The following is a 56,947-nucleotide window of genomic DNA, read 5'->3' on the forward strand; positions in this document are numbered from 1 at the left end:
CCTCTCCGCCTGAACGATATCAATTGCTTAGAGGTTTTGCTGATGAACTTGGGGGGTATGCCATTCATAAGGACAATGACCTTTATTGTACCGAGGTTCTTCCGGACATCGCCCTCTACCAAGTCCTTTGCGAAAGCCTTGAAGGTGTCGGCAGAGACATGCAGCGGCAGCTCCAGCTCATGATTGACAGGGCTGTTCCGACGACGATGGCTGAGCTGGAGGCGCGAGGAGCCATCGGCGAGCTTGGCCCTTGGGCGGAGGGGGGAGTGCGGAGCGTCAACTCGCTTACCGGATGGATTGCTGTGATACGAGAGGAGCTCAAGACCTATCAAGGCGATAGGGACGGCTTCATGTTGGAATGCCGCCTGGCATTCCCGAATTTCGTGTTCAGCAAACAATTTCCCGACTGTCTTGGCACATTCAAGGGAGATCTGAACGACTTCGTCGCCGTGATCGTGTCCGCATTGGTCTCTCTTGCCGAAGATATGCCGACATGCATGGAGCAGCCGAACGTAAAACTGTCCATGAAGGCGTTCACCGCGATATCGGGTTTCGAAACCTCGATGGAAGGGGACGTGAAGCGCAAAGATGCGCTGACCTTCCAGTTTGCGGGCAAGGACGGCACAATTCGGATCCTGTGCGAGCCGCATATTAAACTCCATTGCTCAGCCCGTGCCGGCGACACAGAGTATTATTTCCATCGCATTTATTTCTCAAGTGTAGAGCATGCTGAGTTCAAAGGCAGGACGCTCATCGGGCATATCGGCTCGCATCTCTAACGAGGGATATGGCGACCGGTAACCAGCCGATCCCCCTCGGGGTACTTACCTTAGCCGTAAGTATGCCCGCGAATATCGGCGCTTCACCGCACACGCTGCGCGCCGGTTGAGCGGCGGCTCTGGCGCTCTTGCTGCGTTTGCCGTGCCGCACTGCCATAAACGGCTCTCCGCCCCTTGCGAAGGCGACGACCTGATCCGCGCGCTCGGCCCTTGGCGGACTTTGCGGCAGAGAACTCGATGCTGCGGCGCGGCAAATCAAAGCGAATGTTTAGCCTTCACTTGCATTCTCAGCGTCGACATTTGCCGAAGCCGCATCTGGAGCGGCATCATCCGCGATACCCTCCAGGTACTTTGCATAGGTCTTCTTGAGATAGTCAAGCGCAGCGTCGTCGTCGACATTGGACTTCAGCTTATCCTGAACGAAGCGCATCCGGCCCTTTGCGTCAGACAAGACCTCTGACCACGCCTTCACCCAAATCTCGATCGGTCCGTCCTTGAACACGCGTCCAGGCGGGCTGCCTTCCTGTCTCGCACGCCGGCGGGCATGCTCATCGATATCGTTCGACACGGCCCAGAACACCCAACGGGTGTCCAGGTCTCGGAAGCGCTCGTCGTTCGCGATGGCGAAGGCGTAGCTCTCAACCTGAGTGAGTTCCTTAGGCCCGATCACGACAGAGGGTCGCTTCAACTCGACGACGAGATGTTCGCGCTCCTCAGGACGATTTCTCGGAACGGAACGCGAGAGCATGAGGTCGACGACACCGACGCTCCCGTTGATCCTTTTGACCGGCGCGTCTATGATTGTGTCGTCACCGATCATTGACCGATGCTTGCGTAGGACCTCGGTAAGCCCCTTGTCGTCCACCGTGAGACCGAACTCTTCACCGAAAATCCAAGTGTTGCCTTCGGCTATCATCCGATGCAACTGACTGCGCTCCTTGAGCAGACCGCGGGTCTCGGGGTCGTAGAGCAACTGCTCGATGCCAGATAGAAAGCTGAGGCGGTCTGCCACCATCTTGGACGCGCTGATGACATTGGCCAGATCAGCTTCCTCGAGCAGCTTGGCGAACTCGTTCATCGTCCTCTGGGGCAGGTCCAAGACCTGCGTCAGGATCGTCTGGAGCTCGTCCGGGCCGCGCTCGATGGCCTGCCGGAGCATCCGCATCTGAAAGGCGCGGCCTTTGGCGCTTTGCTGGGAGAAGTCGGAGAGGTGCTTGTTAACCGTCAGCGCTACGATGTCGAAAACCTGCCGCTCGGCGGTTTCAACCTTCGTGGTCGGCTCTGCCTCGTAGGGGTAAGAGCGCTCCTCCTTCCATCGCTCGATCTCCGACCGTGCCTTAGCAGTGCTCGCCTCCTTGAAGTGGACCTGAATTGCCTCGGAGGCTTGGTCGACCGCGTCGGCCATGGCAGCGTCCATTTCTGCAAGGTCGATTGCGCCGCGCTCTTGCAGTCGGTCCACGTAGGCGGACTTGAGGTAAGCAGAGAAGACGTAACCTGTTGTGTGGAATTTCGGTGCGATCCTTGCGAAGGGAAAGCCGTCCTTTCCGCAAAGAAAGATCGAACGCTCCGGCGCCGAATTCCACTGGATGACCTCGAGGGCTACAGGATGTGGCCCTCCGTCCGCCTCAATCGGGTCGAGAGAGATGGTGTCCGACGAGGCGATGTTCGCCTCCGGGTCCAGACGCTCGCCGTCGAAGAAGATTTCCGCATCCCGGTAGTTCTTGAGGTAGATGGCGAAGACGGACGAGAAGTCGGGGACCGCGCGCTCGGCCTCAAGCGATTTGAATTGCTTCTCCAGTTCCGAGATCGTGACTTCCACGCCCGTGCCCAGAGCAGGTTCTGCGGGCTCCGGCGCAGATATCTCCACGTCTACGAGCGCGTCCTTGACGAGGGTCATCTTAAAGCCCATCAAGTTGCCCGCTTCGTCCCTGTACCGAACGATCCAGTCAGCGACCCGCCCGAGAGCGAGGGCCTTGAGCCTTCCCTTGCCCTCCTTGCCATGCAGAACGCGTGATTTACGCTTGGATTTCGCACCGTGTCGCTTCCACGAGCCGCCTACCTTGCCGAAGAGCGCCCTCGCCTCCTCGTGAGTGAAGCCGTGGCCGTTGTCCCTGACGGAAACCGAGAGCATCCCGAGCTCGCCGCGATCCACATCTACGTCCACTCGAGTGGCGTCCGCGTCGAGGGAGTTCCAGACGAGCTCGCATACCGCCTGTACCGGCGAGGCATTCGCCAGCTTCCTTAGGTGGTCGTGCGCAACCTCTACCCTGAAGCTCCCGTCAGCCATGGCCATACTACCAATTCCCAGATCGTTTACGCTGAGACTCGCCCCAGCGGGGGCCGCTGTCAAGACGATGCGCTGCTTCGTCCTTTTTATCGCCCTCGGGCCGGAAAGTGAAATGCCGCGGACCTATTTTGGTCACGGCTCATTGTTTTTGGGGTGTTATTGCTCCAGCCGTAGATTTGGAGCCTGCAATCAATCGAGAAACCGGCGATTGGTTTTTTCACTAGGAGCTGAGGTCTGCTCTGCGAGAAGAATTGAGTCAGTTTGCCGCCTCAGCAAAATTCTACTTTCCGCCCCGCCCGTAGGTCACCCGTGGTTCGGCGGCGTGATCTTGGCGAAATGTCCGCTTCCATGCTCAGGCAAGGGTGCGTTCGCGCCTGCGGCAAACGACCGCTTCCCGCCCCTCGTGTCGGCGCCTAGAGGTTATGCTGCGCGTGGCACGAGGGGCAGCAAAGGGCTGTTCGGTCCCGTCGCTGCGCCATGCTCGACTGGCCGCTTCGGCAGCTTTTGGGTAGAAGGTCGACCGACCGCTATAAGTCGACGACGCCATGCCACCCCTGGTTCTGCTTCAGGACGAGCCGCGGACCGCAGACATTATGACGAGGCACCGCCATCAGTCTCGGACCAGCCCATCCAGCCGTTCACCAGCCTCGCCAGCCCGTGATGCCCTCGACTGGCTGGGGTGGAACAGGCTGTGTCACGAGATAGTTCTTTCGCTTCTCGTAGAAAGCGTTGCCACCCGCCACGAGTACATAGTGCATGTTGTCGTAGGCGAACCGGTGACCCGCGGTGTGGAAGAACATCGCGTTGCCGATCATCGGGTGGCGTTCGCCCTGCAGGACGGACCGAGCGGTCTCGCGCACCAGCGGCAAGGACCTCGAGTCCATCCGGCGGGACATGATGCCGGGGGCGAACTGGCCGCGCTGGCCAACGACGCCGCAGACGGACCTCGGGTACTGCCCGGACTCGACGCGGTTCATCACCACGCTGCCCACAGCGACCATACCGTCGCGGCTGGAGCGGTTGGATTCGAAATACATCGCCCGCTCCATGCACTCCTGCGGGGAGCGGCCGCAGGCCCCGAGCAGCAGGCCCGCCACGAGACCGGCGAGGAGTGTGGTCCGGGAGAGGTTCATCACGAAATCCTTATCGAGTGATCCGTCCCTGCGGCGCCACCGGCAGGGCAAGCGGAGGCGCCTTGAGCCGCCTCGCGTCCTCGCCATCTTCCGGATCCTGACTTGCCGCTTGCGAGGATCAGTGCGGGGCCGATCGCGTCTCTCGGGTTCAGGCGCATCCTTCCGCCTCTGAACATCCGGGGGCACAGGCCGCATCCGGAGTTTCGTCCGTTTAACTGATACTTGCGCGAAATTTCGCCGGCGGCAAGGACCAGAAGTCAGGGCTGCAAGAACTGCGCGGGACAGACTTTACCCCCCAAACCGGGACAAACTTGGCCCGATTTGGGAGGAACTTTCGCCGCAGCGACACACACCCAGAATTTCAGCTGCACCCGCTCGTCGAACCACAGGTGTTGCACTTCATGCAGGTGCCGTTGCGCACCAGTGTGTAGTTGCCGCACTCGCCGCAGGGGTCGCCCTCGTAGCCCTGCATCTTGGCCTTCGTCCGCGCGTCCATCGCGACCGTGCCGGTGGCGAGGGCCGTCGCGGCGCGCGTTTCGGCGAAGCCGGTCAGCGAGCCGGACTCGAAGCCCACCGCCATGCCGCCCTGCAGCACCGTCAGCTCCTGCGGCAGACGCTTGCGCAGATAGCCGGTGGAACTGATCTGCTTCAGCACCTCGAGGCTTCGCGAGGCGGCGGCCTCGGAGACCTCGGTCACGTTCGACCGCTTGCCCTCGTCGGTGCCGCCGCCGAGGTCGTCGAAGCTCGCCCCCTGCGGCTTCACATGCGCGAGGTCGGTGCGGTCCAGATACGAGATCGCCAGTTCCCGGAAGATGTAGTCGAGGATGGAGGTCGCGTTCTTGATCGAGTCGTTGCCCTGCACCATGCCGGCGGGCTCGAACTTGGTGAAGGTGAAAGCGTCGACGAACTCTTCCAGCGGCACGCCATATTGCAGGCCGACCGAGACCGCGATGGCGAAGTTGTTCATCATCGCCCGGAAGCCCGCACCTTCCTTGTGCATGTCGATGAAGATCTCGCCCAGCGAGCCGTCCTTGTATTCGCCGGTGCGGAGATAGACCTTGTGGCCGCCGACGATCGCCTTTTGCGTGTAGCCCTTGCGGCGCTCCGGCAGCTTCTCGCGGTTCGAGCGGACGATCTCCTTGACGATCACCTTCTCGACGATCTTCTCGGCGATCACCACCGCCTTCTCCTGCGGGGTGCCGGTGGCGAGGATCTCCTCGGCCTCCTCGTCATCCTCGACCAGCGCCGAAGCGAGCGGCTGGCTGAGTTTCGAGCCGTCGCGGTAGAGCGCGTTTGCCTTGATGCCCAGCGAATGCGACAGTTCGTAGGCCGCCAGCACCTCGGCGATGGTGGCCGAGTTCGGCATGTTGATCGTCTTCGAGATCGCGCCCGATATGAAGCTCTGCGCCGCCGCCATCATGTGGATGTGGCTCTCGACCGAGAGGTAGCGGCGGCCCTTCTTGCCGCAGGGGTTGGCGCAGTCGAAGACCGGCAGATGCTCGGCCTTCAGGTGCGGCGCGCCTTCCAGCGTCATCGTCCCGCAGACATGATCGTTCGCGGCGTCGATCTGGGCCTTGGTGAAGCCGAGGTGGCGCAGCAGGTCGAAGGTCGGGTCCGCGAGCTTGTCGGCGGGGATGCCGAGCGCGCGCTTGCAGAAATCCTCGCCCAGCGTCCACTGGTTGAAGACGAAGCGGATGTCGAAGGCGGAAGGCAGCGCGGCCTCGACCTTCTCCAGTTCCGCGGCGCCGAAGCCGTGGCCGACCAGCGCCGAATGGCTGATCGCGGGGCAGTTTGCCAGCGTGCCGTGGCCCACCGCATAGGCCACGATCTGCGAGATCTGCGCCGAGGTATAGCCGAGGGTCTCCAGCGCGGCCGGAACCGACTGGTTGATGATCTTGAAGTAGCCGCCGCCGGCGAGCTTCTTGAACTTCACCAGCGCGAAGTCGGGCTCGATGCCCGTCGTGTCGCAGTCCATCACGAGGCCAATGGTGCCGGTGGGCGCGATCACCGTCACCTGCGCGTTGCGATAGCCGTGGGCCTCTCCCAGCGCCAGCGCCTCGTCCCAGGCGGATTTCGCGAGGCTGACCAGGCGGGCATCCGGGCAGTTGGCGGCGTCGAGCGGCACGGGGGCCACGTTCACCGCCTCGTAGCTTTTTGCGCCATGCGCCGCGGCGCGGTGGTTGCGGATGACGCGCAGCATGTGCTGGGCGTTCCGCTGGTAGCCCGCGAAGGCGCCAAGTTCCGCCGCCATCTCGGCCGAGGTCGCATAGGCCACGCCCGTCATGATCGCCGAGAGCGCGCCGCAGAGCGCCCTGCCCTCCTTCGAGTCGTAGCCCAGCCCCATGTTCATCAGCAGCCCGCCGATGTTGGCATAGCCAAGACCCAGCGTGCGGAAATCATAGGAGAGCTGCGCGATTTCCTTCGACGGGAACTGCGCCATCATCACCGAGACTTCCAGCGTCACGGTCCAGAGCCGCGTCGCGTGGATATAGGCATCGGCGTCGAAGCGGCCGCCCTCGAAGAAGGTCAGCAGGTTCATCGACGCGAGGTTGCAGGCCGTGTCGTCCAGGAACATGTATTCCGAACAGGGGTTCGAGCCGCGGATCGGCCCGTCCTCGGGGCAGGTGTGCCAGGCGTTGACCGTGTCGTGGAACTGGATGCCCGGATCGGCGCAGGCCCAGGCGGCGTGGCCCACCTGATCCCACAGCTCGCGCGCCTTCACGGTCTTGGCCACCTTGCCGTCGGTGCGGCGCAGAAGCGCCCAGTCGGCATCCTCCTTCACCGCCTTCAGGAAGGCATCCGTCACGCGGACGGAGTTGTTAGAGTTCTGGCCGGAAACGGTGATATAGGCCTCGGAATCCCAATCCGTATCGTAGGTCGGGAACTCGATCGACGAGAAGCCCTGCCGCGCGTACTGGAGCACGCGGTTGATGTAGGTCTCGGGGATCATGGCCTTTTTCGCGGCACGGATCGCAGTCTTGAGTGCTGCGTTTCCGGCCGGGTCGGTCGCGCCCTCGATCGAGCCGTCAAAGCTGCGAATGGCGGCGAAGATGTCGTTCAGCTTCGCTTCATGCTGCTTCGAACCGGCGACGAGAGAGGCGACCTTCTGCTCTTCGATGACCTTCCAGTTGATGAACTGCTCGATGTCGGGGTGATCCATGTCGCAGATCACCATCTTGGCCGCGCGCCGGGTCGTCCCGCCCGACTTGATCGCGCCCGCTGCGCGGTCGCCGATCTTCAGGAAGCCCATGAGGCCTGAAGACTTGCCGCCGCCCGACAGTTTCTCGCCCTCGCCGCGCAGCGAGGAGAAGTTGGTGCCGGTGCCGGAGCCGTACTTGAACAGCCGCGCCTCGCGGACCCAGAGGTCCATGATGCCGCCCTCGTTCACCAGATCATCCGCGACCGACTGGATGAAGCAGGCGTGCGGCTGGGGATGCTCGTAGGCGCTGTCGGATTTCACCAGCTTGCCCGTGGCATGATCGACGTAGAAGTGCCCCTGCGACGGGCCGTCGATGCCATAGGCCCAGTGCAGCCCGGTGTTGAACCATTGCGGGCTGTTCGGCGCGGCCATCTGGCGAGCCAGCATGTGGCGCATCTCGTCGTAATAGGCGCGCGCATCGGCCTCGGTCGAGAAATAGCCGCCCTTCCAGCCCCAATAGGCCCAGGCGCCGGCCAGACGGTCGAAGACCTGCCGGGCCGAGGTTTCGCCGGTGAAACGCTCGCCCTCGGGCAGGGCCGCAAGCGCCGCCTCGTCGGGGACCGAGCGCCAGAGGAATTCCGGAACCCCCTTCTCCTTCACGCGGCGCAGGCGCGCGGGCACGCCGGCCTTGCGGAAGTACTTCTGGGCGAGCACGTCCGAGGCGACCTGGCTCCAGCCCTCCGGCACCTCGACGCTCTCGTTGCGGAAGACCACGGTGCCATCCGGGTTCCGGATTTCGGAAACCGTCGTCGCGAAGCCGATGCCGCCATAGGCGCCGCCTTCAGCCGTGGTGAACTTCCGCTCGATCTTCATCTCGCCCTCTCCGTTCTCGTCCCTCGCGGGGCTTGGCCCCGTCGTTGATCCAGCAGCCCGGCACAGCACGACGCCCTCCCGCGAAAGCAGGTGGGTCCGGCGCGTCCCGTGGGGCGGTCTGTTGATGGTTCCCGGCAAGCACCCGCTACATGTAGTGGTCAGCCGCCGCGTCCCATCAAGTTGTCGCAAAGCCGACAGCGTGGCAACGGGATTCTTGCGCTCCCTTGCTAGATAATGTGCTTGACGCGCCTCGTGCGTCCATCCGTGGTATCAGCCGAAAGGCTGTGGGTAGTCATGTGGATAATTCCGGGGAGACTGGAGGCGACGGGCGCAAAGGCGCGGCTCGGCAGGCAGTTGCGGGCGTGGCCTCAGCCTGGGGATGAACGGCCCTGCCCCGAGTCGCGGGCTTCAAGCCCCGGAAAACCCGCTGCTTTCGCGTGGCATCCGTGCAACGCAGGCCCTGCAAGCCTCGTGGAGTCGAGGCGGGGCGATTCCCCCTCGGCGCCCGGCAGGAAACCGCTGGCAGAGCCGCCGGGGATCGCTTAGATCTTCGGCTGACACCGGCCACGACACCGGAGATCTGCATGCAGGACTCGATCATCTCCCGCTGCGAGGCCAAGGGCCTGCGCATGACCGAACAGCGCCGCATCATCGCGCGGGTGATCGGCGAATCCGCCGACCATCCCGATGTCGAGGAACTCCATGCCCGCGCCGCGGCCGTCGATCCGCGCATCTCGATCGCCACGGTCTATCGCACGGTGAAGCTCTTTGAAGAGGCCGGGATCCTCGAGCGGCTCGAGTTCGGCGACGGCCGCGCGCGCTATGAGGATGCCGAGCGCGACCATCACGACCACCTGATCGATGTCACGACCGGCGCGGTGATCGAGTTCGTCGATCCCGAGATCGAGGCGCTGCAGGAAAAGATCGCCGCCCGGCTGGGCTACCGGCTGGTGGGCCACAGGTTCGAGCTGTTCGGCCGCCCCGTGAAGAGGGGCTGACGCTCGCATCCGGGGTCGCAGGACCCCCGCAAAGGAAGCGGCAGGGACCGCCTCCGCATCGGGGACAGGATCCCCAAGTCAGGGACAGACATGGAAAACTTGCGCGGCATCGTGATGATGATCGTGTCCATGGCGGGCTTCGCCATGGAGGACATGTTCGTGAAGCTGGCCTCGGCCGGCATGCCGACGGGGCAGATCCTGCTGTTCCTGGGCCTCTTCGGCGCGCCGCTCTTCTGGGCGCTGGCCCGGCGCGAGGGCAAGGCCATCCTCTCGCGCGAGGTGCTGGCGGGCCCGATCCTCTGGCGCAATCTGGGCGAGATGGTGGGCACGGCCGGTTTCGTGACCGCGCTGGCGCTGACGCCGCTCTCGAGCGCCTCGGCCATCCTGCAGGCGACGCCGCTGGTCGTGACCTTCGGGGCGGCGGTCTTTCTGGGCGAGAAGGTGGGCTGGCGGCGCTGGAGCGCGATCGCCGTGGGGTTCGCCGGCGTCGTGGTGGTGATCCGACCGGGGCTCGAGGGGTTCGAGCTGGCCTCGCTCTGGGCCGTGCTGGGCGTGATCGGGCTTGCGGGCCGCGACCTCGCCACGCGCCGGGTGGCGGCCTCGACCTCGACCATGCAGGTCGGCGCCTGGGCCTTCCTCACGGTGGCGGCCGTGGGCGGGATGATGCTGGCCGTGGGCGGTGGCGCGGTCTGGCCCGGGCCCGGGCAGATGGGCCTGCTGCTGGGCGCGCTCTGTTTCGGCTTCGTCGGCTACTGGACGCTGATCCTGGCCACCCGCGTGGGCGAGGTCTCGGCCATCGTGCCCTTCCGCTACACGCGGCTCGTCTTCGCCATGCTGATCGGGTTCCTGGTGTTCCACGAACGCCCCGACGCCTGGATGCTCGGCGGGGCGTCGCTCATCATCGGCTCGGGCCTTTACAGCTTCATGCGCGAGCAGCGGCTTCGCCGTCTTTCCTTGCGGCAAGCCGCAGAGTAAGAAGCCGCAAACCCACGGCAACCCAAGGGACAGATTATGAGCACGATCATCGACATCCACGCCCGCGAGATCCTCGACAGCCGCGGCAACCCCACCGTCGAGGTGGACGTCACGCTGGAGAGCGGCGCCTTCGGCCGCGCCGCGGTGCCCTCGGGCGCCTCGACCGGCGCGCATGAGGCGGTCGAGAAGCGCGACGGCGACACGTCGCGCTACATGGGCAAGGGCGTGCTCGAGGCGGTTGCGGCTGTCAACGGCGAGATCGCCGAGATGCTGGTGGGCTTTGACGCGACCGAGCAGGTCGGCATCGACCGCACCATGATCGAAATGGACGGCACGCCGAACAAGGGCCGGCTGGGCGCGAACGCCATCCTCGGCGTGTCGCTGGCGGTCGCCAAGGCCGCCGCCGAATTCACCAACCAGCCCCTCTTCCGCTATGTGGGCGGCTCGTCCGCGCGCGTCCTGCCGGTGCCGATGATGAACATCATCAACGGCGGCGAGCACGCCGACAACCCGATCGACATCCAGGAATTCATGATCATGCCGGTCGCCGCGAAGAACGTGCGCGAGGCGATCCGCATGGGCTCCGAAGTGTTCCACACGCTGAAGAAGGAACTGGCGACCGGCGGCTTCAACACCGGGATCGGCGACGAGGGCGGCTTTGCCCCGAACATCTCCTCGACCCACGAGGCGCTGGACTACATCCTGCGGTCGATCGAGAAGGCGGGCTACAAGCCGGGCGAGGACATCCACCTCGCGCTCGACTGCGCCTCGACCGAATATTTCAAGGGCGGCAAGTACGAGATGAAGGGCGAGGGCAAGTCGCTGACCTCGGCCGAGAACGTGGACTACCTGGCCGCGCTCTGCGCCGACTATCCGATCATCTCGATCGAGGACGGCTGCGCCGAGGACGACTGGGACGGCTGGAAACTTCTGACCGACCGTCTGGGCGCCAAGGTGCAGCTGGTGGGCGACGACCTGTTCGTGACCAACCCCAAGCGTCTGGAACAGGGCATCAAGGCGGGCGTCGGCAACTCGATGCTGGTCAAGGTGAACCAGATCGGCTCGCTGACCGAGACGCTGATGGCCGTCGATATGGCCCACCGCGCGCGCTACACCAACGTCATGTCGCACCGCTCGGGCGAGACGGAAGACTCCACCATCGCCGATCTCGCGGTGGCGACGAACTGCGGCCAGATCAAGACCGGCTCGCTGTCGCGCTCGGACCGTCTGGCGAAATACAACCAGCTGATCCGCATCGAGGAGATGCTGGGCGAAGTGGCGGAATACGCCGGCCGCTCGATCCTCAAGGCCTGAGTGTCGAAAGGGGGCCCTGCCCCCTCCATGCACCTGCGTGGGCCGCCTGATCGCCGGCGCGCGCGGGTCGCAAGCGAACCCGGCCCGGACGCGGTGCGCCCGGGCCTCTTCTCCCGATCAGGAGAAGGTGTAGTCGCACGGATCGTGCGGACGACCACGGCCGGGACCACGGCCATGCCCGGGGCCGCCGTGACCGCGGCCATGCGTCATCTCTTCCAGCGTTCCGAGAGCGCGAAGCACCGGAGCCTCGTAAGTCTGAAACTCTTTATCCAATTGTCTTCTCCTCTATGACTGCCAGTAACCTGGCGGGCCAAGCTTGGCGGCAGCTTTTCGTCTGTCAACAAAGGGTTCCGTGGAGGCGCCTCTGCGGCAGGAAATACAACCGGGCGCGCAGGCAGCCTCAACCAGGACGCTCATTTCGAGAAGGATTCCGCCTGACTTTGGGGGTCGCCATGCGGCACCCCGCAGGCCGCAGCGCGGAGCCCTGCGCCACTCGGCCCCGGCGCTTGCGCCGGAGCCATGCCCGCGCGCGCGGCCGGCTCAGCCCGGCAGGGCCAGCTCCTCCGGGCGGCTGATCCTGCCCCCGCCGATGCAGGCGGACACGCCGGTCGTGGCGGGGCCCGAGGTCGGCAGCCCGCGCGCCACCCTCACGGCGAGGTAGGCGAAGGCCTGCGCCTCGAGCATGTCGCCGTCCAGGCCCACCTGCTCGACCGGGACGGCTTCGATCCCGGTGCGGGCCTCGAGCATCGCCATCAGCACCGGGTTGCGCCGTCCGCCGCCGGTCACCAGCAGCCGCCGGACCGGCGTCGGGAAATGCGCGGCGCCACGGGCGACCGCTGCGGCCGCCGCCGCCGTCAGCGTGGCCGCCGCGTCGGCGTCGGCCAGCCCGGCCACCGCCCCCACCAGGTCCTGGAAGGCGTCGCGGTCCAGCGACTTGGGCGGCATCCGGGCGAAGAAGGCGTGGCCGAGAAACCGCTCGACCACCGGCTCGGCCACCTGTCCGCGCGCCGCGAGCCCCCCGCCCTCGTCATGGCTGCGCCCGAAGCGGGCCTGCATGAGGTCGTTGATCGGCGCGTTCGCGGGGCCGGTGTCGAAGGCCAGGCAGGCGCCCGGCGCCTCGGGGCTGGCCTGCCGCGGATCGACCCAGGTGAGATTGCCCACGCCACCGAGGTTCAGGAAGGCCACCGGTTGCTCGGCCCCCAGTCGCCGCGCGCAGGCGAAATGGTAGAAGGGCGCAAGCGGCGCCCCCTGCCCCCCCGCCTGCACATCGGCCGAGCGGAAATCCCAGACCACCGGCAACCCCAGCGCACGGGCGAGCCGCTCGCCCGAGCCCGCCTGATGCGTGCCCCGTCCGCCCGGCTCATGCGCAAGGGTCTGGCCGTGGAAGCCCACCAGTTCCGCGCCCCGAAAGCGGGCCAGCAGCTCGGCGTGGGCCGCCTCGACCACCTGTTCAGCCTCGGCCACCGCCTCTTCGCCGGGCCAGCGCCCGAGCGCCGTCCGCAGCACCTCGCGCTCGGGCCCGGAATAGGGCCGGTAGGCCGTTTCGCCGAACTCGAGGATCCGCTCGCCGTCCGTCAGCACCATCGCCGCATCCACCCCGTCGAGGGACGTCCCCGACATGGTGCCAAGCGCCCAGACCGCACCGCCCTTCAACATGGCTTTCCCTCCATGACCGCCACGGATATACCCCGCCATCATAGCTGTGACGACCGCCCAAGGCACGAGGGACCGATGACCTACCATCCCAAATCCGACTTCCTGCGCGTGATGCAGGAACGCGGCTACCTCGCCGACTGCACCGACATGCAGGCGCTGGACGAGGCCATGTCGAAGGGGGTCGTGCCTGCCTATATCGGCTATGATGCGACGGCGGCTTCGCTGCATGTCGGGCATCTGCTGAACATCATGATGCTGCGCTGGCTGCAGAAGACCGGGCACAAGCCGATCACGCTGATGGGCGGCGGCACGACCAAGGTGGGCGATCCGTCCTTCCGCTCGGAAGAGCGCCCGCTGCTCACGCCCGAGAAGATCGACGCCAACATCGCCGGGATGAAGCAGGTCTTCGCGCGCTACCTCGATTACGGCGATGCGCCGACGGGCGCGCTGATGCTGAACAACGCCGAGTGGCTGGACAGCCTGAACTACCTCGATTTCCTGCGCGACATCGGCCGGCATTTCTCGGTCAACCGGATGCTCTCGTTCGAGAGCGTGAAGAGCCGGCTCGATCGCGAGCAGTCGCTGTCGTTCCTCGAATTCAACTACATGATCCTGCAGGCCTACGACTTCCTCGAGCTGTTCCGCCGCTACGGCTGCCGGCTGCAGATGGGCGGGTCGGACCAGTGGGGCAACATCGTCAACGGCATCGACCTGACGCGGCGGGTGCTCGAGGGCGAGATCTTCGGGCTGACCTCGCCGCTCCTGACCACCTCGGACGGGCGCAAGATGGGCAAGTCGGCCGGCGGCGCCGTCTGGCTGTCGGGCGAGATGCTGGCGCCCTACGACTTCTGGCAGTTCTGGCGCAACACGACGGATGCGGACGTGGGCCGGTTCCTGAAGCTTTACACCGAGCTGCCGGTCGAGGAATGCGACCGGCTGGGCGCGCTGCAGGGCGCCGAGATCAACGGCGCGAAGATCCGGCTGGCCAATGAGGTGACGACGCTTCTGCACGGCCGCGAGGCGGCCGAGGCGGCCGAGGCCACGGCGCGGGCGGTGTTCGAGCAGGGCGGCGTGGGCGGCGCGCTCGAAGTGGTGGAGATCGCGCCCGCGACGTTGGGCGAGGGCCTTTCAGTCACGCATTTCCTGGTGGCGGCGGGCCTCGTCGGCTCGGGCAAGGAGGCCAAGCGCCTTGTGGCCGAGAACGGCCTGCGCTTCAACAACGAGCCGGTGAGCGATGCCAACGCGCCCGTGACGGCGGCCATGATCGGCGACGAACTCAAGGTCTCGATCGGCCGGAAGAAGCACAAGCTGGTGCGCCTCGCCTGAGGCCCGGACCCGGCGCCAGGGGTGCCGGGCGCCCGCACCGATCGCCGGACGGCCGCCGGGGTGGCTTGAGCCCCTGCGGCCGGATGCCCGGCCCTGCCCGCACAAGGCGCGATGGCGCATGGTCGCCAAGCCGCAGCACCCCCGCCCGGGGGCGCGATGCTCCCTTTTCTTTTTCCTTGCGGCAAAATAGGGTCGGCCGCAGGATTTCGATCCAATCAGGGAGTTCAACAATGAAGAAGCTGCTTCTGGCCGGAACGGCTACCGTGGCGCTTGCCGGTGCCGCCTCGGCACAGGATGTCAAGCTCGGCATCATCCTGGGCTTCACCGGCCCGCTCGAATCGATCACGCCCAGCATGGCCGCGGGTGCGGAACTGGCGGTCAACGAGGTGAATGCGGCGGGCACGCTGCTCGATGGCGCGCAGGTGACGGTGGTGCGCGGTGACTCGACCTGCGTCGATGCGGCGGCGGCAACGGCTGCGGCCGAACGTCTCGTGACCTCGGACAAGGTGCAGGGCATCATGGGCGCCGACTGTTCGGGCGTGACCGGGGCGGTGCTGCAGAACGTCGCCCGTCCGAACGGCGTCGTGATGATCTCGCCCTCGGCCACCTCGCCCGCGCTGTCGGAAGCCGAGGATGACGGCCTGTTCTTCCGCACCGCCCCCTCGGACGCCCGTCAGGGTGAAGTTATCGCCGAGATCCTGCAGGAGCGCGGCATGGGCTCGGTCGCGATCACCTACACCAACAACGACTACGGCAAGGGGCTGGCGGACTCGATCCAGGCGGCCTTCGAGAAGGCCGGCGGCAAGGTCACGATCTCGGCCGCGCACGAGGACGGCAAGGCCGACTATTCGGCCGAAATCGCGGCGCTGGCGGCGGCGGGCGGCGACATGCTGGTCGTGGCGGGCTATGTCGATCAGGGCGGCAAGGGCGTGATTCAGGGCGCGCTCGACACCGGCGCCTTCGAGACCTTCTTCCTGCCCGACGGCATGTACGGCGACTCGCTCGTGCAGGCCATCGGCTCGTCGCTCGACGGCTCGTTCGGCACCGTGCCGGGCACCGACAGCGAGGGTGCGACGAAGATTCTCGACATGGCGAAGGAAGCGGGCTTCGACGGCACCTCCTCCTATGTCGGCGAGAGCTATGACGCGGCCGCGCTGATCCTGCTCGCCATGCAGGCGGCGGGCTCGTCCGCGCCGGCCGATTACAAGGCCAGGATCGAGGAAGTGGCCAACGAACCTGGGGAAAAGATCTATCCCGGCGAACTGGCCAAGGCGATCGAACTGCTGAAGGCGGGCACCGACATCGACTATGTGGGCGCCACCAGCGTCGAACTGATCGGCCCCGGCGAGAGCGCGGGCAGCTTCCGCGAATACACCGTCAAGGACGGTCAGTTCGTCACGGACCGCTTCCGCTAACGCAGGCGAACGTATAAGGGACCGGGACGGCCCGGGGCGCGCGAGAGGGTGCGCCTTGGGCCGTTGCCATTAAGAAGAACGGACCCGGCGGTGCGGGAGGGCGCGGATCGGCGGGCAAAGGGGAAAGCATGATAGCAGTCGAGAACCTGCACAGGCACTTCGGCGGATTCCGCGCCGTGGATGGCGCCTCGCTGCAGATCGCCACCGGCTCGATCACCGGGCTGATCGGACCGAACGGAGCGGGCAAGACCACGCTCTTCAACGTGATCGCCGGGCGGCTGAAGCCGACCTCGGGCCGCGTCACGATGGACGGCGAGGACATCACCGGCCTGCCGCCGCACGAGCTGTTCCACAAGGGGCTCCTGCGCACCTTCCAGATCGCGCACGAGTTCGGCTCGATGAGCGTGCGGGAAAATCTCATGATGGTTCCGGCCCGGCAGTCCGGCGAGACGCTGTGGAACGCCTGGTTCCGCCGCGGCGCGGTGGAGGCCGAGGAGCGGCGGCTGCGCGACAAGGCCGACGAGGTGCTGGAGTTCCTGACGATCTCGCATCTCGCCGACGAGAAGGCCGCCAACATCTCGGGCGGGCAGAAGAAGCTGCTGGAGCTTGGGCGCACCATGATGGTGGATGCCAAGATCGTCTTTCTCGACGAGGTGGGCGCGGGCGTGAACCGGACGCTTCTCAACACGATCGGCGACGCCATCGTGCGGCTGAACGAGGAGCGCGGCTACACCTTCTGCGTGATCGAGCACGACATGGATTTCATCGCCCGCCTCTGCAACCCGGTCATCTGCATGGCCGAGGGCAAGGTGCTGGCCGAGGGAACCGTCGAGGAAGTGAAGAACGACGAGCGGGTAATCGAGGCCTATCTCGGCACCGGCCTCAAGAACAAGGTGGTGGGTCATGCGTGAGACCTGCGGCGTCGTGCGGGAGGCCGCCGTCGGAGCCTCCGGCGGGGATATTTGTGCGAGAATGAATGGGCGCGCCCGTGCGGGAGGCCGCCGTGGCTGAGCCTTTCCTCATCGGCGAGAACATGACGGGCGGCTATGGCGCCGCCGACATCCTGCACGGCTGCACGCTGGCCGTGGAGAAGGGCCAGATCGCGGTGATCGTGGGGCCGAACGGGGCCGGCAAGTCCACCGCCATGAAGGCGGTGTTCGGGATGCTGAAGCTGCGCGCGGGCCATGTGCGGCTCGAGGGCGAGGATATCACCGCGCTCTCGCCGCAGGCGCGCGTGGCCAAGGGCATGGCCTTCGTGCCGCAGACCCACAACATCTTCACCTCGATGACGGTCGAGGAGAACCTCGAGATGGGCGCCTTCCTGCGCCGCGACGACATCCGCGACACGATGGAGCAGGTCTATGGCCTGTTCCCGATCCTGAAGCAGAAGCGCCGCCAGCCGGCGGGAGAGCTTTCGGGCGGGCAGCGCCAGCAGGTGGCCGTGGGGCGCGCGCTGATGACCCAGCCCAAGGTGCTGATGCTGGACGAGCCGACGGCGGGGGTCTCGCCGATCGTGATGGACGAGCTTTTCGACCGGATCATCGAGGTGGCCCGCACCGGCATCTCGATCCTGATGGTCGAGCAGAATGCCCGGCAGGCGCTGATGATCGCCGACCGGGGCTATGTGCTCGTGCAGGGCGCCAACCGCTTCACCGACACGGGGCCCGCGCTGATGGCCGACCCCGAGGTGCGCCGTTCCTTCCTCGGGGGTTGAGAGATGGACATCCTGAACGCCCTCGTGGCCTTCCTCAATTTCGTCTTCGTGCCGGGTCTGGCCTACGGGGCGCAGCTGGCGCTCGGCGCGCTCGGCGTCACGCTGATCTACGGCATCCTGCGCTTTTCCAACTTTGCCCACGGCGACACGATGGCCTTCGGCACCATGGTCACGATCCTCGGGACGTGGGGCCTGCAGGCGGCAGGCGTCAGCGCGGGGCCGCTGCCCACGGCGCTCCTCGCCCTGCCTCTCGGCATTGCGGTGACGGCGGCGCTGGTCTTGGGCACCGACCGCGCGGTCTATCGCTTCTACCGCAAGCAGAAGGCGGCGCCGACCATCCTCGTCATCGTCTCGCTGGGGGTGATGTTCGTGATGAACGGGATCGTGCGCTTCATCATCGGCGTCGAGGAGATCGGCTTTACCGACGGCGAGCGGTTCCTGATCACCGCGGGCGATTTCCGCACCATGACGGGCCTTGCGGAGGGGCTGGCCATACGGACCACGCAGGCGATCACCGTCGTGACGGCCGTGATCGTGGTGGCCGCGCTCTTCTGGTTCCTGAACCGCACCCGCACCGGCAAGTCCATGCGCGCCTTTTCCGACAATGAGGATCTGGCGCTGCTCTCGGGCATCAACCCCGAGCGGGTCGTGGCCGTGACCTGGATACTGGCGGCGGCGCTGGCGACGACGGCGGGCGTGCTCTACGGGCTCGACAAGAGTTTCAAGGCCTTCACCTACTTCCAGCTCCTGCTGCCGATCTTCGCCTCGGCGATCGTGGGCGGGCTTGGAAGCCCGATCGGCGCGATCGCGGGCGGCTTCGTGATCGCCTTCTCGGAGGTGATGGTCACCTATGCCTGGAAGAAGGTGGCGACCTATCTGCTGCCCGATGCGCTGGCGCCCGACGGGCTCGTGCAGCTCATGTCCACCGACTACAAGTTCGCGGTGAGCTTTGCCATCCTGATCATCGTGCTGCTGTTCATGCCCACCGGGCTCTTCAAGGGGAAATCGGTATGAACCGCACCCTCCTTCTCTTTGCCTTCGTGGCGCTGCTCTTCATCGCGACGGGGATGCTGCAGAGCTGGAACTCGGCGCTTGGCATCCTGAACATGGCGCTGATCTCGGCGATCATGGCGCTGGGCGTGAACATGCAGTGGGGCTATGCCGGCCTCTTCAACGTGGGCGTCATGGGCTTCGTGGCGCTGGGCGGGCTTGCGGTGGTGCTGACGGCAGCGCAGCCCGTGCCGGGCGCGTTTGCGGCCGGCGGCTGGGCGATCCTCGGCGCGCTGGCGCTGGCGGCGGCCACCCTCGCCGCGGCGGTTGCGGTCTGGCGCCGCATGCGGGCCGGCTGGTCGCGGACGCTGGCGCTGCTGGCCGTCCTGATCGGCGGCTTCTTCGCCTTCCGCGCGCTCTTCGACCCGGCCGTGGCCGCGATCGAGGCGATCAACCCGGCGCTGACCGGCAACATCGGCGGCCTCGGGCTTCCGGTGCTGCTGGCCTGGCCGGCCGGGGGCCTCCTGGCCGCCATCGCCGCCTGGGCGATCGGCAAGACGGCGCTGGGGCTCCGCTCGGACTATCTCGCCATCGCCACGCTGGGCATTGCCGAGATCATCATCGCGGTGATGAAGAACGAGGACTGGCTGGCCCGCGGGGTCAAGAACATGATCTCGCTGCCGCGGCCGGTGCCCTACGAGGTCGATCTGCAACGCAGCGCCGCCTTCGTCTCCTGGGCGCAGGGCTGGGGCTTTGATCCGGTGACGGCCTCGGCCATCGTGGCCAAGCTCTGCTATGCGGCGCTGTTCGTGACCGTTCTGGCCATCATCATCACCCTGTCCGAACTGGCGCTGAAATCGCCCTGGGGCCGGATGATGCGCGCAATCCGCGACAACGAGGTGGCCGCCGCCGCCATGGGCAAGAACGTCACGCGGCGGCACCTGCAGATCTTCGTGCTGGGCGCGGCGGTGATCGGCATTGCCGGCGCCATGATGACGACGCTCGACAGCCAGCTGACACCGGGCACCTACAACCCGCTGCGCTTCACCTTCCTGGTCTGGGTGATGGTGATCGTCGGTGGGTCGGGGTCGAACTGGGGCGCGGTGCTGGGCGGCTTCCTGATCTGGTGGCTGTGGGTGATGGTCGAGCCGATCGGCCTTGCGGTCATGGGCGCGGTGACGGCCGGCATGGCCGACGGTTCCTGGCTGAAGGTCCATCTGCAGGACTCGGCGGCGCACATGCGGCTGCTGACGATGGGGCTGATCCTGCTGATCGTGCTGCGTTTCTCGCCGCGCGGGCTGATCCCCGGGCGCTGAGGTGGCGCCCCCCGCTCCCGTCGTGCTGTTGCTGGCGGCGGGGGCCTCGCGCCGCATGAGGGGCGCGGACAAGCTGCTGGAGCCAGTGGAGGGCGTGCCCCTCCTCCGCCTTCAGGCGGGCAAGGCGCTGAAGGCCGGGCTGCCGCTGGTCGTGACGCTGCCGCCCGACCGTCCGGCCCGTCTGGCGGCTCTCGACGGGCTCGACCTGACCCGCGTGACGGTCGCCGACGCCGCAAGCGGCCTCTCGGCCTCGGTCCGGGCGGGCCTCGGGGCGGTGCCGGAGGGACGTGCCGTGCTGATCCTGCTGGCGGACCTGCCCGAGATCGAGGCGTCCGATCTAGCCGCGCTCGCCGCCCTCCATCATCAGGCGCCCGCCATGATCCTCCGCGCGACCTCGGCCGAGGGGCGTCCCGGCCATCCGATCCTCTTCCCGGCCGATCTTCGCGCCGACCTGCTGGCGCTGGAGGGCGACGCGGGGGCGCGGACCTTCCTGCGGCGCGAGGCGGCCCGTGTGCGCCCTGTTGCGCTGGAGGGCGCGCGCGCCATCACCGATCTCGACACGCCGGAAGACTGGGCGGCCTGGCGGGCCCGGACAGGCCGCTGAGATCAGGATTGGCGGGAATCGAAAAGGGGCTCCCGAAGGAGCCCCTTTCCGCATCGGCCTGCCTTGGGGGGTGCCGTGCCGATGCCTTGCCTGTCAGCGGACCAGGGCGGCCTCCCTGTCGGGGACGCGAACCGGGCGCGCCCTGCCAAAGGCGGCCAGTCCGTCGCTGCTGCGCAGGCTGGGAAAAAGTTCAAGCAGCTCGGTGCGTTGCGCATTGCCCATCCCGTGGATGAGCCGCTCGGTCGGCTGGAAGCTCTCGATCCAGGCGCCGTTGGCAAGCACCACCTCATGCCGGTCGAACATGACGTGAATGTAGGTCGTGCCGCCGCAGTCCACCTCGCGGATGCCCCGCGGGCCGACGAGGTGCTTGGCCGCAACCAGCGCCTCGGGCTCATCGAAATGGATCTGCGTCCGGTCGCGGGTGACCAGCAGACGGTGGTTCGGGCTGACCATCATGTCGCGGTCGGGCAGGTCCTGCCCGAGGCTGCCCTTCTCGATCAGGACGGGCCTGAGGTGCGGATGGGCCAGAAGCAGCGCGTGATCGAGCGTGCGGCGGCTGATCCAGCGGATCGGCTGGATCCCGTTGTCGCGGGTGATGACCCGGTCGCCCGCGGCGAGCTGCTCGACCGCCACCTCGCCCCGCGGCGTGGCGATCAGCGTGCCCGGCGTGAAGCAGGCAACGACGATCGCGCTGGACTGGGACCTGGATTCACTCATGACACGCGACGCTCCGAAACACCTCCAGCGCCTGTTCGCCGCCCGAAGGGCCGGGTGATGCGGACCGGAAGCCATCGGCTTCTGCTCCGGGCGTGGCTCACCGGAGCCGGCATGGCGCAATCTGAAATCCATCATTCTCAAAATGAGTCCGGCCTCTTGAGCCGCGCCTGAAACTCCCGATCCGCACCCCGACCGATGGCCGACTGTCGCCGCCGCGAGGTCCGATCCCGCTAAGCCGGGACAGGAAAAACGTAGCGTCCCCCGCAGCTTGCACAAAGGGAAAAGCGAACGCCGTCTCGGCTGCGGGCGAATACCGGGCCCCGCGGCAAGGCGTTTTGCTGCGATTGCACAACCGGCGATGGCAATGTCACGCTCTGGCCCGAAGGCTGAGAACACTCGCCCCGTGCAGGATTGCACCAACCGCCGAAGGTGCTTGGCCTGTCCACCTTCCGCGGCGTCCCTGCCCGATCGGCGCTTCGGCAGCAGGAGCCGCAACCGCAGCTTGCAAGATCGCGCGGGCACCGCACTGGATGAAGACGAAAGACCCGGATCGCCCCACGGTTGTGAGGCCAGGGTCCCGCACGATTCGCGGACGCCATCAGCACGCATCACAGGTTGAGATGAAGCCGGGGATCTGGTGCGGCTGGTCGGACTCGAACCGACACTCCGTGAGGAAAGGGTGTTTGAGACCCCCGCGTCTACCATTCCGCCACAACCGCACGCGGCACCGTTTAGCCTGCGCCCTCGCCCACGTCAATGTGGCGGCCCGAAGCCGCGATCAACGGCGGCAAGCCACGCATGTCGTGCCCGATCACAGTCGCTCGGCGCCGAAGCTGTCGCAATCCACCAGCCGCCCCGAGCCGTAGCCCCTCTCGAACCAGCGCATCCGCTGCTCGGAGGTGCCGTGGGTGAAGGTGTGGGGCATCGGCACCCGCCCCGCCGCACGCTGGAGCGTGTCGTCGCCGATCCGGCGGGCCGCGTTGATGGCCTCCTCGATGTCGCCGGGCTCGAGACTGCCGAACTGCGCCTCGGCATGGCGGGCCCAGATGCCCGAGAAGCAGTCGGCCTGCAACTCGATCCGAACCGAGATCGCGTTGCTCTCGGCCTCGCTGACGCGGGCGCGCAGTGCGTTGGCCTCGTCGAGGATGCCGAGTTCGTTCTGCACATGATGGCCGATTTCATGCGCCACGACATAGGCGGCCGCAAAGTCGCCGCTGGCGCCCAGCTGCCGCTCCATCGTGGCGAAGAAGGCGGTGTCGAGATAGGCCTTGCGGTCGAGCGGGCAGTAGAACGGGCCGGTCGCCCCGTTCGCCCCGCCACAGGGCGAGCCGGTGGCCTGCGAGAACAGCACCAGCACCGGGGGCTGGTACCGGGCATCGAGCTGGTCGGCAAAGATCTGGGCCCAGACCTCCTCGGTGTCGGCGAGCGTGACCGAGACGAACTCCGCCGCCTCCTGATCCGCGGCTGACAGTTCCCGTGGGGCCTGCGATCCCGTGGTGCCCTCGAGCAGGGGCGTGACATCGACGCCCAGCGCCCAGCCGATCAGAAGCACCGCAAGAAAGCCCGCCCCGCCGATCCCGCCGATGCTGCCCACGCGCGAGCCGCGCCGGTCCTCGATGTTCCGGCTGCCCCGCCGTCCGCGCCAGTCCATTCCGCTTCTCCCTCGGCCATCTTCTGCACGAACTAGATCCCCCCGGCCGCCCCGCCAGTCTCGTTTCACCTTGACCGCCGAGGCCGCGCATGATGCAACCTGCGGGATCATGCCGGAGGTGCAGCGATGAAACGCAGGTTCCTGATGCTGGTGGCCGCCGCCGGGTCGGCCGGGCTGCTTCTCGGCGCGCTGGGGTTCCAGTTCTTCGTCGAGCTTCCGCCCTGCCCGCTGTGCATCTGGCAACGCTGGCCGCACGTTCTTGCGGTGCTGGCCGGGGCTGTCGCCGTCTTCCGCCCCGCCCCTCTCGTGGCGCTGGTGGGTGGCCTCGGCGCCGCGGCTTCGGCCGCCATCGGCTTCTACCACGTGGGCGTGGAGCAGAAATGGTGGCTCGGCCTTGCCTCCTGCTCGACCGGCTCGATTGAGGGGATCTCGACGGCGGATCTGCTCAATCCCGCGGTGGATCTCGGGCCGGTCGTGCGCTGCGACGAGATCGCCTGGCAGTTCATCGGCATCTCGATGGCCGGGTGGAACGTGATCCTCTCGGCCACACTTGCCGCCCTCTGGCTGGCCGCGGCCCTGCGGAAGGCATAGGCGCGGCGCCCCTTCCTTCGCAGCCGCAGCGCGCTATGCTGAGGGATCGGCGGAGAGAGGGACGCGCATGGAAGGCTTCTCGCGATACGCGATCTACTGGACGCCCGAGGACGGCCCGCTCGCCCGCTTCGGGCGGGGCTGGCTGGGGTGGGACCCGGTGACGGCCGAGCCCGTGGACCATCCTGCGATCGGCGAGCTGCCGCGCGATGTGGCCCTCATCACGCAGGCGCCGCGCAAATACGGCCTGCACGCCACGCTGAAGCCGCCGTTCCGGCTGGCCGACGGAGTGGACGTGACAGACCTTCACGCGGCGGTCGTGGCGCTCTGCCCCTATCTTGCGCCCGTGACGCTGCCCGGCCTGAAGCTCGACCGCGTCGGCGGCTTTCTCGCGCTGGTGCCTGCGGGCAACGAGGAACCTCTCGCGGACCTCGCGGCCGAGGTGATGCGGGCGCTGGACGGCTTTCGCGCGCCGCTGACAGAGGCCGAACTGGCCCGCAGGCGGCCCGAGCGGCTGACACCCCGCCAGCGCGGCCATCTGGCGGACTGGGGCTATCCCTACGTCTTCGACGATTACCGCTTTCACGTCACGCTGACGGGCGAACTGCCCGAGGCCGAGCTTTCCGAGGTGGTGACGGTGCTCGAGCCGCTGCTCGAGCCCATTCTGGCCGAGCCCGTGCGCATCGGCAGCCTCTGCCTCTTTGCCGAAGCCTCCGACGGCCGGTTCCGCATGCTCGAGCGGCTGCCGATCACCCGCTCGTGAAGCGTCAGCACATGAGGGTGCGCGGCCCGGCGGCCCGGCGACGCTCGCGGACCAGCTGCGCCGGCAGGCCGAGCGCCCAGTGAAGCCCGGCCAGCGCCAGCGCCGTCAGCATCGCCTCGCGCGGGGGCAGCGCGCCCAGCCAGATCAGCATCGGAAAGGTGAGCATGAGCGAGGTGGCCGCGCCCGAAAGCGAGCGCACGATCCAGGTGCCGGCCGGCCGCATGGTTTCGGGGCGGCGGGTCAGGTGCCAGTCGAACCAGTCGAAGAGCACCCGATGCAGGCCGGACCAGAGGAAGGCCACGGCGGCCACGGGCAGCAACACCGCCAGCGCCGCTCGCGCCGGAACGTCAAAGGCTAGGCCATAGAGCGGAACGGCCAGCGCCAGCGCCACCGCCTCGAAGAAGATGATCTGGAACAGGCGTCCGGCAAAGGAAGGCGAGGACATGGAAACTCCAAACGACAAAAGAAAGGTCTCGTGTCGGAGCGCGGATGGCGCTCCGCGGCCCTAATGGGACCTGTGCAACCCTTAGCAGCCGATGAAGAAAACCGATAGGCCCCTGTCGGGCCATCGGCGGATTTCAGCGTCGGAACCTGTCCGCGATCCGATTGTCAGCGGCCCGCGCGGCGGGTTTTCTGCGCAGCCTTGCGTGCCAGCTTGGCCGCCGAACGCGCGCTGCGCGCGGGCCCGGGCGCCCCGAGAACGACGTCATGGGCCGCCGCGGCCGTGCGACCGAGGAAGAGGCGCCGGAGCCGGCTGAAGAATGCGTGCGCGATCATGGTCAGTCCTCGAAGAGTTCGCTTTGTCCCGTCACCGGCTCGTCCTCGTCCGGCTGCCGTGCGCTGCCGGGCGGCGGACGGTTGTCGAGCAGGCCCGCCGCGCGCAGTTCCTTGATCCCCGGCAGATCGCGCGCCGACTCGAGCCCGAAGTGATCGAGGAAGGTCTCGGTCACGACAAAGGTCACGGGGCGGCCGGGCGTCATGCGCCTGCGGCCGAAGCGGATCCATTCCAGCTCGATCAGCTGGTCGATGGTGCCGCGGCTGACCGCCACGCCGCGGATCTCCTCGATCTCGGCGCGGGTGACGGGCTGGTGATAGGCCACGATCGCCAAGGTCTCGATCGCGGCGCGCGAGAGCTTCTTCTGCTCGACCGTCTCCTTGCGCATCAGGAAGCCCAGATCGGCGGCCGTGCGGAAGGCCCAGGCGTCGCCCACCCGCACCAGATGCACGCCGCGCCCCTCGTAGCGGCTGCGCAGATGCATCAGCGCCTCGGCCGGGTCGCAGCCATGCGGCATCCGGGCCGCCAGCTCGCCCACCGTCACCGGCTCGGCGGAGGCGAACAGGATCGCCTCGACCATCCGCTCCTGCTCGGCCATCACCGGCGCGTCGAACAGGCTCTTTTCCGGCCGTTCGTTCATCAGCCTTCCTTCCTGCGGATCAGGATGGGGGCGAAGGTCTCGCCCTGTCGGACCTCGATCTGGCCGCGCTTGGTCATCTCGAGGATGGCCGCGAAATGGGCCGCGGTGGCCGAGCGGCGGCGCATCGGATGGCCGTCCCAGCCCTCGGGCAGATACGAAGTCAGCTCGCCCCAGTCGCCGAACCAGCCGAGCATCCCGCGCATACGCTCCAGCGCCTGCTCCATGGTGAAGACATGGTGGCGGTCCATCACGAAGGGACGGAACTCGTCGCGGGTGCGGATGCGGGCATAGGCGCGCATCAGGTCGATGAGGGTGACCGTGTAGCTGATCTGGCGGTGGCGCGTGACATCCTCGGGCAGGCCGCGGGCGAAGAAGTCCCGCCCCTTCTGGTCGCGCGCCATGAGCCGGGCGGCGGCATCGCGCATCGCCTCGAGCCGTTCGAGCTGAAAGGCCAGATGCGCCGCCAGTTCCTCGGCCGAAGGCCCCTCCTCGGTCGGGTCGGGGGGCAGCAGCAGCCGGCTTTTCAGATAGGCGAGCCAGGCCGCCATCACCAGATAATCGGCGGCAAGCTCGATCCGCAGCTGCCTGGCGTGGGTCACGAACAGCAGATACTGCTCGGCCAGCTTCAGGACCGAGATCCGGCGCAGGTCCACCTTCTGCGTGCGCGAGAGCGTCAGCAGCAGGTCGAGCGGGCCCTCGAACCCCTCGACATCGACGATCAGCGCCTCGGCCGCCAGCCGGTCCGCGACGCTGAGGACGGAGGTTTCTTCCCAGCCGTCAGCCATGCACATGCTCGCCCAGAAGGCCGGCATGTTCGGCCTCGAGCGCCCGGCTGTCAACCGGTTCGGGCGGGCGCCGCGCCGCAAGGGCCGCCCGGGCCCGGGCCCGGGTCGCCGCGCCCATGTCACCTGCGGCCAGGGCCACCGCCTCCATCTCGGCCAGATCGCCGTTGCAATGCAGCGCCAGATCGCACCCGGCGGCGATGGCCTCCCCCGCCCGCGCGGCGATGCTGCCCGACAGCGCCTGCATCGAGAGATCATCGGTCATCAGAAGGCCGCCGAAGCCGATCTCGCCCCGGATCACCCCGATCATGGCGGGCGAGCAGGTGGCGGGCCGTTCGGCGTCATGGGCCGCAAAGATCACATGGGCCGTCATGGCGAGCGGCAGGTCCGACAGCGCCCGGAACGGCGCGAAGTCGCTGGTGGCCAGCGTCTCGCGATCGGCCCTCACGGTGGGCAGGTCGTGGTGGGTGTCGGCCGCGGCGCGACCGTGGCCCGGCAGGTGCTTCATCACCGGCAGGACACCGCCCGCCAGATGCGCCTCGGCCACGGCGCGCGCCAGACGCGCCACGCGCGCCGCCTCGTCGGACAGGCAGCGGTTGGCGAGGAACGGATGCGTGGCCCCGGTCAGGACATCGGCCACCGGAGCGCAGTTGCCGTCGATGCCCACAGCGTGCAGCTCTTGGGCGATCAGCCGGTAGCGCAGCCAGAGCATCCGCTCGGCGCCCTCGCCCGCCTTGCGCACCGCCTCGAGGGGGGGCAGCCACTCGCGCCAGTGCGGCGCGCGCAGGCGCTGCACGCGGCCCCCTTCCTGATCGACGAAGATCGGCGCGTCGCGCCCCACGGCCGCGCGCAGATCCGCCGTCAGGGCCGAGACTTGCGCCGGGTTCTCGATGTTGCGCGCAAAGAGGATGAAGCCGAATGGATCGACCTCCCGGAAGAAGCGGCGCTCGGCGTCGGTCAGGGTGGGGCCGGAGCAGCCGAAGATCGTGGCCGACCGGCCGGCCTCGCTCATCGCAGCGCGACCGGAATGCAGGCGGTGTCCTCGGCCAGAAGCGCCGAGCAGAAGCGGCGCGCCTCGCCCTCATCCGCAAAACCCGAGGCGCGGAGCCGGTAGAAGGTCCGCCCACCGCTCTGCGCGGTCTGGACCACGCGGCCCTTCTCGGTGATCAGGGCGCCGAAGCGGGCGGCGAGCTTGTCCCACTCGCGGCGGGCCGAATCCGCATCATCGAAGGCGCCGAGCTGGACGAGCCGCGTCCCGGCCGGCAGGGTCGAGGCATCCACCTCGGTCGCGGCGACGGCGGCTGCGGGCGCGGCGGCCGGCGTGGCGGCGGCCGCGCGTGCGGACCGGGCCGGGCGCGGCGGCGGGATGGGCGAGCGGCGGATGGCGCCGGGCTCGGCCACCAGCGGCATGGTCTCTTCGACGGCGGCCTCGGGCTCCGGCGTGTCCGCAAGGGCCTCGGCAAGCGCGAGCTTCGTGGCATCCACATCGAGGCCCGGAAGCTGCGTGCCGGCGAGGTCGGCGCCGTCGTCCTCCTCCGCGACATCGGGCAGGGTCTCGGTCGTCGCCGCGAGACGTTCGGCCTCGGACGGCGCCGGAGCGGCCCCCGGCTGATCGAGCCCCGGCTCATCTTCCAGCGCAAGTTCCACCGGCTTGGGCGCCAGAACCAGCCGGTCCGGCGGCGGGGCCGCCGTGCCGGCCGCGGCCACGTCATTGACGGCAAGCCCCTGATGGGCCGCGATCTCGCCGCCCGGATTGTCGGGAACGATGCGCATCGGCCCTTCCAGCGCGCGCACCACGGGGATGCCGTTCACGTCGCGCACGGCCAGCTTGTAGCCCCAGATCGCAAGCCCGAGGATCAGCGCGATCGACGAGACGCCGCCCGCGATGTTGATCATGCGCTGGACCTTCGCAGGCCGCTGGGGGGGGGCGTAATAGCCCTCGAAGTCGTCGAAATCCACGTCCGCCATGCTCTGCCCCACTGCGCGCGGGGCACGCCCCGGCGCTGCTTGCCTGTTACGCCCCGGCGGATGCATGTTTTCAGCGCATTTCTTCGACCGGAGTGACCCCCAAGATACCCAAACCGGCGCAAATCACAACGCCTACGGCCCGGGCAAGGGCGATTTTCGCCTGTGAAACCACAGGATCGTCCTGCAGGAAGCGCAATCCCGGCTCATCGTTGCCGCGGTTCCACAGCCCGTGCAGGTCCGAGGCAAGCTCGTGCAGGTAGAAGGCGATGCGGTGCGGCTCGTTCGTGCGGGCCGCGATCTCGACCAGCCGCGGCCATTCGGCCAGCTTGGCGATCAGCGCAATCTCGGCCGGGTGGTCGAGCCGGTCGAGATCCGCGCCGGCCAGCGCCGCGTCGGCCACGTCCATCCCCTGCTCGCGCGCCTTGCGCAGCACCGAATTGATCCGGGCATTGGCATACTGGACGTAGAAGACCGGGTTCTCCTTCGACTGCTCGAGCACCTTGTCGAAGTCGAAATCCAGCGCCGCATCGTTCTTGCGCGTCAGCATGACGAAGCGCGTGACGTCCGGCCCCACCTGCTCGACCACGTCGCGGAGCGTGACATAGGTGCCGGCGCGCTTCGACATCTTGAAGGGCTCGCCGTTCTTCCACAGCTTCACCAGCTGGATCAGCTTGATGTCGAGCGGCACGCGCCCGTCCGACAGCGCGGCCACGGCGGCCTTCATCCGCTTGACGTAGCCGCCATGATCGGCGCCGAAGATATCGATCAGCTGGTCGAAGCCGCGGGTCACCTTGTCGTAGTGATAGGCGATGTCGGGGGCGAAATAGGTCCAGCTGCCGTCGGATTTCTTCACCGGCCGGTCCACGTCGTCGCCATGCGCGGTCGAGCGGAACAGGGTCTGCTCGCGCGGCTCCCAGTCCTCGGGGGTCTTGCCCTTCGGCGGTTCCAGCACGCCTTCGTAGATCAGGCCCATGTCCTGCAGGCGCTGCAGCGCGGCCTCGATCTTGCCGGTCCCGTAGAGCGCCTTTTCCGAGGAATAGACATCCATCTCGACGCCGAGGGCGGCCAGATCCTCGCGGATCATCTGCATCATCATCTCGGTGGCGAACTCGCGCACGTCGGTCAGCCAGTATTGCTCGCCCTTGTCGAGCAGGCTGTCGCCATACTTCTCCTTCAGCGCCTCGCCCACCGGGATCAGATAGTCGCCGGGGTAGAGCCCCTCGCGGATCTCGGGCTCGAGCCCGTGCGCCTCGCGGTAGCGTTCGTAGGCCGAGCGGGCCAGCACATCGACCTGCGCGCCGCCGTCGTTGATGTAATATTCCCGCGTCACGTCCCAGCCGGCAAAGGCCAGAAGCCGCGCCAGCGCGTCGCCCACCACCGCGCCGCGGACATGGCCCACATGCATCGGCCCGGTCGGGTTGGCCGAGACGAATTCGACGTTCACCCGCTGGCCCGCGCCGATGGTCGAGCGGCCGTAGGCGTCGCCCGCCTGCAGCAGGCTGGCGACAAGCCCCTGCCAGACCGCCGGCCGCAGCCGCAGGTTGAGAAAGCCCGGCCCCGCCACCTCGGCCGACAGGATCCGAGGATCCGCCGCAAGCCGGGTGGCCAGCGTCTCGGCGATCGCGCGCGGCGGCTTGCCCGCGGGCTTGGCAAGCACCATCGCCGCGTTGGTGGCCATGTCTCCGTGGGCCGGATCTCGCGGCGGCTCGACCGCGACGGCGGACAGGTCGAGCCCTGCGGGAAGCTCGCCCGCCTCGGCCATGGCGCCAAGCTCGGCGGTCACGAGAGAACGGATTTCGGTGAAGAGGTTCATTCGGGGCTTGTCCTGATTGTTGCCCCGGCTTTGCCAGAGGCGGGCGCACAGGTCAATGGCGCCCGCCCCAGCCGTCAGCTCCGCCCGTCGCGCCAGTCGTCGAGCGCCGCATTGGCTTCGCCCTGGGTCGCGGGCGCCGCTCCGGCAGCCACCGCCCCCGCCGCGCCCGGATGACGGGTGCGGAAATAATGCGCCTCGCGCGAGCCGAAGTAGAAGCCCACGATCGCCGCCAGCAGCCACCAGAGCGGATCGGGCACGAGGGCGAGACCCGACATGCGCCGACCGAAGCTCTCGGGATCGACCATGGCGAAGATGAAGAGCGCAAGCGTTCCGAAGGCGAGCATCGGCCGCGGCAGCCGGTTCACCCCGTTCACGAACCGGTCGAACCCGCCATTGCCGGGATTGGCGAACTCTTCGGAATATTGTTGCAGCGCCTCGCCCTGCATCTCGGCCGAGAGCTCGATCTCGCGCGTGGCGTTCGGGCGGAAGACCTCCGCCACATCCTTTACCGCGGCCCCGAGAGTGGCCACGCCGTCGCCGCCGGCGATGATGCGTCCGATCAGGCCCATGAGGCGGTCCTTTCCCGATGCTGCGCCTCGGTCAGGCGGTAGCGGGGCGCCATGAACTCTTCCGCCCGGAGGATCCAGCCGCCCTTTCCGCCGTCCTTCCTCCGGGCGTACTTGCGCGACGAGGGCCGCCCATCGGCCAGCGCGTAATAGAAGTTGCGCCGGGCGATGGCGTAGGCATCCGCAAGATGATCGGGCGCGGCCTCATGGGCCGCCTGCGTCTGCCGGATGGTCTGGGGCCCGATGGCCCCATCGGCGGCGCAGGGAAATCCCATCTCGGACACGAGCCGCTGGAGGATCTTCACCGCGTTTGAGCCGGCGTTGACATACATGTCGAAGAGGCCGGGATGCAGCACCTCGGGGAGGTTGCCGATGCCGGGGCGGCGGAAGTAATGTTCGACGAAGATTGCCTCGGCCTGCGCGCGGGTAAGGACGCGCACATCCTCGACGCCGATGCGCCCGTCGCCCGTGGTGTCGAAACCCAGACGCCGCAGCGTGGCGATGGTGACGCCGTATCTCGTGGCCCCGCCCGGATCGTCAGGGTCGTTCACGAAGCCGCCCTCGCGGGCGACGATCTCTTTCGCAATCTGCTGGACCGTCTGCATCTCACCCTCGTCTTCAGCCGGAGGCCAGACTGGGGGAGGAGGTTCAAGCCGTGGTTAAGACCGCGCGCGGCGGAGCGGTGAGAGCGGGGGCTCTGCCCCCGCACCCCCGGGATATTTCCGCGAGAATGAAGGACGGACGGCGCCGCATGAGAGGCGGCGCGGGAGCGGCCGGTCAGCCCTGGGGCTGGTCCTCGGTGTGCTGGAAGACGCCCTGTTCCTTCAGCGCATCCACCACTTCCTTCGGCATGTAGGTCTCGTCATGCTTGGCGAGGATCTCGCTGGCCTGGAAGACGCCGTCCACGAGGCGGCCGGTGCCGACCATGCCCGCATCCTCGGCGAAGAGGTCGGGCAGGACGCCGGTGAAGCTGACGGGCACGGTCGCGTTCGTGTCGGTCACGCGGAAGGTGACGGTCTCGCCCTGCCCCCGCACGAGGCTGCCCTTCTCGACCAGCCCGCCGATGCGGAACACCTCGGTCTCGGACGGCGGCGCCTCGACCACCTGCGTCGGCGAGCGGAAGAAGTTGATCCCGTCGCGCATGGCGTAGCCGATCAGGGCCGTCGAACCCGCCAGCGCCACGAAGGCCAGCGTGATGATCTGGATGCGGCGTTTCTTCTTCAGGCCCTTCATGTCACCCTCTTGGCAGAACGGCTCTTACGGGAAGACCGGGGCGAGCCGGAGGCCCGCCGCCTCGTCCAGCCCCAGCATCAGGTTCGCATTCTGGATCGCCTGCCCCGAAGAGCCCTTGCACAGGTTGTCCAGCACCGCCACCACCAGGGCGCAGCCGGGGATCCGGTCCCCGATCACGCCGATATGGACGTAGTTGGACCCCCGGATATCCCGTGTCGAGGGGAGCGCGCCAAAAGGTAGCACCTCAAGGAACGTTTCCGTGAGGTAGCGGTCCGCGAGGGCCCGGTGCACCGCTTGCGGGTCGCCCTTGACATGGACGCTGGCAAGGATGCCGCGGTTCATCGGCGTCAGATGCGGGGTGAAGCGGACCTGCACGGGCCGCCCGGCGATCTTCGAAAACTCCTGGTCGAACTCGCCCAGGTGGCGGTGCGTGCCGCCGGCGGAATAGGCGTGCGTGCCCTCGGACAGCTCGGCATGGAGGAGGTTCTCCTTCAGGCTCCGTCCCGCGCCGGAGACGCCGGCCTTGAGGTCGATCAGGATGTCGTCGAGGTCGATGACCCCCGCCTCGATCAGGGGCCGGATCGCATATTGGCCGGTCGCCGCGTTGCAGCCCGTGCCGGCCACCAGCCGCGCGCCACGGATCTCGTCACGGTAGAATTCGGTCAGCCCGTAGACCGCTTCCTTCTGCAGCTCGGGCGCGGAATGCGGCTTGCCATACCAGGTCTCGTAGGCGGCCGGATCGCGGAGGCGGAAGTCGGCGGAGAGATCCACGATCTTCAGATCGCGCGGCAGGGCCGAGATCACCTCCTGCGAGGTCGCGTGAGGAAGGGCGCAGAAGGCCAGGTCCACGTTCGAGAAATCGATCTCGTCGATTTTCTGCAGGCGCGGCAGGTCGAGATGGCGCAGGAACGGAAAGACCTCGAACATCGCCATGCCCGCCTTGCGGTCGCCGGACAAAGCCACGATCCGCATCGAGGGATGGGTGGCGATCAACCTGACCAGCTCGGCGCCCGTGTAGCCCGAGGCTCCGAGGATGGCGATGTTCTGAACCATGTGTCTCTTTTCCGTTTCTTTCGGTCAGGCGGCCTCGAAGGCGATGCGCCGGCGCAGGAACTGCGTGGCCTTGTTCGAGACCGACCGGGGGTCGCCCGTCGTCAGGAACTTCGACTCGGTGCCCTGCCCCACGAACTCGGGCCTGCGGGCCAGATAATCCGCGAGGCTTTCGGCCACAAGGTTGGCCTGCGAATAGACGGTGACCTCCGGCCCCAGCGCCTCCTGGAAGACGGCCTCCATCAGCGGATAATGGGTGCAGCCGAGGATCGCGGCCTGCGGATGCGGCATCCGCCGCTTGAGCGCCTCGACATGGCTGCGCACCAGCGCCTCGGCGAGGATCTCGTCGCCCTGCTCGATCGCATCCACCACGCCGCCGCAGGGCTGGGCCTCGACATCCACGCCGATGGCGCGGAAGGCCAGTTCGCGCTGGAAGGCGCGGCTGGCCACGGTCGCGGGGGTGGCGAACAGCGCCACATGCTTCACCGCCACCTCGCGCGGGGGGCTGTTGTCGCCCCACTGCCGCTCTGTCAGCGCCTCGATCAGCGGCACGAAGACGCCAAGCACGCGCTTGTCCCGGGGAATCCAGCTCTCCTGCATCCGCTTGAGCGCCGCGGCCGAGGCGGTGTTGCAGGCCAGGATCACCAGATCGCAGCCCTCGGCCCAGAGCCGCTCGGTCGCGGCGCAGGTCAGGGCGAAGATGTCGTCGGCGTCGCGCACGCCGTAGGGTGCATGGGCGTTGTCGCCGAAATAGACGAAGGGCACCTCGGGCAAGCGCCTCTGGACCGCATCAAGAACCGTGAGGCCACCGAGCCCCGAATCGAACACACCAACCGCCATGCCTGCCCCCGCCCCTCAGGACTTTTCTGTTCGGTCAGCATAGGATCATGCCGCGCAAGACGGAAGCGCCGAGGTGGCGCCATCCGACTTATTCCGCAGGGCCCGCGGCCCCCGCAGCGGACGCAGGAGACCGCAGCGCCCGCGGGCGCCTGGGACTACTCGGCCGCCATCGGCAGGGGCGCCCCGCCCGCGCGGATCGCCGCCAGAAGCTCGGCCCGGCGGTGCGCGGCCTTCTCGGCGCTGGCCTCCTTCACCGGCCCGTAGCCGCGGATCGACAGGGGCAGCCTCGCCAGCTCGCGGCCCGGTTCCATCGTTTCGGGCGTCAGCGCGGGCAGGATCTCGGCCATGTCGGCCTCGAACTGGGCGATCAGGCGGCGTTCGAGCCGCCGCTCGGGGTTCCGGCCGAACGGATCGAGCGGGGTGCCGCGCAACGGCTTGAGCGCCGCGAGCAGCCGGAAGGCCGGGATCATCCACGGGCCGAACTGGCGCTTCCTGGGCCGCTCGTGGCCCTTTCCGGCCAGGAACGGCGGCGCGAGGTGGAAGGTCGGGCGGAAGTCGCCGTCGAACTCGGCCCGCGCCCGCGCCATCGTGTCGAGATGCAGCCGGGCCACCTCATATTCGTCCTTGTAGGCCAGAAGCTGGTAGTAGCCGCGCGCCACATCCTCGCGGATCTCTGGCGGGGCGCGGTCCACCAGCGCGCGAAAGCGCCGCGCGAGACGGCGGGACTGGTAGCCGACCAGCCGTTCGGCGCGGTACTCCACCGGATCGACGGGCTTGGGCGGCTCGGGCTGCAGGAGGCGGGCGGCCTCGGCCGGATGCAGCACCGCCCAGCGGCCGAGGGCAAAGGCGCGCGCATTCCGCTCCACCGCCGCGCCGTTCAGTTCGATCGCGCGGTGGATCGCTTCGGCCGACAGCGGGATCAGCCCCTTCTGCCACGCCGCCCCGAACACCATCATGTTGGAATAGATCGAGTCGCCCATCAGCGCCCGCGCAAGCTCGGTCGCATCCAGGAAGGCCACCCGATCCTGAAGCCGCGCCTGAAGCGAGACCTGCAACCGTTCCGAAGGCACGCGGAAGTCGGTGTTCCGGGTGAACTCGCCCGTCACGATGTCATGGCTGTTCACCACAGCCCCGGTGCGGCCGGTCGCCATCAGGCCCACGGTCTTCGCACCCGCCGTCACCACGAGGTCGCCCCCGATCACCGCATCCGCCTCGCCCACCGCCACGCGGATGGCGCTGATGTCCGAGGGCTGCTCGGCGATGCGGCAGTGGATGTGGACGGCTCCGCCCTTCTGGGCGAGGCCCGCCATCTCCATCATGGCCGCGGCCTTGCCGTCGATGTGGGCCGCCATCGAGAGGATCGCGCCCACCGTGACCACCCCCGTCCCGCCGACCCCCGTCACGAGCAGGTTGTGCGTGCCCCGGATCGTCGGCAGATCGGGCTCGGGCAGGTGCGGCAGGTCGATCTCGGCCGTCGCGGCCTTTCGCGTCTGCGCGCCTTCGAGCGTGACAAACGACGGGCAGAAGCCGTTGAGGCAGGAGAAATCCTTGTTGCAGGAGGATTGGTCGATGGCGCGCTTGCGCCCGAGTTCCGTCTCGACCGGCACGATCGAGACGCAGTTCGACTGCACGCCGCAGTCGCCGCAGCCCTCGCACACGTCCGTGTTGATGAACACCCGCCGGTCGATGTCGGGGAAGGTGCCCCGCTTGCGGCGGCGCCGCTTTTCGGCCGCGCACGTCTGGATATAGACGATGGCCGAGACGCCCGGGATCTGGCTGAACCTCTTCTGCACCTCCATCAGGTCGGCGCGCTCGTGGATCTCGATGCCACCGGGGAAGCGTGACAGATCCACCTCCTCCTTCGCGTCATGCACGACCGCGATGTGATCCACCCCCATCGCCTGGATCTCGCGCACGATGCGGTCGGCGGAAAGGTCGCCCTCGTTGTGCTGGCCGCCGGTCATGGCCACGGCGTCGTTGAAGAGGATCTTGTAGGTGATGTTCGTGCCTGCGGCGAGAGCCGCCCGGATCGCCTGCACGCCGGAATGGTTATAGGTGCCGTCGCCGAGATTCTGGAACACATGCGGGCGCTTGGAAAACGGAGCTTCGCCGATCCAGTTCGCGCCCTCCCCGCCCATCTGGGTGAAGCCCACGGTGTCGCGGTCCATCCATTGCACCATGTAATGGCAGCCGATGCCCGCATAGGCGCGGCTGCCCTCGGGCAGCCGGGTCGAGCTGTTGTGCGGGCAGCCCGAGCAGAAATAGGGCAGCCGCGCCGCAAGGTCCTGCGCATTGTCCGCCCGGCGCGCCTCGGCCAGCCGGGCGAGGCCCGCCTTGACCCGGTCGGTGCCCCGGCCCTCCTCGATGAGGATCGCGCCGATCTTCTCGGCGATCCCGACAGGATCGAGCGCGAAGCGTGTCGGAAACAGCTCTTCCCCCCGATCGTTCTGCCAGCCGTAGATGCGCCGGCCGCGGCGGTCGTTGAAGATCGCCTCCTTGGCCTGCACCTCGATCAGCTTGCGCTTTTCCTCGACGCAGACGATCAGTTCGAGCCCCTCGGCCCAGTCCTGAAAGCTGCGGAAGTCCATGGGCCAGACCTGCCCCACCTTGTAGGTGGTGATGCCCAGCCGCTCGGCCTCGGCCTCGCCGATCCCCAGCAGGGACAGCGCATGAACAAGGTCGAGCCAGCTTTTCCCGGCGGAGACGAAGCCGATCTTCGCACCCCGACGGCCCCAGACCCGCCGGTCCATGCGGTTGGCATGGCTGAAGGCTTCGGCCGCGAACCGCTTGTGGTCGATCATCCGGGCTTCCTGCGCGACAGGCGTATCGACGAGGCGGATGTTGAGCCCGCCCTCGGGCATGCGGAAGTCGGGCAGGACGAAAGTCATGCGGTCGGGCCGGCCGTCCACGACCGCTGTCGCCTCGACCGTGTCCTTCATGGTCTTGAGCCCGACCCAGACGCCCGCAAAGCGCGACAGCGCCCAGCCATAAAGCCCGTAATCGAGGATCTCCTGCACGCCCGCCGGCGAGAGGACGGGGATATAGGCATCGACCATCGCCCAGTCCGACTGGTGCAGCGTGGTCGAGCTTTCGCCGGTATGGTCGTCGCCCATCGCCATCAGCACGCCGCCGTGGCGCGAGGTGCCGGCCATGTTGGCGTGGCGCATCACGTCGCCGGTGCGATCCACCCCCGGCCCCTTGCCATACCAGAGCGCGAAGACACCATCGAAGCGCCCCTCGCCGCGCAGCTCGGCCTGCTGGCTGCCCCAGATGGCGGTCGCCGCCAGATCCTCGTTCAGCCCCGGCTGGAACAGGATGTCCGCGGCCCTGAGGTCCTTCTCGGCGCGCGCCATCGTCAGGTCCACCGCGCCCAGCGGCGAGCCGCGATAGCCGGTCACATAGCCCGCGGTATTCAGCCCCGCCGCCCGGTCGCGCGCCTTCTGCATCAGCATCAGCCGCACCATGGCCTGCGTCCCGTTCAGCAACACCGGCGACTTCGTCAGATCGGTGCGGTCGGACAGCTTCACATCCTGCCTGCTCATAGGTCTCCTCCCAGTGCCTTTGAACATGACTCCATGTTAGGTCAAAAATGCTGACCTACAAAGCGGTTTCCGAGCCATGTTTCCGTTGCAACCCGGTTATGCAATCCGTTAGGGATCATTGCGCACGGGCCGCCTGACGCGGCGGAGGATTGCGACATGGACTGGGACAAGCTCAGAATCTTCCACGCTGTCGCGGATGCGGGCAGCCTGACCCATGCCGGCGACACGCTCCACCTTTCGCAGTCGGCGGTCAGCCGCCAGATCCGGGCGCTGGAAGAGAGCCTGAACGTGACCCTTTTCCACCGTCACGCGCGGGGGCTGATTCTCACCGAGCAGGGCGAGCTTCTGTTCGACGCGACCAGCCAGATGGTCAAGCGGCTCGAGGCGGCGGCCGCGCGGATTCGCGACAGCGAGGACGAGGTCTTCGGCGAGTTGCGCGTGACCACGACCACCGGCTTCGGCACCCTCTGGCTCGCGCCGCGGCTGGTCGGACTTTACCGCAAGTATCCCGCGCTGAAGATCGACCTGATGCTCGAGGAGCGCGTGCTCGACCTGCCGATGCGCGAGGCCGATGTGGCGATCCGCATGAAGGAGCCGAGCCAGGCCGATCTGATCCGCAAGCGCCTCATGTCGATCCGCATGCGCCTCTATGCCTCGCCGGACTATGTGGCCGAGCACGGAATGCCCGAGAAGATGGAGGATTTCTCGCATCACCGGCTGATCTGCCAGCTTCCGGGGGCGCCTCAGGTGGCGGCGGGGGCGGCGCTGGTACAGGAGATCATGACGAACGACATTCCTTCCACCCTCACGGTGAACAACTACTTCGGCGTGCTTCAGGCGGTGCTGAACAATCTCGGCGTGGGCGTCATGCCGGACTATCTGGCCGTGGCCTTCCCGCAGCTGGTCCGGGTCATGCCGGAGGTCGAGTCGAACGACGTGCCCGTGTTCCTCGCCTACCCCGAGGAACTGCGCCACTCCAAGCGGGTCGCGGCCTTCCGCGAGTTCGTGATGGAAGAGATCTCGCTCTACCGCAGGCAGCAGCAGACCTGAGCAGGATCGCCGGGCCGTGCGGCGGGAAACCGCCGCCCGACGCTAACCGCATGGCAATGCAGGAAAAGATGGATCAGCGGCTCAGCTATGCGCCAAACGCATGACGGCCATGCCGCCGATGCAGCATCATGGCGCTTGATCGCGACGAGTCGCGGCCCTACATCGCCTCTCGAAGCGGGTGATCGAGAGTCTCTCTCGTCCGCTTCATACCTCCCTGTTGGACTTGGGCCGAGCTTCTGCTCGGCCTTTTTTTTGCTTTCTGCACAGCTTTGTCGGAACGCACATCCGATGGGCCTTTTGCAGCGCCGATGCCGAAGGGCGCAGCAGGGCAAGGACGGTGGGGCGAAAAATCTTGGGCCGCGGCGCGGTGCGCCTCCTTCCCCTGATGGCCGTTCCGTCCTATGAGGCGCCAAAGCCCCTGCCGCGGAGAGATGTGCCATGACCGAGCCCGAAATCACCCCCGAGCTGATCGCGGCCCACGGCCTCAAGCCCGACGAATATGAGCGCATCCTCGGCATCATCGGGCGCGAGCCGACCTTCACCGAACTCGGCATCTTCTCGGCGATGTGGAACGAGCACTGCTCCTACAAGTCGTCGAAGAAATGGCTGCGCACGCTGCCCACCACCGGCCCGCAAGTGATCTGCGGCCCCGGTGAAAACGCGGGCGTGGTGGATATCGGCGACGGTCAGGCGGTCATCTTCAAGATGGAAAGCCACAACCACCCCTCCTACATCGAGCCCTATCAGGGCGCGGCAACCGGCGTGGGCGGCATCCTGCGCGATGTCTTCACCATGGGCGCGCGGCCCATCGCGGCGATGAACGCGCTCAGCTTCGGCGAGCCCAGCCACCCCAAGACCGCCCACATCGTCAAGGGCGTGGTGGAAGGGATCGGCGGCTATGGCAACGCCTTCGGCGTGCCGACCGTGGGCGGCGAGGTGCGCTTTCACCGCGCCTACAACGGCAACTGTCTGGTGAACGCCTTCGCGGCGGGCCTCGCGGATGCCGACAAGATCTTCTATTCGGCCGCCTCGGGCGTGGGGATGCCGGTGGTCTATCTCGGCGCCAAGACCGGCCGTGACGGTGTGGGCGGCGCGACCATGGCCTCGGCCGAGTTCGACGACACGATCGAGGAAAAGCGCCCGACCGTGCAGGTCGGCGACCCCTTCACCGAAAAGCGCCTGCTCGAGGCCTGCCTTGAACTCATGGCCTCGGATTCGGTGATCTCGATCCAGGACATGGGCGCGGCCGGCCTCACCTGCTCGGCGGTCGAGATGGGCGACAAGGGCGATCTCGGCATCCGGCTGCAACTGGACAATGTTCCGCAACGCGAGGCCCACATGACGGCCTACGAGATGATGCTCTCGGAAAGCCAGGAGCGGATGCTCATGGTGCTGAAGCCCGAGAAGGAGGCCGTCGCCCGCGCGATCTTCGAGAAATGGGATCTCGACTTCGCCATCGTCGGCGAGACCATCCCCGAGGACCGCTTCCTGATCCTGCACGGCAACGAGGTGAAGGCCGACCTGCCGCTGAAGGCGCTGTCGGGCACCGCGCCGGAATATGACCGCCCGTGGGTGGAGACGCCGCCTGCGGCGCCCATGGCCCCGGTGCCCGAGGTCGATCCGATCGACGGCCTCAAGGCGCTGATCGGCTCGCCCTCCTACGCGCACAAGGCCTGGGTGTGGGAGCAGTATGACAGCCAGGTGATGGCCGATACCGTCCGCGCGCCGGGCCTCGGCGCGGGCGTGGTGCGGGTGCATGGCACGCCGAAGGCGCTGGCCTTCACCTCGGACGTGACGCCGCGCTACGTCAAGGCGAACCCGTTCGAGGGCGGCAAGCAGGCCGTGGCCGAAGCCTACCGCAACCTGACCGCGGTCGGCGCGAAGCCCTTGGCCACCACCGACAACATGAACTTCGGCAACCCGGAAAAGCCCGAGATCATGGGCCAGTTCGTCGGAGCGATCAAGGGCATCGGCGCCGCCGTGGCCGCGCTCGACATGCCGATCGTCTCGGGCAACGTCTCGCTCTACAACGAGACCGACGGCGTGGCGATCCTGCCCACCCCCACCATCGGCGCGGTCGGCATCCTGCAATCGCTCGGCGAGCTGATCGCTGGCCAGCCCGAGGAAGGCGACGTGGCGCTGGTGATCGGCGAAACAAGGGGCCACCTCGGCCAGTCCGCGCTGCTGGCGGAACTGCTCGGCCGCGAGGACGGCGACGCCCCGCATGTCGATCTCGACGCCGAGAAGCGCCACGGCGAATTCCTGCGCGCCAACCGCAAGCTGCTCTCGGCCGCGACCGACCTCTCGGACGGCGGCCTTGCGCTGGCGGCCTTCGAGATGGCCGAAGGCGCGGGGCTGGGCCTCACGCTGACGCTGACGGGCACTGCGCAACTCTTCGGCGAGGATCAGGCGCGCTATCTGGTCGCCGTCCACCCCGACCAGACCAAGGCGCTGCAGGCCGCAGCCGAAGCCGCTGGGGTGCCGCTCCAGCAAGTCGGCCAGTTCGGCGGCGAGGAGGTCACGCTCGGCACCGCCTCGGCGCCGCTGGTGGACCTGTCGCGCCTCTACCGCGGCGCCTTCGCGGCCGCCATCGGATGATGTTTTCGCGGGCAGAGGCGACGCAGCCCCTGCCCGCAGCCCCCGCGCCGCTTGCGCGCGTCCTGCATGCGTCATACATCTTTCGCAAGAGTGACCGCACAGGAACCCCCGCCCCATGGCCATGGAAGCCCAGGACATCGAGAACCTCATCCGCGCCAGTTTCCCGAAGGCGAAGATCACCATCACCGACCTTGCAGGCGATGGAAACCACTGGGCGGCTGAGGTGGTCGACGAAAGCTTCCGCGGCCTGAACCGTGTCCAGCAGCAGCGCGCGGTCTATGCCTCGCTCAAGGGCAAGATGGACGGCGCGCACGGCGAACTTCACGCCCTCGCGCTGACCACCAAGGCCCCCGACTGAGCCCAACCCATCATCGATGACCGCGTGAAGGCGCGGCCCAACCACGAGGACGATCCAACATGACCACCACCGTCGAAGAACAGCTCCGTGACCTCGTCACCACGAACGACGTGGTCCTGTTCATGAAGGGCAGCAAGACCATGCCCCAGTGCGGCTTCTCGAGCCGCGTCGCAGGCGTGCTCAACTACATGCAGGTGGCCTACAAGGATGTGAACGTGCTCGAGGACGCCGACATCCGCCAGGGCATCAAGGACTTCTCCGACTGGCCCACCATCCCGCAACTCTACGTCAAGGGCGAGTTCGTGGGCGGCTGCGACATCGTCACCGAAATGACCCTCTCGGGTGAGCTTGACCAGCTCTTCGAAGCGAAGGGCGTCACCTACGACAAGGCCGCCGCTGACAAGATCCGCGAAGCCAACGCCTGACCCCTCCGGGCGCGCCTGCGGGGCGCGCCCCCGCTCCCTGCGCGCGAACCGCAGGCCATGACGTGCGCCCTCCGCGCAACAGCCGCCCCTCTCACTCTTGAAAAATATCCTCGGGGGGAGCCGCCCGTCCGGGCGGCCGGGGGGCAGACAGCCCCCCGCCTCCGACACCACCCCTCAAGACCCGGCCTCAGGCGCGAGCGCGCTCCTCGACCCGCTCGGCCATGGCCTCGGCCCGCGCCGCAAGCTCGGCCAGCGCCTCCTTCACGCCCTCGGGGATCACGGGGACCTCGATCCGCTCGGGCTCCGGCGCCGGACGGGCCTCGAGTTCGGCCACCTGCTCGCGCAGCCGGCGGATCTCCTCGTCCACCCCCGCCATCCGGTCGGCCAGCATCAGCCCGGCCATCAGCAGCATCCGCGACTCCGTCATGCGGCCCATCTGCTCGACCACGGGCGCCGCCTCGGCATCGAGCATGGCTGCGGCCGCGTGCAGGAACTCCTCCTCGCCCGGCTGGCAGGCGACCTCGAAGGTCTTTCCACCGATGGCAATGCTCAGTTCAGGCATCCGAACGGCCCTCCGCGATCAGGGGTTGCAGCGCCGAGAGCACCTCGTCCACCTCGGCGGCCTCGGTGGCGCGGGCCGCGCGCAGCGCCTCGAGCTCGACCACCATCGAGCGGTTGAGCAGATGCGGGTCGGCCATGCCTTCGGCCGTGGCCTCGCGCAGGCTGCGCAGCGCCTCGCGCAGCTGCCCCGTCGTCTTCTTCATCCGCTGAAGCTCCAGCCCCTGCACGTCGAGCTGCCGCGTCAGCGCCTCGACCTGCTCCTCGAGCTGCCCGATCCTGGCCCCCTCGCGCTCCTTCACGGCCTTCAGCCGCTCGGTGAGCTGGGCATTGACCATCCGCTCCTCGTCGAGCTCGGCCTGCAACGGGTTCTCTGCCGGCATCACGGGGATCGCGTCGATCCCCGCTCCGATCCGTTCCAGGGCGGCCGTGAGCCGCCGCTCGAGTTCCACCATCTCCTGCATAGGTCTGCCTTTCCGTTCCGTTCCGGCCGGGCCGTCCACATTTCGCTTGCGCGAACATGAGGCGGCACATTGTCGCGCGAATCACATTCGCCCGGCGCTTTTCCCCGATCTTATCGTCGGTTGCCCCGCGATGCGCCCCCCTTTGGCATGAGAAAGAGCCCCACGCGCTTGATCTTGCCGGTCGGGCTGATATGCAGCCCTGAAGCGGTGCGCGCAAGAAGCCGCGCCCGGGGGCATCCAAGTCGGAGAATTGCCGTGGACATACAGAGCCTGCGCGAGCAGCACCCCGATCACTGGAAGAAAGCCTGCGCCATCCGCGCGCTGACGCTCGACGCCGTGGCGGCGGCCAATTCCGGCCATTCCGGCATGCCGATGGGCATGGCGGACGTCGCAACCGTCCTCTACGAAAAGCACATGGTCTTCGACGCGCAGTCCCCCGACTGGCCGAACCGGGACCGGTTCGTGCTGTCGGCGGGCCACGGCTCGATGCTGGTCTATTCGCTGCTTCACCTGACCGGCGACCCCGAGTTCCCGATCGATCAGATCCGGAACTTCCGCCAGTGGGGCTCCCGGACCGCCGGCCACCCCGAGAACTTCCTCGCCAAGGGGATCGAGACCACGACCGGTCCGCTGGGCCAGGGCCTGGCGATGTCCGTGGGTCTCGCGATGGCCGAAGAGTCGCTCCGTGCCCGCTGGGGGGCGAAGATCATCGACCATTACACCTACTGCATCGCCGGCGACGGCTGCCTGATGGAGGGGGTGAGCCAGGAGGCGATCGGCCTCGCCGGCCGGCACGAGCTGTCGCGCCTGATCGTGATGTGGGACAACAACGGCATCACCATCGACGGCAAGGTGGCGCTGTCGGACCGCACCGACCAGAAGGCGCGTTTCGCCGCCGCGGGCTGGGATGTGTTCGAATGCGACGGCCATGACCCGGCCGACATTGACCGCGCCCTGACCGAGGCGAAGGCCTCGAAGGGCCCGGCCTTCATCGCCTGCACGACCCATATCGCGCTCGGCTCTTCGGCGCAGGACACCTCCAAGGGCCACGGCGCGCTGACCGATGCCAAGCTGATCGCCGACACCAAGGCCGCCTATGGCTGGACCGCCGGGGCCTTCGAGATCCCGGCCGACGTCAAGACGGCCTGGGAGGCCATCGGCTCGCGCGGAGCCGAGGCCCGCAAGGCGTGGGACGAGCGGTTCGCCGCCCTGTCGGACAGCAAGCGCGCCCTCTTCCAGCAGCAGTTCTCGTGCGAGCCGCCGAAGAAGCTCGCCGCCACGATCCGCGCCGTGAAGAAGGACGCGGTCGAGAAGATGCCGAAGGTCGCGACCCGCCGCGCCTCGGAGATGGTGCTGGAAGCGGTCAACCCGATCATGACCGAGACCATCGGCGGCTCGGCCGACCTGACCGGCTCGAACAACACCAAGACCGCGGATCTGGGCGTCTTCGACCCGATCAACCGCAAGGGCCGCTACGTCTATTACGGCATCCGCGAACACGGCATGGCCGCCGCGATGAACGGCATGGCGCTGCACGGCGGCCTGCGGCCCTACGGCGGCACCTTCATGTGCTTTGCCGACTACTGCCGCCCGGCGGTGCGCCTTTCGGCGCTGATGCACATGCCGGTGGTCTATGTCTTCACCCATGACTCGATCGGTCTGGGCGAGGACGGGCCGACCCACCAGCCGGTCGAGCACCTCGCCATGCTGCGCGCGACGCCGAACATGCTGGTGTTCCGCCCGGCCGACCTGACCGAGACCGCCGAGGCCTGGGAGATCGCGCTGTCCGAGAAGGCCACGCCCTCGGTGCTGGCGCTGTCGCGGCAGAACCTGCCGGCGGTGCGCAAGACCCACACCAACAAGAACCTCGTCTCGCAGGGCGCCTATGTGCTCGAAGAGGCTACGGCCAAGCGTCAGGTGATCCTGATCGCCTCGGGCTCCGAGGTCGAGGTGGCGCTGAAGGCCCGCGAGGCGCTCGAGGCCGAGGGCATCGGCACCCGCGTCGTCTCGATGCCCTGCATGGAGCTGTTTGCCCGCCAGGACGAAGCCTACCGCCGCAAGGTTCTGCCGCCGGGCGCCGTCCGCATCGCCATCGAGGCCGGCGTCCGCATGGGCTGGGACCGCTGGCTTCTGGGCGAGCGCGGCCGCGAGGGCAAGGACGGCTTCATCGGCATGTCGGGCTTCGGCGCCTCGGCCCCGGCCGAGCGGCTGTTCCAGGAGTTCGGCATCACGCCCGAGGCGACCGTCGCCAAGGCCAAGGCCCTGCTCGGCTGAACGGCCCCGCCTGCCGCAAGACATGGCCCCGCCCGATGGAAAAGCCTCGGGCGGGGTTTTCTGTCGGGTCATGCCGAGCAACCGTCCGCAATCCGGTGCCGAGGGCCGTCAGCCGCAGAGAACCGTTCCTCGTCAGGTTGGCAGGGTCTGCGCGTTCAGCCCGCGAAGCCGCCGCTCCGGCCTGCGGAGGGCCGGTAACACCCGGAAGGTGAGGTCAACCACGGCCGCCGTTCATACGGAACCGAGCGGTCAAATCAGGCTGACTGGCGGGAGTGGAGCGGGTGAAGGGAATCGAACCCTCGTCGTAAGCTTGGGAAGCTTCTGCTCTACCATTGAGCTACACCCGCGACAGACCCTCACCTAAGACACGGACAGGGCTTCGTCAAGCGGTTGCTGCGGGGGCTTGGCCCGGGCCGTTCCGTCTGGACGCCCTTTTCGCGCACAACGTCTTGCGGCATTCTCCGCCGCCGGACCGACAGGGAATCCCATGACGCGCCTGACTGCCCTCATCTCACTGCTGCTGCTGCCCGCCTGCCAGGGGCCCGCCATGCCCGAGCCGCCCCGCCTCCCCGATCTGGCGCAGGGCGTCCGATCGGAAAGGCCGGCGGCCGAGCCGGGCCAGTGCTGGGCGGGCGAGGAGAGCCGCTGGTTCCAGGCCCCCTGCCCCGATGCGATGACCCCGGAGCGGGTGGCAACGCTGCAACGCGCGCTGGAGGTGCGGGGCCTCCACAAGGGCGCGATCAGCGGAGAGATGGACAAGGCGACGCGAGCGGCGATCCGCAGGTTTCAGGAACCGCTCGGCCTCGACAGCGACCGCCTGTCGATCGAGGCCGCCCGCTATCTGGGGGTGGTTCCGGTCGAACTTGACCTGCCCGAGCCGGAGGAGGAGGAGGCGCCCGGCGACCCGGCTTCGGCCTGAGCCGGCCGCCCGCCTCGACCGGGCCACCGCCGCCCCCGCAGGACGAAAAGCGCCGCCCCGAGGGGCGGCGCGACAGTCATTCGGTGATCGTGAGAGCCACAAAGCGCGGATCACCGCCCCGTCGGATCAGAAGGAGGAGCGACTTGCGCCCGGCCTCGCGGGCCTCGTCCACGCGGTCCTGCAGATCCTTGATCGTCATGACCTTCTGCTGACCCGCCTCGGTGATGACATCCCCCTCGCGCAGACCCTTGGAATAGGCCTCGGACGCCGTATCCACATCCGTCACCGCGAGCCCCTCGGTGCCCGGCGGCAGGCCCAGCTCGGCGGCCTGCTCGGCCGTGAGCGGAGCCACCGTCAGGCCCAGAAGATTGGCGGTCGAAGGTTCCGTCGGGGCCGACTCGACGGACGCCGCCGGTCCCTCACCCTCGGCTTCCTCCCGGCGCCCGAGCACCACGGAGAGCGTGCGGGTCTTGCCCTCACGCATCACGACCACGCGCACGGCCTCACCGATCGGGGCATCCGCCACGCGGCGCACGAGATCACGGGTGTCAGCTACCGGCGCGTTGGCAAAGGTCACGATCACGTCGCCCGACTGCATCCCGGCCTCTTTCGCAGGCCCCTCGGGCACGTCCGTCACCAGCGCCCCCTTCGCCTCGGAAAGCCCCATCGCCTCGGCCACGTCCGGCGTCACGTCCTGGATCCGCACGCCAAGCCAGCCGCGCCGCGTCTCGCCGAACTCGCGAAGTTGCTGGACGACCTTCACCACCACGTTCGAGGCCATCGAGAACCCGATCCCGATCGAGCCGCCGTTGGGCGAGAGGATCGCCGTGTTCACGCCGATCACCTGACCGTCGAGATTGAAGAGCGGCCCGCCCGAGTTGCCGCGGTTGATGGCCGCGTCGGTCTGGATGTAGTCATCGTAGGTGCCCGAGAGCGCCCGGTTGCGCGCCGAGATGATCCCCGCCGAGACCGAAAAGCCCTGTCCCAGCGGGTTGCCCATCGCCACCACCCAGTCGCCCACCCGCGCAAGATCCGAGTTGCCGAAGCTCACGAACGGGAGCGGCTGGTTGCTCGAGACCTTGAGCAGGGCGATGTCGGTCTTGGGATCGGTGCCCACGAGCTTCGCCTCGAGCTTGTTGCCCGAGAAGAACTCGATCTGGATGTCGTCCGCTCCTTCAATGACATGGTTGTTGGTCACGATGAAGCCGTCTTCCGAGATCACGAAGCCCGAGCCCAGCGCCTCGGAGCGGCGCGGCCCACGCTCGCGGTTCTGCGGATCCATGAAGTCGCGGAAGAAGTCCTCGAAGGGCGAGCCTTCGGGCACAAGCGGAGAATTCTGCGTGGGCGCGGCGACCACGGTCGAGGTGGTGATGTTCACCACCGCCGGGCTGATCTTCTCGGCGAGACCGGCGAAACTGGCCGGGGCCCCCTGCGCATGGGCCGAAACGGCCTGCGCAAGCGCCAGCCCCAGGCCCAGCATCAGCGCGAGGAAAAGGCGCCATGCGGCGATGGGCACCGGTTCCTTCCGGCGGGCGATGGAAATGGCGTGAGACTGCACACCCGACTCCTTTCGAAATGCGGGGCGCGCCGACCGTGACTGAAACGCCCCAAGATGACAGTCGGGCAACACGCGCCGCAATGCAAATGGCGTGTGGGCCCGTCAAGCGCATGTGAAGCCTCCCGGCCTTCGCCGGGAGGCCCGCAGTCACTGGGCCGTCGCAGGGGCCGGGGCCGCCGGCGCCGCGGCCGTCGGCTGACCGACCGGCGCACCGGCCTGATCGCCCGGCTCTTCGCCCGCGGGCGCCTCTCCATCGCCGGCCGGGGCCGGGGCGGCTTGGGCGGGGGCCGCGGCCAAGGGACCGCCTTCGGGAGCGCGGTCGGTGCGCAGATACTGGAAGAACTCGCTGTCCGGCTGCATCACGATCGACGAGCCACCCGATTGCAGGGCCCGCTCGTACGAGGTGAGCGACCGGGTGAAGGCGAAGAACTCCGGGTCGCGGCCAAAGGCCCCGGCGTAGATCGAGTTGCGCTGCGCATCGGCCTCACCCCGGATCACCTCGGCCTGACGCCGCGCCTCCGACGTCACCTCGACCACCGTCCGGTCGGCCGCCGCACGCACGCGCTGCGCGGCCTCGTTGCCTCGGGCGATCTCGTCCGCGGCCTCGCGCTCACGCTCGGCGCGCATCCGGCCATAGGTGGCGGCAAGGTTCTGCTCGGGCAGGTCGGTGCGCGTCAGCCGCACGTCGATGACATCCACCCCCAGCGCCTGTGCCTGACGGCGGGCGAGGTCGCGGATCTGATTCATCAGCACCGTCCGGTCCTCGGACAGCACGCGGATCGAGGGCACGCCGCCGAGCACTTCGCGGATCGCCGGGCTCATGATGCGCTGGAGGCGCGTCTGGGCGGCGTCGATGCCGCCAACCCCCACCGCCTCGCGGAACTCGACCACATCGACGATGCGCCAGCGTGCGAAGGCGTCCACAACGAGACGCCGGTCGTCGAGGGGCGTCACCTCGATGGGCTGCGTCGGCAGGCCGAGGATCCGCCCGTCATAGCGCACGACCTCCTGGATGAGCGGGATCTTGAAGCCGATGCCCGGCTCTTCCTTGACCGCTTTTACCTGGCCGAACTGCAGGACCAGCGCCTTCTCGCGCTCGTCCACGATGAAGATCGACGAGAAGCCGATCGCCACCAGGATTGCGAGGATGGGCAGTATGAGAGAGCTGCGGTTCATCAGTTGGCCTCCCCGCCGTTGGTCGCCGCGCGGGCGGCGGCGGAGTTGCGACCCAGTTCGTTCAGGGGCAGGTAGGGCACCACGCCAGAGCCGCCCTGTCCGTCGATCCCGTCAAGGATCACCTTGTCCATCGAACCGAGCACCTTCTCCATCGTCTCCAGATACAGGCGGCGGCGGGTGACGTCGGGCGCCTTCACATATTCGTCGTAGATCGAGATGAAGCGGCTCGCTTCACCCTCGGCGTTGTTCACCACCTCGGCGCGGTAGCCTTCGGCCTGTTCGGTCAGCCGCGCGGCTTCACCGCGGGCGGCCGCCGTGACGCGGTTGGCATAGGCGTCGGCTTCCTTCTCGAGCCGGTCACGCTCCTGCTGGGCCGCCTGCACTTCGCGGAAGCTGTCGATCACTTCCTGCGGCGGGTCGGCCTTGTCGAAGTTGACGCGGACGACGTTGATGCCGGCCTGATAGCTGTCGAGGGTGGTCTGCACCGCCGCAAGCAGATCCGAGGCGATGATGCCGCGGTCACGGTTGAGGATCGGAGACAGCTCGGACCGCGCGATGATGTCGCGCATCGCCGATTCCGAGACGGCGCGGATCGTGTCGCCCGGATCCGCAAGGTTGAAGAGGAATTGCGCCGGATCCGAGATGTTCCAGACCACCTGGAACTCGATGTCCACGATGTTCTGGTCACGGGTCAGCATCAGCCCGTTGTCGGTGTCGCCGCCGCGGCCGGTGCCGATGTCGGTGGTCCGTTCCCCGGTAACCTGCACCACTTCGGCCGTCACGACCGGCCAGGGCGCGAAGTTCAGACCCGGCGTGCCGATGTCGCTGAACTCACCCAGGAACAGCTCGACCGAGCGTTCCTCCGGGCGCACCGTGTAGAAGGACATGAAGGCCCAGACCCCCACCAGCGCCAGCGCGCCAAGCGCGAGACCCTGACGGGTGAAGAGCGGACCCATCGGGTTGCCCCCGTTTCCGCCTCCGCCGCCGCGTCCGCCGTTCGGACGGCCACGGCCGCCCATCAGCACACGCAGCTGTTCCTGCCCCTTCTTCACGATCTCGTCGATCTCGGGGATCTGCGAGCCGTCACCACCGCCGGGACGCCGCCCGCCGCGGCCGTCACGCCCATCCCTGTCGCCGCGGTCGCCTCCGCCTCCGCCCCAAGGTCCTCCGTTGGACATATAACCCTTTCCCTTTTCCTTGCCTGCCGCCTTAACTGGTCATCAAAAAAGCAAATTCAAGCCGTTCGAACCGGTTTGCGCAGGGTCACGAGTTCCTCGGCCATCGTGGGATGAACCGCGACCGTCCGGTCGAAGTCCTCCTTCGTCGCCCCCATCTTTACCGCGATGGCGGCCAGCTGGATCATCTCGCCCGCGTTGGGCGCGACGATGTGACAGCCAAGAACCTTCCGGCTGGCCTGGCTGACGATCAGTTTCATGAGCACGCGATCCGGCCGCCCGGCAAAGAGCGACTGCATCGGCCGGAACGCCGCCGCATAGACCTCGATCGGCTCCTGCTCGCGCGCGGCCTCTTCGGTCAGGCCGACCGAGCCCAGCTCGGGCTGGGTGAAGACCGCCGAGGGCACAAGCTCGTGATCGGCCGTGCGCGGCTCTCCCTTGAAGACGGTATCGGCAAAGGCGTGCCCTTCGCGGATGGCGACCGGGGTCAGGTTGATCCGGTCCGTCACGTCGCCCACCGCATAGATCGAGGGCACGCAGGTCTGGCTCCAGTCATCGACCGGGATCTGGCCGTGGCGCCCAAGCTCGATCCCCAGCGCCTCGAGGCCAAGGCCCGCGCTGTTGGGCCGCCGCCCCGTGGCATAGAGAACCGCTCCGAACTCCCGGTCCGATCCGTCGGTGGTGATCGCGCGCACCCCACCCTCGGTCCGTTCCAGCCGGATGACGTCGGTTCCGCACTTGATCTGGATGCCGCGGTCGATCATGGCGGATGAGACATGGCCACGGGCCTCGTCGTCGAAGCCGCGCAGGATCTGCGCCCCACGGTAGAACTGACAGACATCGACACCCAGCCCGTGCAGGATGCAGGCGAATTCGCTGGCGATGTAGCCGCCGCCCACCACGAGGATCGACTTCGGCAGGGTCTCGAGCCTGAAGACGTCGTCCGAGGTCATGGCCAGCTCGCAGCCGGGGAAATCGGGCACGAAGGGCCGCCCGCCGGTCGCGATCAGGATGTGCTTTGCGGTGACCTCCCGGCCCGAGGCGAGCCGCACCGTATGGGCGTCGGCCACCATCGCGCGCTCGTCGAAGATCTCCACCCCCGCCGAGGTCAGGCCCGAGCGGTAGGCCGCCTCGAGCCGGTCAAGCTCGCGATCGAGGCTCGTGCGGAACCTAGGCCAGTCGAACCCGCCGATCGAGGCGTCCCAGCCATAGGCGCGGGCGTCCTCGACCGCGTCCGGGTAGCCCGAGGCGAAGACCATCAGCTTCTTGGGCACGCAGCCGCGGATGACGCAGGTGCCGCCCATCCGGCTCTCCTCCGCGAGCGCCACCTTCGCGCCCCCTTCCGAGGCCGCGATCCGGGCCGCGCGCACGCCGCCCGAGCCGCCGCCGATCACGAACAGGTCATGGTCGAAGGCCAAGCTCACTCTCCCAGGTCGGCGAAGATGTTGCACGAGGCGCCGAGATCCACCTGCCCGTCCTCGGTCAGACCGGACTCGAGATCACGCACCGTCACCCGGCCGTCGCCATGCCCCACCACCACCGTGTCACAGATGTCGATGAAGAGCCCGTTCTCCACCACGCCCGCGATCTGGTTCAGCGTGAGGGCGAGCTGGCGCGGATGGCCGATGCGCGTCAGGTGCAGGTCGAGGATGTAGTTCTTCTCGTCCGTCAGCAGCGGCGCCTCGCCCGACCGGCGGAGCGTCACCTCGCGGCCAAGGACATCCAGCCCGATCAGCGCCTCCTCGATCAGCATCCTGGTGCTCTGCCAACCGAAGGGGATCACCTCGACCGGCAGCGGGAAGGCGCCCAGCTGCGCCACCTCCTTGGCCGCGTCGGCGATCACGATCATCCGGTCCGAGGCCGTCGCCACGATCTTTTCCTGCAACAAGGCGGCACCGCCGCCCTTTATCAGGTTGAACTCGCTGTCGAACTCGTCGGCCCCGTCGATGGTCAGGTCAAGCCACCGCGCCTCGTCGAGGGTCACGACCGGGATCCCCAGCTCGCGCGCAAGCTCGGCCGTCCGGGTCGAGGTCGGCACGCCCTGCACCCGCAGCCCCTCCTCACGGACACGCTCGGCCAGGCAGCGCACCATCCAGGCCGCGGTCGAGCCGGTTCCAAGGCCCAGCTTCATGCCGTCCTGCACGAAATCCACCGCGCGGCGGGCGGCGGCGAACTTGGCGGTGTCGATGGGGGAAAGTTCTGCAGGCATCCTCTGTCTCCGCTGGGGCGCCCCCCGGTTATAGGCACGAAGCCGGGGCCGTGCGAGGGGAAAGCTGCACGAGGGCGGATCGGGGCCCGCAAGCCACAGTTGAAGATTTTCACGTTTTCATGCATCCTGAACGCACATTTTCGCGTTTCCTTTTCATGCAGACCTTAGTTCAGGAACCCTTGCCATGAGTAACCTCAGCCAGACGCACTCTCCCCAACACCTCCCGGACCGCCGGACGGGCGCGGATTTCACCGACGCCATCCTGCGCGAGGCCGCCTGTCAGGCGATCGTGGACTCGCTGCGCAGTGAAGGCCCGCTCGCTCCGGCAGGCTCGGGCGACAGGCACAACTGACCGCCGCGCCCCCCGCCAGGGCGGGCGATGACGCGAATTGCGCGGCGAGGTCGTTTCCAGCGTGTCCGCGACAGGCCGTCGCACCTATCTAGGAAGGACGCCCTGCCCGAGGTCCGCGCATGTTCCTGTCCGTCTTCGACATCTTCAAGGTCGGTGTCGGCCCCTCCTCGTCGCACACGATGGGACCGATGGTGGCCGCCGGCCGCTTCCTCGACCGCCTGCGGGCAAGCCCGTTCCACGCCCACGGCCTGCGCGCCTCGCTGCACGGCAGCCTCGCCTTCACGGGCGTGGGTCACGCCACCGACCGGGCCACCATCCTCGGCCTCGCCGGCTTCGAGCCCGGCAGCTATGACGCCGCCCGGGCCGAAGAGACGCTCGCCGCCATCCGCGCGACACGCCGGATCGAGGCGCCGGGCCTCGGCCCGCTCCGCTTCGACCCCGAAAAGGACCTGATCTTCGACTATGGCCAGCCGCTGCCGGGCCATGCCAACGGAATGCGGCTCACCGCCACCGACGCGCAGGGCGACGTGCTCTTGTCAGAGGTCTATTATTCGGTCGGCGGCGGCTTCGTGCTGACCGAGGCCGAACTGACCGAGTCGAAGTCCAACCGCCCCGCCTCGGGCCCCGCCGTTCCCTTCCCCTTCGAAAGCGCGCAGCAGATGCTCGGCATGGCCGAGGCCTCGGGCCTGTCGATCGCCGCGATGAAGCGGGCGAACGAACTGGTCTTCCGCAGCCCGGCCGACCTCGACCGCGGCCTCAAGCGGATCTGGCAGGTGATGAACGACTGCATCGAGCGCGGCATGGCCACCGGCGGCACCCTGCCCGGCGGCCTCCACGTCCGCCGCCGCGCCCAAGGGATCCGCGAGGCGCTCCTGGCCGAGCGCGGGCTGAACATGACCGCGCCCCATACGATCAACGACTGGATGAGCCTCTATGCGATGGCCGTCAACGAGGAGAACGCGGCCGGCGGCCAGGTGGTGACGGCGCCGACCAACGGGGCTGCAGGCGTGGTGCCCGCCGTCCTTCGCTACTGGCTCGACCACGTTCCCGGTGCCAGTCCCGCGAAACTCCCCGACTTCCTGCTCACCGCCGCCGCGATCGGGGGCCTCGTCAAGCACAATGCCTCGATCTCGGGCGCCGAATGCGGTTGCCAGGCCGAGGTCGGCTCGGCCGCCGCGATGGCCGCCGCAGGTCTGGCCGCCGTCCTCGGCGGCACGCCCGCGCAGGTCGAGAACGCCGCCGAGATCGCGCTCGAACATCACCTCGGCATGACCTGCGACCCGGTCCGGGGCCTCGTCCAGGTGCCCTGCATCGAGCGCAACGGGCTCGGCGCGATCAAGGCCGTCTCGGCGGCAAGCCTCGCGATGCGCGGCGACGGCGAACATCTGGTCAGCCTCGACGTCTGTATCGAGACCATGCGCCAGACCGGACGCGACATGAACGAGAAATACAAGGAAACCTCGCTCGGCGGTCTCGCGGTCAATGTCCCCAATTGCTGAGCCGTGCCCGACGCCTGCGGCCACTTCCTTCATTCTCGCGGAAATATCCCGGGGGTCCGGGGGCAGAGCCCCCGGCCTTCCCCGTCCGCATCTGGACGGGCCGGAGGGCCTGCGCTAGGCCAAAGCCATGACCGCCCCTCCCGATCGCATCCTCCCCGGCGTCGCGCTGATGATCGCCTTCTGCGTCCTGGCGCCCCTGCTCGACGTCTGCGCCAAGCTGGCCTCGGCCAGCATTCCCGTGGGCCAGATCACCTTCGCGCGCTTCTTCGTGCAGGCGATCCTCATGCTGCCGGTGGTGATGGTGATGGGCACCGACTGGCGGATGGGCCGGCGGATGGCAGGCCTTGTCCTGCTGCGCGCGATCTTCCTGATCCTCTCGACCTACAGCTTCGTCGCGGCCATCACCGTCATGCCGATCGCCGACGCGCTCGCCATCGCCTTCGTCGAGCCCTTCATCCTGCTCCTCCTTGGCCGCCTCCTCTTCGGCGACGAGGTCGGACCGCGCCGGATCGCGGCCAGCATCGTGGGCTTCGGGGGTGCGCTGATGGTGATCCAGCCCTCGCTGGCCGCCTTCGGCCCGGTGGCGCTCTGGCCACTGGGCACGGCTGTCTTCTTCGCCTTCTACATGCTCGTCACACGGCAGATGTCGCGCGGCATGCACCCGGTGACCATGCAGCTGCACACGGCGCTTGCGGGGGTGCTGGTGATGCTTCCCGTCCTTGCGGCGGGAGAGGCCGCCGCAATCCCCACCCTCGATCCGGTCCGGCCGGAGGGATTTGCCTGGCTCCTTCTCTTCGGCGTGGGCTTCTGGGCCTCGGCCAGCCACATCTGCATGACCTACGCGCTGAAGTTCGCCCCCTCGGCGACGCTCGCACCGCTCCACTATCTCGAGATCGTGGCAGCGGTGGGCCTGGGCTACCTCGTGTTCGGAGATTTCCCGAACCCGCTGACCTGGGCCGGCATCGGCGTGATCTCGGCCTCGGGTCTCTACATCATCTACCGCGAGCGGCTGTCGGCGCGCCTGCCCGCCACCCCGGCACCAGCGCCCTGAGCGCCTGATCGAGGCGGGCGCGCGGCAGGATGACCAGCATCCCCGGCCCGTCGAACGCCAGCCGCACCTCGGGCTCGGCCACGGCGTTCGAGGTGCCCACCCGGCCGTCGGGGGCGAAGGGGATGCCGTCGATCGGCCAGCGCAGCCCCCGGCTTTCGCCGGTGACCGGGCCGAGCGGAAAGAGCGAGATCCGCTCGCCCACCTTCAGCCGCAGCCTGAGTTCGGGTGGCGCATGGAACACCACGTCCTGCGGCCCGACCAGCAGGCAGACCGGCTCGGTCCGGCGCACGAGCACGTTCATCACAGCAAGACCGTGGTCGATCCGCGCCCCCGCCACACCCAGCGCCAGCACGAAGGGCGCGCGGATGCTGCGCAGGCACTTGTCGAAATCTGTGGTTTCCTGTTCGGGCAGGTGATGCACACGGCCCCGGAGCGCCTCGCGGCCCTCGTGGGACAGCGAATCCATGTCCCCGATCACCGCCTGGGGCAGCCGGCCCAGACGCAGGGCGCTGTCGCCGCCGCCATCCGCCGCCACCAGCACCGGCGCCCGCGCCAACGCCACGGAAAGATCGCGCCGCGTGACGGGTCCGCCCGCCACCAGCGTGACGCCTTCGGTCGATTCAACAATGGGCCGGGTCATCTGCATACTGTATATAAGGACCTGTGGAGGTATGCCCGTACGGAGCCATAATCAATCCTTCAAATCACCCAGATCTCATCGTTGATTTGCAGGGCAGGCAGGTCCCGAACCTGACGAACGCAAGGGAGCGCGCGCAGCCGATGACCGGCGAAACGAAGATCCTCACCGTGACCTGCGGCGGTCTTTGCTGCAGGCTCGAGGGATTCGACGACCCCTTCAGCCTGCTGAAGGACGTGGCGGACCCTCTCCGCGATCTCGCAGCCAAAGGGCTCGCGGGGTCCGACCCGACGGAACTGCGGCGCCTGTTCCGGAAGGACGGCGCGCGGGGCGTCGAGGTCGAGGTGACGGCGGAAGGGCTCGTCCTCCGTCCGGCGCCGGAGGAGGACGCAAGCCTGGCGGCGCGCCTCAGCCGCCTGCGGTCGGCGGTGGAAGAGGTGCGGCGGCCCCGGCCCCGCACGTCCCCCGCGGCGGCCGGGTCCATGCCGGAACCTGCGCCGCCCGCGCACGGGCCGGGTGCCCCGGGCCGGCCGCCATCAGACCTGGGCCCTGCCCCGGCCCCCGAGGTCGAGGCCCGTCTTCTTGCGCAGATCCTGATGCCGGAACATCCGGACGCACCGGACAGCGCCCCTCCCCTTCGTCTCGAGCATCCCTGCCCGCCCGGCACGCTGGCCACCGAGGCGGATGACATGGCGATCCGCACCCTCGTGGCCGAGACCCGAGCCCTCCAGGAGCGCGAGGAGGCCGAGGAGCGGGCCCGGACACTCGACCGCGCCCGCGCCCGCATCGCCATGCCCCGCACGGAGCCCGATCCGCTGCTGCTCCAGGAACTGTCTCGGATCGAGACCGATCTGGCCCATCAGCCGGCGCCCTTCGCAGCCGGCCGGCAGCTTGCCGAGGCAACCGGCGAGGATGCGGTCGAGCGGATCCTCGACAAGACCACGAACGAGATGCGGGCGCCCGAGAGCCGGCGACGGATCTCGGCGCTATCCCATCTCAAGGCGGCCGTGGCGGCCACCGTGGCCGACCGGATGGCCGGAGGATTGCCCGCCGGCGGAGAGACCCGGATGGACGCCTACCGCGACGATCTTGCACGGGTGGTCCGGCCGTCGGACCTGTCCGCGCCGCTGCTGCTGGGATTGGAGCAGAGGATCGATCCCGCCCGCCCCGTGCGCACTGGTTCACCCGGTGTCACTG

At 67.9% G+C, this 56,947-nt stretch carries 50 protein-coding genes and 2 tRNA genes (1 of these 52 cut by a window edge); 23 read left to right on the forward strand and 29 right to left on the reverse strand.

Features of this window, described 5'->3' with window-relative positions:
* Window positions 1-779, forward strand: a 779-nt coding sequence (locus tag FG154_RS21080; protein ID WP_186312387.1) for a hypothetical protein, incomplete at its 5' end; no start/stop codon positions are given.
* A 268-nt stretch (window positions 780-1,047) separates the two neighbouring features.
* On the opposite strand, the gene FG154_RS15150 is transcribed toward FG154_RS21080, so the two are convergent.
* The 3 genes from FG154_RS15150 to FG154_RS15160 form a co-directional block, all read right to left on the reverse strand.
* Window positions 1,048-3,072: an ATP-binding protein gene (locus FG154_RS15150; protein ID WP_222120561.1), complete on the reverse strand. Its 2,025-nt coding sequence runs from the start codon at window positions 3,070-3,072 to the stop codon at window positions 1,048-1,050.
* Window positions 3,073-3,704: 632 nt separating this feature from the next.
* Window positions 3,705-4,199 carry a cell wall hydrolase gene (locus FG154_RS15155; RefSeq protein ID WP_145109675.1) on the reverse strand — a complete coding sequence of 165 codons (495 nt, stop codon included), beginning with the start codon at window positions 4,197-4,199 and terminating at the stop codon, window positions 3,705-3,707.
* A gap of 361 nt (window positions 4,200-4,560) precedes the next feature.
* On the reverse strand, window positions 4,561-8,211 hold the full coding sequence (locus FG154_RS15160; RefSeq protein ID WP_145109678.1) for a vitamin B12-dependent ribonucleotide reductase: 3,651 nt from the start codon (window positions 8,209-8,211) through the stop codon (window positions 4,561-4,563).
* Window positions 8,212-8,795: 584 nt separating this feature from the next.
* On the opposite strand from FG154_RS15160, the gene FG154_RS15165 reads away from it, so the two are divergent.
* The 3 genes from FG154_RS15165 (at window position 8,796) to eno (ending at window position 11,498) form a co-directional block, all read left to right on the forward strand.
* Entirely contained in the window at window positions 8,796-9,209 is a 414-nt protein-coding gene (locus FG154_RS15165; RefSeq protein WP_145109681.1) for a Fur family transcriptional regulator, read from the forward strand.
* 90 nt (window positions 9,210-9,299) lie between these two features.
* Window positions 9,300-10,184 (forward strand): DMT family transporter, encoded by an 885-nt coding sequence (locus FG154_RS15170; protein ID WP_145109684.1) that lies wholly within the window; start codon window positions 9,300-9,302, stop codon window positions 10,182-10,184.
* Between the two features lie 36 nt (window positions 10,185-10,220).
* Entirely contained in the window at window positions 10,221-11,498 is a 1,278-nt protein-coding gene (gene eno / locus FG154_RS15175; protein ID WP_145109687.1) for a phosphopyruvate hydratase, read from the forward strand.
* Window positions 11,499-12,038: 540 nt separating this feature from the next.
* Here eno and FG154_RS15185 read toward each other — a convergent pair.
* Window positions 12,039-13,154 carry an anhydro-N-acetylmuramic acid kinase gene (locus FG154_RS15185; RefSeq protein WP_145109690.1) on the reverse strand — a complete coding sequence of 372 codons (1,116 nt, stop codon included), beginning with the start codon at window positions 13,152-13,154 and terminating at the stop codon, window positions 12,039-12,041.
* 75 nt (window positions 13,155-13,229) lie between these two features.
* On the opposite strand from FG154_RS15185, the gene tyrS reads away from it, so the two are divergent.
* The 7 genes from tyrS to FG154_RS15220 all read left to right on the forward strand — a co-directional run bounded on the left by tyrS (window position 13,230) and on the right by FG154_RS15220 (window position 20,519).
* Entirely contained in the window at window positions 13,230-14,480 is a 1,251-nt protein-coding gene (tyrS, locus tag FG154_RS15190; protein ID WP_145109693.1) for a tyrosine--tRNA ligase, read from the forward strand.
* Window positions 14,481-14,710: 230 nt separating this feature from the next.
* A complete protein-coding gene (locus tag FG154_RS15195; RefSeq protein ID WP_145109696.1) occupies window positions 14,711-15,895 on the forward strand; it encodes an ABC transporter substrate-binding protein in 1,185 nt (394 codons plus the stop codon).
* 128 nt (window positions 15,896-16,023) lie between these two features.
* A complete protein-coding gene (locus tag FG154_RS15200; protein WP_145109699.1) occupies window positions 16,024-16,806 on the forward strand; it encodes an ABC transporter ATP-binding protein in 783 nt (260 codons plus the stop codon).
* 92 nt (window positions 16,807-16,898) lie between these two features.
* Window positions 16,899-17,609 carry an ABC transporter ATP-binding protein gene (locus tag FG154_RS15205; protein WP_145109702.1) on the forward strand — a complete coding sequence of 237 codons (711 nt, stop codon included), beginning with the start codon at window positions 16,899-16,901 and terminating at the stop codon, window positions 17,607-17,609.
* 3 nt (window positions 17,610-17,612) lie between these two features.
* On the forward strand, window positions 17,613-18,623 hold the full coding sequence (locus FG154_RS15210; protein WP_145109705.1) for a branched-chain amino acid ABC transporter permease: 1,011 nt from the start codon (window positions 17,613-17,615) through the stop codon (window positions 18,621-18,623).
* Window positions 18,620-19,915, forward strand: a complete 1,296-nt coding sequence (locus FG154_RS15215; protein WP_145109707.1) for a branched-chain amino acid ABC transporter permease — start codon at window positions 18,620-18,622, stop codon at window positions 19,913-19,915. Before FG154_RS15210 ends, FG154_RS15215 begins: the two co-directional genes overlap by 4 nt.
* Before the next feature lies 1 nt (window position 19,916).
* Window positions 19,917-20,519 carry a nucleotidyltransferase family protein gene (locus FG154_RS15220; protein WP_145109710.1) on the forward strand — a complete coding sequence of 201 codons (603 nt, stop codon included), beginning with the start codon at window positions 19,917-19,919 and terminating at the stop codon, window positions 20,517-20,519.
* Between the two features lie 93 nt (window positions 20,520-20,612).
* Here the strand turns inward: FG154_RS15220 and FG154_RS15225 are convergent, their stop codons facing one another.
* The 3 genes from FG154_RS15225 to ypfJ form a co-directional block, all read right to left on the reverse strand.
* Complete coding sequence (locus tag FG154_RS15225; RefSeq protein WP_145109713.1) at window positions 20,613-21,236, reverse strand: Hint domain-containing protein; 624 nt, start codon at window positions 21,234-21,236, stop codon at window positions 20,613-20,615.
* A 635-nt stretch (window positions 21,237-21,871) separates the two neighbouring features.
* A tRNA-Leu gene (locus FG154_RS15230) sits at window positions 21,872-21,955 on the reverse strand.
* Between the two features lie 92 nt (window positions 21,956-22,047).
* On the reverse strand, window positions 22,048-22,887 hold the full coding sequence (gene ypfJ, locus FG154_RS15235; protein ID WP_145109715.1) for a KPN_02809 family neutral zinc metallopeptidase: 840 nt from the start codon (window positions 22,885-22,887) through the stop codon (window positions 22,048-22,050).
* A 126-nt stretch (window positions 22,888-23,013) separates the two neighbouring features.
* Here ypfJ and FG154_RS15240 point away from each other — a divergent pair, with 126 nt between their 5' ends.
* The gene (locus FG154_RS15240; protein WP_145109718.1) at window positions 23,014-23,478 is read left to right on the forward strand and encodes a disulfide bond formation protein B; all 465 of its coding nucleotides are present in this window, start codon (window positions 23,014-23,016) and stop codon (window positions 23,476-23,478) included.
* A 67-nt stretch (window positions 23,479-23,545) separates the two neighbouring features.
* Entirely contained in the window at window positions 23,546-24,238 is a 693-nt protein-coding gene (locus FG154_RS15245; RefSeq protein ID WP_145109721.1) for a DUF1045 domain-containing protein, read from the forward strand.
* Window positions 24,239-24,242: 4 nt separating this feature from the next.
* Here the strand turns inward: FG154_RS15245 and FG154_RS15250 are convergent, their stop codons facing one another.
* From FG154_RS15250 to FG154_RS15305, 13 genes are all read right to left on the reverse strand, one after another.
* Window positions 24,243-24,683: a PACE efflux transporter gene (locus FG154_RS15250; RefSeq protein WP_145109724.1), complete on the reverse strand. Its 441-nt coding sequence runs from the start codon at window positions 24,681-24,683 to the stop codon at window positions 24,243-24,245.
* 164 nt (window positions 24,684-24,847) lie between these two features.
* Window positions 24,848-25,015 carry a hypothetical protein gene (locus FG154_RS21085; RefSeq protein ID WP_186312388.1) on the reverse strand — a complete coding sequence of 56 codons (168 nt, stop codon included), beginning with the start codon at window positions 25,013-25,015 and terminating at the stop codon, window positions 24,848-24,850.
* Window positions 25,016-25,017: 2 nt separating this feature from the next.
* Window positions 25,018-25,653, reverse strand: a complete 636-nt coding sequence (scpB, locus tag FG154_RS15255) for an SMC-Scp complex subunit ScpB (RefSeq protein WP_145109727.1) — start codon at window positions 25,651-25,653, stop codon at window positions 25,018-25,020.
* Window positions 25,653-26,438: a segregation and condensation protein A gene (locus tag FG154_RS15260; RefSeq protein ID WP_044248604.1), complete on the reverse strand. Its 786-nt coding sequence runs from the start codon at window positions 26,436-26,438 to the stop codon at window positions 25,653-25,655. Before FG154_RS15260 ends, scpB begins: the two co-directional genes overlap by 1 nt.
* Window positions 26,431-27,447 (reverse strand): glycoside hydrolase family 3 N-terminal domain-containing protein, encoded by a 1,017-nt coding sequence (locus FG154_RS15265; protein WP_145109730.1) that lies wholly within the window; start codon window positions 27,445-27,447, stop codon window positions 26,431-26,433. The genes FG154_RS15260 and FG154_RS15265 overlap by 8 nt, the downstream gene beginning before the upstream one ends.
* The gene (locus tag FG154_RS15270) at window positions 27,444-28,403 is read right to left on the reverse strand and encodes an SPOR domain-containing protein (RefSeq protein WP_145109733.1); all 960 of its coding nucleotides are present in this window, start codon (window positions 28,401-28,403) and stop codon (window positions 27,444-27,446) included. The genes FG154_RS15265 and FG154_RS15270 overlap by 4 nt, the downstream gene beginning before the upstream one ends.
* A gap of 70 nt (window positions 28,404-28,473) precedes the next feature.
* Window positions 28,474-30,216, reverse strand: coding sequence for an arginine--tRNA ligase (argS, locus tag FG154_RS15275; RefSeq protein ID WP_145109736.1), 1,743 nt, complete (start codon window positions 30,214-30,216; stop codon window positions 28,474-28,476).
* Between the two features lie 74 nt (window positions 30,217-30,290).
* The gene (locus tag FG154_RS15280) at window positions 30,291-30,785 is read right to left on the reverse strand and encodes a holin family protein (RefSeq protein WP_145109738.1); all 495 of its coding nucleotides are present in this window, start codon (window positions 30,783-30,785) and stop codon (window positions 30,291-30,293) included.
* Complete coding sequence (locus FG154_RS15285) at window positions 30,776-31,387, reverse strand: holin-associated N-acetylmuramidase (RefSeq protein WP_145109741.1); 612 nt, start codon at window positions 31,385-31,387, stop codon at window positions 30,776-30,778. Before FG154_RS15285 ends, FG154_RS15280 begins: the two co-directional genes overlap by 10 nt.
* A gap of 172 nt (window positions 31,388-31,559) precedes the next feature.
* Window positions 31,560-32,015, reverse strand: coding sequence for a cytochrome c maturation protein CcmE (gene ccmE / locus FG154_RS15290; protein WP_145109744.1), 456 nt, complete (start codon window positions 32,013-32,015; stop codon window positions 31,560-31,562).
* A gap of 24 nt (window positions 32,016-32,039) precedes the next feature.
* On the reverse strand, window positions 32,040-33,068 hold the full coding sequence (argC, locus tag FG154_RS15295; protein ID WP_145109747.1) for an N-acetyl-gamma-glutamyl-phosphate reductase: 1,029 nt from the start codon (window positions 33,066-33,068) through the stop codon (window positions 32,040-32,042).
* Between the two features lie 24 nt (window positions 33,069-33,092).
* On the reverse strand, window positions 33,093-33,905 hold the full coding sequence (locus FG154_RS15300; RefSeq protein ID WP_145109750.1) for a glutamate racemase: 813 nt from the start codon (window positions 33,903-33,905) through the stop codon (window positions 33,093-33,095).
* 155 nt (window positions 33,906-34,060) lie between these two features.
* Window positions 34,061-37,447, reverse strand: coding sequence for an indolepyruvate ferredoxin oxidoreductase family protein (locus tag FG154_RS15305; protein WP_145109753.1), 3,387 nt, complete (start codon window positions 37,445-37,447; stop codon window positions 34,061-34,063).
* A 156-nt stretch (window positions 37,448-37,603) separates the two neighbouring features.
* Here FG154_RS15305 and FG154_RS15310 point away from each other — a divergent pair, with 156 nt between their 5' ends.
* From FG154_RS15310 to grxD, 4 genes are all read left to right on the forward strand, one after another.
* Entirely contained in the window at window positions 37,604-38,497 is an 894-nt protein-coding gene (locus FG154_RS15310) for a LysR family transcriptional regulator (protein ID WP_145109756.1), read from the forward strand.
* Window positions 38,498-38,935: 438 nt separating this feature from the next.
* Window positions 38,936-41,095 (forward strand): phosphoribosylformylglycinamidine synthase subunit PurL, encoded by a 2,160-nt coding sequence (gene purL, locus FG154_RS15320; protein WP_145109760.1) that lies wholly within the window; start codon window positions 38,936-38,938, stop codon window positions 41,093-41,095.
* Between the two features lie 115 nt (window positions 41,096-41,210).
* Window positions 41,211-41,453 carry a BolA/IbaG family iron-sulfur metabolism protein gene (locus tag FG154_RS15325; protein WP_096785631.1) on the forward strand — a complete coding sequence of 81 codons (243 nt, stop codon included), beginning with the start codon at window positions 41,211-41,213 and terminating at the stop codon, window positions 41,451-41,453.
* A gap of 59 nt (window positions 41,454-41,512) precedes the next feature.
* Window positions 41,513-41,878: a Grx4 family monothiol glutaredoxin gene (gene grxD, locus FG154_RS15330; protein WP_011907940.1), complete on the forward strand. Its 366-nt coding sequence runs from the start codon at window positions 41,513-41,515 to the stop codon at window positions 41,876-41,878.
* Between the two features lie 187 nt (window positions 41,879-42,065).
* Here the strand turns inward: grxD and FG154_RS15335 are convergent, their stop codons facing one another.
* Window positions 42,066-42,440: a cell division protein ZapA gene (locus tag FG154_RS15335; protein WP_145109763.1), complete on the reverse strand. Its 375-nt coding sequence runs from the start codon at window positions 42,438-42,440 to the stop codon at window positions 42,066-42,068.
* Window positions 42,433-42,900: a hypothetical protein gene (locus tag FG154_RS15340; protein ID WP_145109766.1), complete on the reverse strand. Its 468-nt coding sequence runs from the start codon at window positions 42,898-42,900 to the stop codon at window positions 42,433-42,435. The genes FG154_RS15335 and FG154_RS15340 overlap by 8 nt, the downstream gene beginning before the upstream one ends.
* Before the next feature lie 255 nt (window positions 42,901-43,155).
* On the opposite strand from FG154_RS15340, the gene tkt reads away from it, so the two are divergent.
* Complete coding sequence (gene tkt, locus FG154_RS15345) at window positions 43,156-45,174, forward strand: transketolase (protein ID WP_145109769.1); 2,019 nt, start codon at window positions 43,156-43,158, stop codon at window positions 45,172-45,174.
* Window positions 45,175-45,447: 273 nt separating this feature from the next.
* On the opposite strand, the gene FG154_RS15350 is transcribed toward tkt, so the two are convergent.
* Window positions 45,448-45,521: transfer RNA gene (locus FG154_RS15350), tRNA-Gly, on the reverse strand.
* Window positions 45,522-45,661: 140 nt separating this feature from the next.
* Between FG154_RS15350 and FG154_RS15355 the strand changes: the two genes are divergently transcribed.
* Window positions 45,662-46,093 (forward strand): peptidoglycan-binding domain-containing protein, encoded by a 432-nt coding sequence (locus FG154_RS15355; protein WP_145109772.1) that lies wholly within the window; start codon window positions 45,662-45,664, stop codon window positions 46,091-46,093.
* 76 nt (window positions 46,094-46,169) lie between these two features.
* Here the strand turns inward: FG154_RS15355 and FG154_RS15360 are convergent, their stop codons facing one another.
* The 5 genes from FG154_RS15360 to rpiA all read right to left on the reverse strand — a co-directional run bounded on the left by FG154_RS15360 (window position 46,170) and on the right by rpiA (window position 52,211).
* Window positions 46,170-47,651 (reverse strand): DegQ family serine endoprotease, encoded by a 1,482-nt coding sequence (locus FG154_RS15360; RefSeq protein WP_145109775.1) that lies wholly within the window; start codon window positions 47,649-47,651, stop codon window positions 46,170-46,172.
* Window positions 47,652-47,798: 147 nt separating this feature from the next.
* Window positions 47,799-48,827, reverse strand: coding sequence for a protease modulator HflC (gene hflC / locus FG154_RS15365; RefSeq protein WP_145109778.1), 1,029 nt, complete (start codon window positions 48,825-48,827; stop codon window positions 47,799-47,801).
* Complete coding sequence (gene hflK, locus FG154_RS15370; protein ID WP_145109781.1) at window positions 48,827-50,005, reverse strand: FtsH protease activity modulator HflK; 1,179 nt, start codon at window positions 50,003-50,005, stop codon at window positions 48,827-48,829. The genes hflC and hflK overlap by 1 nt, the downstream gene beginning before the upstream one ends.
* 56 nt (window positions 50,006-50,061) lie before the next feature.
* Window positions 50,062-51,420, reverse strand: a complete 1,359-nt coding sequence (gene gor / locus FG154_RS15375) for a glutathione-disulfide reductase (RefSeq protein WP_145109785.1) — start codon at window positions 51,418-51,420, stop codon at window positions 50,062-50,064.
* 2 nt (window positions 51,421-51,422) lie between these two features.
* The gene (rpiA, locus tag FG154_RS15380; protein WP_145109788.1) at window positions 51,423-52,211 is read right to left on the reverse strand and encodes a ribose-5-phosphate isomerase RpiA; all 789 of its coding nucleotides are present in this window, start codon (window positions 52,209-52,211) and stop codon (window positions 51,423-51,425) included.
* Window positions 52,212-52,395: 184 nt separating this feature from the next.
* Between rpiA and FG154_RS21090 the strand changes: the two genes are divergently transcribed.
* From FG154_RS21090 to FG154_RS15390, 3 genes are all read left to right on the forward strand, one after another.
* The gene (locus FG154_RS21090) at window positions 52,396-52,563 is read left to right on the forward strand and encodes a hypothetical protein (RefSeq protein ID WP_186312389.1); all 168 of its coding nucleotides are present in this window, start codon (window positions 52,396-52,398) and stop codon (window positions 52,561-52,563) included.
* Between the two features lie 119 nt (window positions 52,564-52,682).
* A complete protein-coding gene (locus FG154_RS15385; protein ID WP_145109791.1) occupies window positions 52,683-54,062 on the forward strand; it encodes an L-serine ammonia-lyase in 1,380 nt (459 codons plus the stop codon).
* 127 nt (window positions 54,063-54,189) lie between these two features.
* Window positions 54,190-55,113 carry a DMT family transporter gene (locus FG154_RS15390; RefSeq protein ID WP_145109794.1) on the forward strand — a complete coding sequence of 308 codons (924 nt, stop codon included), beginning with the start codon at window positions 54,190-54,192 and terminating at the stop codon, window positions 55,111-55,113.
* On the opposite strand, the gene FG154_RS15395 is transcribed toward FG154_RS15390, so the two are convergent.
* On the reverse strand, window positions 55,055-55,753 hold the full coding sequence (locus tag FG154_RS15395) for a thiamine diphosphokinase (RefSeq protein WP_145109797.1): 699 nt from the start codon (window positions 55,751-55,753) through the stop codon (window positions 55,055-55,057). The two genes, FG154_RS15390 and FG154_RS15395, sit on opposite strands and share 59 nt — an antisense overlap.
* Window positions 55,754-55,893: 140 nt before the next feature.
* On the opposite strand from FG154_RS15395, the gene FG154_RS15400 reads away from it, so the two are divergent.
* Window positions 55,894-56,947, forward strand: partial view of a hypothetical protein gene (locus FG154_RS15400; protein WP_145109800.1) — the 5' portion only. Its footprint extends 104 nt past the window's final position; the window shows 1,054 of its 1,158 coding nt (coding positions 1-1,054); it begins with the start codon at window positions 55,894-55,896; its stop codon lies beyond the right edge, outside the window.

Source organism: Cereibacter sediminicola, assembly GCF_007668225.1.
In the GTDB taxonomy this organism is placed as follows: Bacteria; Pseudomonadota; Alphaproteobacteria; order Rhodobacterales; family Rhodobacteraceae; genus Cereibacter_A; species Cereibacter_A azotoformans.

Coding starts and splice junctions, on each gene's coding strand:
- FG154_RS15305 (WP_145109753.1), bottom strand. CDS start 37,447: ATGAGCAGGCAGGATGTGAAGCTGTCCGACCGCACCGATCTGACGAAG.
- FG154_RS15265 (WP_145109730.1), bottom strand. CDS start 27,447: ATGAGCGAGGCCGGCCGGTCGGCCACGATCTTCGGCTGCTCCGGCCCC.
- FG154_RS15195 (WP_145109696.1), top strand. CDS start 14,711: ATGAAGAAGCTGCTTCTGGCCGGAACGGCTACCGTGGCGCTTGCCGGT.
- FG154_RS15280 (WP_145109738.1), bottom strand. CDS start 30,785: ATGGGCCTGATCGGACGCATCATCGCCGGCGGCGACGGCGTGGCCACT.
- FG154_RS15310 (WP_145109756.1), top strand. CDS start 37,604: ATGGACTGGGACAAGCTCAGAATCTTCCACGCTGTCGCGGATGCGGGC.
- FG154_RS15335 (WP_145109763.1), bottom strand. CDS start 42,440: ATGCCTGAACTGAGCATTGCCATCGGTGGAAAGACCTTCGAGGTCGCC.
- FG154_RS15165 (WP_145109681.1), top strand. CDS start 8,796: ATGCAGGACTCGATCATCTCCCGCTGCGAGGCCAAGGGCCTGCGCATG.
- FG154_RS15215 (WP_145109707.1), top strand. CDS start 18,620: ATGAACCGCACCCTCCTTCTCTTTGCCTTCGTGGCGCTGCTCTTCATC.
- eno (WP_145109687.1), top strand. CDS start 10,221: ATGAGCACGATCATCGACATCCACGCCCGCGAGATCCTCGACAGCCGC.
- hflC (WP_145109778.1), bottom strand. CDS start 48,827: ATGAACCGCAGCTCTCTCATACTGCCCATCCTCGCAATCCTGGTGGCG.
- FG154_RS21090 (WP_186312389.1), top strand. CDS start 52,396: ATGAGTAACCTCAGCCAGACGCACTCTCCCCAACACCTCCCGGACCGC.
- scpB (WP_145109727.1), bottom strand. CDS start 25,653: ATGAACGAACGGCCGGAAAAGAGCCTGTTCGACGCGCCGGTGATGGCC.
- grxD (WP_011907940.1), top strand. CDS start 41,513: ATGACCACCACCGTCGAAGAACAGCTCCGTGACCTCGTCACCACGAAC.
- FG154_RS15240 (WP_145109718.1), top strand. CDS start 23,014: ATGAAACGCAGGTTCCTGATGCTGGTGGCCGCCGCCGGGTCGGCCGGG.
- FG154_RS15160 (WP_145109678.1), bottom strand. CDS start 8,211: ATGAAGATCGAGCGGAAGTTCACCACGGCTGAAGGCGGCGCCTATGGC.
- FG154_RS15250 (WP_145109724.1), bottom strand. CDS start 24,683: ATGTCCTCGCCTTCCTTTGCCGGACGCCTGTTCCAGATCATCTTCTTC.
- FG154_RS15355 (WP_145109772.1), top strand. CDS start 45,662: ATGACGCGCCTGACTGCCCTCATCTCACTGCTGCTGCTGCCCGCCTGC.
- FG154_RS15340 (WP_145109766.1), bottom strand. CDS start 42,900: ATGCAGGAGATGGTGGAACTCGAGCGGCGGCTCACGGCCGCCCTGGAA.
- FG154_RS15150 (WP_222120561.1), bottom strand. CDS start 3,072: ATGGCCATGGCTGACGGGAGCTTCAGGGTAGAGGTTGCGCACGACCAC.
- FG154_RS15200 (WP_145109699.1), top strand. CDS start 16,024: ATGATAGCAGTCGAGAACCTGCACAGGCACTTCGGCGGATTCCGCGCC.
- hflK (WP_145109781.1), bottom strand. CDS start 50,005: ATGTCCAACGGAGGACCTTGGGGCGGAGGCGGAGGCGACCGCGGCGAC.
- FG154_RS15210 (WP_145109705.1), top strand. CDS start 17,613: ATGGACATCCTGAACGCCCTCGTGGCCTTCCTCAATTTCGTCTTCGTG.
- FG154_RS15155 (WP_145109675.1), bottom strand. CDS start 4,199: ATGAACCTCTCCCGGACCACACTCCTCGCCGGTCTCGTGGCGGGCCTG.
- rpiA (WP_145109788.1), bottom strand. CDS start 52,211: ATGCCTGCAGAACTTTCCCCCATCGACACCGCCAAGTTCGCCGCCGCC.
- FG154_RS15185 (WP_145109690.1), bottom strand. CDS start 13,154: ATGTTGAAGGGCGGTGCGGTCTGGGCGCTTGGCACCATGTCGGGGACG.
- FG154_RS15325 (WP_096785631.1), top strand. CDS start 41,211: ATGGCCATGGAAGCCCAGGACATCGAGAACCTCATCCGCGCCAGTTTC.
- FG154_RS15395 (WP_145109797.1), bottom strand. CDS start 55,753: ATGACCCGGCCCATTGTTGAATCGACCGAAGGCGTCACGCTGGTGGCG.
- FG154_RS21085 (WP_186312388.1), bottom strand. CDS start 25,015: ATGATCGCGCACGCATTCTTCAGCCGGCTCCGGCGCCTCTTCCTCGGT.
- tyrS (WP_145109693.1), top strand. CDS start 13,230: ATGACCTACCATCCCAAATCCGACTTCCTGCGCGTGATGCAGGAACGC.
- FG154_RS15245 (WP_145109721.1), top strand. CDS start 23,546: ATGGAAGGCTTCTCGCGATACGCGATCTACTGGACGCCCGAGGACGGC.
- FG154_RS15270 (WP_145109733.1), bottom strand. CDS start 28,403: ATGGCGGACGTGGATTTCGACGACTTCGAGGGCTATTACGCCCCCCCC.
- FG154_RS15300 (WP_145109750.1), bottom strand. CDS start 33,905: ATGGCGGTTGGTGTGTTCGATTCGGGGCTCGGTGGCCTCACGGTTCTT.
- FG154_RS15385 (WP_145109791.1), top strand. CDS start 52,683: ATGTTCCTGTCCGTCTTCGACATCTTCAAGGTCGGTGTCGGCCCCTCC.
- ypfJ (WP_145109715.1), bottom strand. CDS start 22,887: ATGGACTGGCGCGGACGGCGGGGCAGCCGGAACATCGAGGACCGGCGC.
- FG154_RS15170 (WP_145109684.1), top strand. CDS start 9,300: ATGGAAAACTTGCGCGGCATCGTGATGATGATCGTGTCCATGGCGGGC.
- argS (WP_145109736.1), bottom strand. CDS start 30,216: ATGAACCTCTTCACCGAAATCCGTTCTCTCGTGACCGCCGAGCTTGGC.
- FG154_RS15225 (WP_145109713.1), bottom strand. CDS start 21,236: ATGAGTGAATCCAGGTCCCAGTCCAGCGCGATCGTCGTTGCCTGCTTC.
- purL (WP_145109760.1), top strand. CDS start 38,936: ATGACCGAGCCCGAAATCACCCCCGAGCTGATCGCGGCCCACGGCCTC.
- ccmE (WP_145109744.1), bottom strand. CDS start 32,015: ATGAAGGGCCTGAAGAAGAAACGCCGCATCCAGATCATCACGCTGGCC.
- FG154_RS15285 (WP_145109741.1), bottom strand. CDS start 31,387: ATGCAGACGGTCCAGCAGATTGCGAAAGAGATCGTCGCCCGCGAGGGC.
- argC (WP_145109747.1), bottom strand. CDS start 33,068: ATGGTTCAGAACATCGCCATCCTCGGAGCCTCGGGCTACACGGGCGCC.
- FG154_RS15260 (WP_044248604.1), bottom strand. CDS start 26,438: ATGGCTGACGGCTGGGAAGAAACCTCCGTCCTCAGCGTCGCGGACCGG.
- FG154_RS15390 (WP_145109794.1), top strand. CDS start 54,190: ATGACCGCCCCTCCCGATCGCATCCTCCCCGGCGTCGCGCTGATGATC.